Consider the following 57,671-nt stretch of genomic DNA (forward strand, 5'->3'; position numbering starts at 1 on the left):
GAAGATCAAGGAAAAGTTCTTTCAGAATCCAGAACCGTTGATGAACTTCGAAAATACAAAAAGATGGTTAAAGAATTTATGGATGAAGCGGTTCAAAACGGGTTACAGTTGGAGGAACGTCGTGGTTTCAATCGCCGTGGTCGTACAAAAATCTATAAGATAGTCAAAGAAGTTGATAAAAAACTGATCGACCTCACCAATGCCGTCCTAGATAAAGAAAAAAAGAGCCTAGATATCTTAAGTATGGTGGGAGAAATCAAAGGGTTGCTAATTAATATTTACACATAAGTCACCACACTTAAATAAAGGAAAGATATTCATATGAAAACTGCAATTGTTACGGATAGTACGGCATACATACCCCAAAGTCTTCGTGAACAATTACATATTGAAATATGCCCGTTAAACGTAATTTTTGGATCAGAGTCCTACCAAGAGGAGCTTGAACTAACGGCTGATGATTTTTATGAAAAAGTAAGAAATGTTTCAGAACTCCCGAAAACATCTCAACCAGCAATAGGCTTATTCGAACAGACTTTTAAAAATTTAGCTAAAAAGGGTTATGAAGCAGTTATTTCGATTCATTTATCAAGTGGAATCAGCGGGACTTTTCAAGCATCAGTAACAGCTGGTGGAATGGTTGATGAAGTCCAAGTTTATTCCTTTGACTCGGAAATTAGCGCTATGCCGCAGGGGTTTTATGCAATTGAAGCAGCCGAAATGGCGCTTCAAGGAAAGGAACCAAAAAAGATTTTAGAACGTCTGAATGAAATGAAAAAATCGATGCGTGCTTATTTCATGGTTGACGATTTAGCTCATTTACAGCGCGGGGGCCGACTAAATGGCGCTCAAGCATTAATAGGAAGTCTTCTTCAAGTAAAGCCAATCTTGCATTTTGAAGATACAAAAATAGTTCCTTTTGAAAAAATCCGTACACATAAAAAAGCAATAAAGCGTATTCTGGAGTTATTCGACGAAGATGCAAAAATAGGAGTACCAATAAAAGCTTCGTTAATTCATGCAAATAGACTAGATATAGTCGAGGAATTGAAAAATCAAATTCAATCTGAATATAAAAATGTAGAAATCGATATTAGCTACTTTGGTGCGGTAATTGGTACTCATTTAGGTGAAGGAGCAATTGGATTAGGCTGGTATAAAAAGTAGGGCACTGACAAAACTCTTGTTGTTAGTGCCTATAATCATAATGAAAGGTGCTGATACGATGAGATTTACGATACAAAACCAAAATAACACTCAGATTTTATACCCAGAATTACTAGTTTCAAAGGACACTCAAAACCAACAGTCCTTCCAATCAATCTACAAAATAGCAAATCTACTACCACAAAAACTAAAAGAAGAATTTCAATACTCCCAAGAACTCCAACAACATCTTCAAGGCAAAAGACTACTACTAGACGAATTACCATTTCCATTATCAGACATTCATAAACACTATCTAAATGGCTATATCCAATACCACCATGGAATCATAATAACCCCCAAAAAACAATTCATCTGTCAACGCTGTGGCAATCAAAATCAACATATATTTGCATCATTTCACTGTGCGCGTTGCTGTAAACAAGGCTGCACCTATTGTAGAAACTGTATTATGATGGGGCGAGTCAGTCAATGTACTCCGCTCATTACCTGGACAGGTCCTTCTTCACAAAAAACAGCCCATAGCAAATCAGTTTTAAACTGGTCCGGCCAGCTCTCACCTGGCCAACAAACTGCCTCAGACAAAGTAATTGAAACAATCAACAACAATCAAGACTTACTAGTCTGGGCCGTGTGCGGATCTGGAAAAACCGAAGTACTTTTCCAAGGTATAAAAACAGCACTTCAACATGGGAAACAAGTTTGCATCACAACACCACGAACAGATGTCGTCCATGAACTGACGCCACGTCTTAAGCAAGCCTTTCCCAATACAACATTAATATCTTTATATGGTGGCAGTGAAGATCGCAGCAAAACAGCCCAACTAACAATATCAACCACTCATCAACTCCTTAGATACTACAAAAACTTCGACGTCATTATCATCGATGAAGTAGATGCCTTTCCCTATTCAGCTGACCCATCACTACAATATGCTGTCCATCAAGCGAAAAAAGAAATATCAGCGATGATCTACCTAACCGCCACTCCAAACGCAGAATTCAAACAAAAGTCCAACAAAAACAAAATACAAACCGTTACAATTCCAGCCCGGTATCATCGCCAACCACTACCTGTTCCGACCTTTACTTGGTGTGGCAACTGGAAAAGCCGACTTAAAAAGAAACATGACATCCCTACAAACCTAAAGAACTGGATCACAGGCCAACTTCAAAATAATAAGCAAGCTTTTCTGTTTGTCCCACATATCACAACATTAAATGATGTAGTGCCCATCTTGAAAAAGATAAATGCAAGCATCGAAGGTGTCCATTCCGAGGATCCGAACCGTAAACAAAAGGTCCAAGCCTTCCGTGAAGGAACAGTCCCAATTCTTGTCACAACAACGATCCTAGAACGAGGAGTAACAGTACCAAATACAGATGTTGCTGTTTTCGGTGCTGAGGATGATATTTTTACCGAAAGTGCCCTTGTGCAAATAGCCGGAAGGGTTGGCCGCAGTCCTAAATATCCAGCAGGTGAGGTAATCTTCTTTCATTATGGAAAAACAAAAGCAATGAAAGATGCCCGAACGCAAATTCTAAAAATGAATAAACAAGGGAAACACCTAGGTTTGCTTGATTGAAAATAATTGCCCAATTAATAAAAAGGAGAAGACCCAAATATGCACTGCCTAATCTGCCAGCAACCACTCACCGAAATCATCACATGGAGTTCGCTATTCACACTATCAAGCCGAAACATCGAACCTCAAATCTGCCACCAATGTAATCAAAAACTAGAACCAATTACTGGTGAACAATGCCGGATTTGCAGCCGTCCTTTTTCAAAACTAGACCCGAAATTTCGCAAACAAGACCTTTGCACTGACTGCTATAATTGGGAACAGGATCCTGAATGGCAAGGGCTCCTTGTCCAAAACATATCGATCTTTCATTACAATGATTTTCTTAAAGATTTGCTTGCCCAATTTAAATTTCGCGGTGACCACGAATTAGTAAAGATTTTCACTGAACCGATACAAACGAAATTTAAACAAATGTTTGATCAAAAAATTCCACCGATCATAATACCAGTCCCATTAAGCATAGAGCGCCAATATGAAAGAGGATTTAATCAAGCACAATCATTAGCAAGTCTTCTAAGCCAACAACCAATAGAAGAAATACTAGAACGCTCTCATACCGAAAAACAAAGTAAAAAGAAACGCTCAGAAAGGCTACTAACAGATTCACCATTCCATCTTAAGGCCGATATCAACCCAGCCCAATACAAAAACAAAAATTTCCTCATCATAGATGACATCTACACCACTGGCATAACATTAAGACAAATAGCAAAAGTACTTCAACCACTCTCACCAAATTCAATCAAATCGCTAACATTAGCTAGAAGTTAATGGTACGGACTCCATTTCACAAAATTCGGAACCAATAACTAAATAAATTTCACACCTGTGACGATATAATAAATATAAGAAAAGAACCGTCTCAAGGAGGAAAACTAACTATGTCACAACTAGATAATTGTTCGAGATGTGGTCGTATATATGTCCGTAACCTTAGTGGATTATGTGATGTCTGTCGAAAAGAAGATGATCAATTATTCGATAAAGTATACCAATTTATTAGGAAACGCCAAAATCGTGCAGCTACCATGCTACAAATTGTAGAAGCAACAGGAGTTCCTGAAGTAACCATTATGCGCTTTGTGAAAGAAGGACGTCTAAAACCAGCGCAATTTCCAAACTTGGGTTATCCATGTGAACGCTGTGGAACGACCATTCAATCAGGCAAGCTTTGTGCAATATGTGCTGGTAAACTTGAATCGGATCTAAAACAATTTGAACATGAAGAAGAACGGAAACGAAAAATTGAAGAAAGAGAAAAAAAGACCTATTTCACGGAGGATTGAAATAATAACCGTAATTAGCCAATATAAGTAAACTTTTAAGAAAAATTGCCGATAATAAAGAAAAGGTATTGTTGTACTATCAAATATTGTTAAGAATTTGGTTGATAGTATAAGAAAATACATCGCTATTTGCCATAGGCAAATAACGTGTTTTTCTAATGAAAGAGGTGAACGGATTTGAAAATCAATCATTTTGGTCCTGTAAATATGAATCCATATAAAAAACAAATTGAAAAAATGAATCAATTACAAAAAACGTCAAGTACAGACCAAGTCCAAATTTCAACTGAAGCAATGGAGCTGCAAAAAGGCAGTCGAATCGAAACGGAACGGCAAGCTAAAGTTGAAGAACTAAAAAACAAAATTGAATCCGGAGAATATCAAGTAAATCCACGTGAAGTGGCGAAGAAAATGTATGAGTTCTGGAACAACTAACAGATAAAGGAGGATCAGTCAGTGTCTGCAGAAACACTAATTCAAACACTAGAAAAAATACTTTTTTTGTACAAAAGCTTAAACCAATTGGCAAAACAAAAGACAGAAATATTAAAGACTGGAGACACTGCAGCCCTTAATAACCTGTTAAAGGAGGAAAAAAAACATATCCAAGCTATACAAAAATTTGAAACCGAACGTCAACAGGTTTCAATCGCTTTTTTAGCAAGGAAACAATCCAATGATTTTACTAATCCAACAATTGAAGATTGTATTCATTTTGCCAACACGGCTGAGAAAATAAAATTAACTCGAATAAAGTCTAAATTACAACAACAAATTAAAATATTATCCAATCAAAACGAACTAAATCAGCAGCTGCTCAAACAGTCCCTGCAGTTTGTAAATTTATCATTGGATATCTTAAAACCTGAAATAGATACTTATAATTATGAGCGCCCAGGTCAATCGTTTCAGTACGAGGAAGGCCGCTCAATTTTTAATTCAAAGGCATAAATTTTAACGGAGGTGAAAACTAAATGGTTTCAACGTTTCATGGATTAGAAACAGCCCGTAGGGGAATGATGACACAACAGGCTGCGCTTTACGTTACGGGACACAATATTGCAAATGCCAATACACCCGGCTATACAAGGCAGCGGGTTAATTTTGAAGCAACACAAGCGTATCCACCTGTAGGTAGGAATAATGCAAAAATTCCAGGTCAAATAGGTACTGGTGTACAAGCAGGAGATATCCAACGAATTCGGGATTCATTTGTTGATACGCAATTTAGAGGCGAAAACAGCAAGCTTGGTTTTTGGCAAGCAAAAGCTGAAATGCTTACACAAATGGAAGATATTATGAATGAGCCTTCAGATACAGGTCTAGCAAAATCAATGGATGAATTTTGGAACTCATTACAGGATTTAGCCGTACAACCGCAAAACAACGGGGCTCGACGGGTTGTGCGTCAACGCGGTATAGCTTTAGCCAACACTTTTAATTATATGTACAATTCTTTAAAGGCTGTCCAAAAGGATTATCGGAACGAAATTGATATTTCCGAAACGCAAATCAATTCTCTTTTAAGACAAATTAATCAATTAAATAAACAAATTGGATCGATCGAGCCACATGGCTATTTGCCAAATGATTTGTACGATGAACGTGATAGATTAGTAGATGAATTATCGAGCTTAGTCAATATAAAAGTTGAAGTGAAGCCAAGTGGTGGTTTAGCATCAGCGAATGCGGAAGGATTATATGATATTTACCTTGCTACACCACAGGGGGATAAGCTAAAGGATTCTGATGGTAAAGAAATTCAGCTAGTGAATACTACGGATGGCAAGGCCTATGGAATTCATATTAAGTATGAAGACCGAACAGTACTAGATAGCCCTGTCTCTGAAATTAGATTCTTTGAATTAAAAGAAACGGAAAAAGGCTTTGTTGGTCTAGCGGATGACGCTGCCGCCGATGATGACAATGCTACCCCGGTTTATGAGCTTTCAAAGTTTTCCTCCTTTAATACAAACGGCAGGTTAAAAGGATTTATCGAAGGCTACGGCTATAAAGAGGGTACAGATACAAAAGGGCTATACAATGATATGCTGTCCGACCTTGATAAGATGGCTTTTACATTTGCCGAACAATTTAATCTTGTTCACCAATCTGGCTGGAGCTTAAATGAAATAAGAGATGGTGTGGAACATAATTACAATTTCTTTGACCTCGGAGGATTGACAGCTGACAATCCTGCAGGAGCAGCCGCGTTAATAAAGGTAGCCCAGGCCATTATGGATGATGTCGATAATATTGCGGCGGCGGCAGAAGGAAATGTGATTGCCGGCTCAATGGAAAGAACAAGCAATGTTGACAATAAGACTGTTGGTAATCCAAGTATTAAAGGGATTTACGATAGGACAAAAACAACTCCCTCTTTTTCAGATGAAGCAAAAGAAATAAAAGTAGAGTTAAGCTTTGATGAAACTTCCAACTCATGGAGCTATAAGTTTACATCTTATAAAAGTGATGGAACTAACCTTGATATATCAGAAGGCACTATTGGCACAAGTGGGAAAATTTCACTATATGGCATTGATATCGATACAACACTTGTTAAACCAAAAGATGACGATAGTGGCATACAAACATGGTCATATACATTTTCAGCAGAAGGAGTTAAGTCAAGCGACGAAGCTTTCATCGGCAACGGCTCAAATGCATTAGAGCTTTCGAAGGTTAAAGATGCTCTTTTAAATTATGGCGGTAGCTTAACGAATGTTTCTACCTTTTACCAAGGTATGATCGGAGCATTAGGTGACCAAACATCTGAAGCTCTAAGAATGCTAAATACATCGACAACGCTAAAAGATTCTGTTGAGCAACGCCGGATGTCAATTAGCAATGTATCTCTAGATGAAGAAATGACAAATATGATTAAATTCCAGCATGCCTATAATGCAGCAGCAAGACAAATTACTCTAGTTGATGAAATGCTCGATAAAATTATCAATGGTATGGGATTAGTAGGAAGATAGGGTAGGTGAAAAATAGTGCGAGTTACACAAAATATGTTAACGAACAGCAACCTCAGTTATATAAGTAAAAATTATGAACGCTTAGCGAAGTTACAAGACCAAATTAATACAGGCAAAAAAATAACCCGCCCTTCTGATGATCCTGTTGTTGCTATGAAAGGGATGCGATATCGAAGTCAATTAACGGAGGTCAAGCAATTTTATCGGAATCTAACCGAAGGCTTTACCTGGTTGGAAAATACAGATTCCGCCCTTGATGAAACAGCAAAAGTATTAGAGCGTGTCCGAGAATTAGTCGTGCAAGCATCAAACGACACCTATGACTCAGCTGCACGTGGAAATATTGCGAAAGAGATTGAACAGTTACAAAAACATCTAGCATCAGTCGCAAATACAAAAGTTGGTGAGAATTATATTTTTAATGGAACCGATATTGGTACAGCACCAGTTAAGGAAGATTCATTGTTCGTTGAATTTAACACGTTTAAATCTGATATTGCGGCAAGTGCCATTGATCCGGAAAATTACGTAGTCAATTATCAAGGCTATACATTCCAATATGACAAAGATAATAGTACAGCTGATAAACTTGAATATAAATCTACAGCTGGAAACACAATTACAATCGATATAACGACAGGGGATATCACCCATAAATATACAAATACATCTAATACAACAACAGAAGAAAGAATAAATGGAGATAATTTGGCTATTGCCAATAAAAATGCTATATCCACGAATACCCAGGATTTTGAAGTAGAAGTCATGAAGGGTGTCAAAATTCCAGTAAACGTCCGACCACAAGATGCCTTCTCAATCGAACTTTTTAGTGGGTTGGAATCTATCAAAAAAATGTTGGTAAATCCGGATACTAAAGGCACAGATATCACAAAAGCACTTGAATCATTAGATAAAATCTCTAACGGTGTTGTATCGACGAGATCAGAACTAGGTGCACGCCAAAACAGGGCTGAATTAGTAGAAAACCGTCTGCAGGAGCAGAAAATCACCGCTGAAAAAACCGTATCAGACAACGAAGACATCGACTTTGAACAAGCCATTATCGATTTAATAACCCAAGAAGGCATCCATCGCGCCTCATTAGCGGCAGGAGCCCGGATCATCCAACCAACATTAATGGACTTTTTAAGATGAAAAAGCTATCTGCAACTTGATAGCTTTTTTTCATAAATATCAGTCTGCTTTTAAAAATTAAAAAGAAATGGTGAGATAAATGAAAATAAATACAAAATACCATGGTGAAATGGAAATAGAAGACAAAGCCATCATTCAATTTAAAGAAGGCATCCCAAGCTTCGAAGATGAAAAACAATTTGTCATCATACCATTAGACGAAGACAGCCCATTCCTAATCTTGCAATCCTTAACAACACCAAGTTTAGGATTTGTAATCATTAGCCCATTCGATTACTTTACAGATTATACCGTTGATTTATCCGAATCAACTATTCAAAAATTGAAAATCAAAAGCGAAGACCAAGTAGCAATCTATACAATTCTAACCGTCCAAGAGCCATTCGAAAACACAACCACAAACCTAAGTGGCCCAATCGTTATCAACGTCAAAGATCAACTGGGAAAACAAATCATCCTAAACAACGAAAAATACACAACAAAGCACCACATCATCAAAACCCCAACCGCAATAAGCAAGGAGGGGAAATAATGCTTGTACTTACAAGAAAACCAAATCAATCCATCCAAATCGGTGATGATATTGAACTTACAATCCTTTCTGTTGAAGGTGATCAAGTTAAAATCGGCATCAACGCCCCAAGACAAATAGAAATACATAGAAAAGAAATCTATTTGGCAATTCAAGAAGAAAACCACCAAGCAGCATCAGAAGTATCGATCGATTCACTTAAAGGTTTATCATTACAGATTCGGAAAAAATAAATCTAACCCACTTAGAAAAGCAAGTAAATCTAAGTGGGATTTTTAGTTGTCTAAAGAAATCATCATTAAAAAATATTTATTATAAAACTATTAAACTTCCAAAAATAATGTCGATATATAAATTGTACAAGTTAGCCATTAAAGGCGGCCGACTTTAATGGCTAACTTAACCAAAATTCACATGGATGTGAATAAACGACAATTCAAGGAGGAAATTAAAATGAGAATTAATCACAACATTGCAGCGTTGAACACGTATCGTCAGTTGAATACCGCATCAACAGGTCAAACTAAATCAATGGAGAAATTATCTTCAGGTCTTCGTATTAACAAAGCTGGGGACGATGCAGCGGGTCTTGCAATCTCCGAAAAAATGCGTGCACAAGTACGTGGTTTAGATCAAGCATCTGCAAATGCTCAAGACGGTATTTCAATGATTCAAACAGCTGAAGGTGCTTTGAATGAAACGCATTCAATCCTTCAACGTGTACGTGAACTTGCCGACCAATCTGCAAATGGCACGAACACTGCTGAGGATCGTAAAGCAATTCAAGATGAAGTAACTCAATTAAAACAAGAGATTGACCGTATCGGTAATACTACAGAATTTAATACACAGAAGTTGTTGAATGGTAACTTGAAATCTGCTGGTGGTGCATCAGTTGGACAAAATACAACGACTGGTTCTACTGTTGGTAAATTAGCAGCTGGAACCCTTACAGTCTCCGGATCCCATACACTATCATCGTCTGCATTCTCAACGTCTTTTGTAGCTGAAACTCTTAAAATTGATGGCACTGAAATTACTGTAAATTGGCAGAACTTAAGTACAGATGAGCAAAATATTATTAAAAACGGCGCTAGCAGTGATGCCACTTCTCAACAAAAAGCGCTTGATTTAATGGTAAGTAAAATTAACGAGGCCATTGATCAATCTGGCACCGGAGTTGCCCATGTAAGTGGTTATCTAAGTGGGGGTGCTATTACACTAACTAGTGGATCCGAAGGAACGAATTCTAAAATTGAAGCAGGTAGTGCGGGTGTATTAAATCAAGCTCTTGGTGGAGCAGGGACATCAACTGCTGGAACAAATAAATATAATGGAACAACTATTGCAAGTGCAACTTCTAGTTTTATTGCAGATATTAATGGTGTAACGATGGAGGTTACACTCACTGGCGCAGGAATCGCAAATGGTTCTGACATGTCAACTGCGGCCGATTTATTACAAACAGCTATTAATAATGCGATTTCTAATGCAAACAATACCGCAGGAGCTACTTCAAATGCGAATCCTGGTTTTATTGCTGACGTCAAAGTAAATGTTACAAAAGATGGTCGGTTTGAAATTGTTAGTGAAACAGGTCCAGTTAAGTTATCTGATAAAGTTGGAGAAACTACAGTCAAGGACCTAGGCTTATCTTCAGCACAAACTGATGCATCAGGTAATGGGGGAATGACCTTCCAAATTGGTGCAAATAAAGGCCAAACTATTACATTTGGTATTAATGATATGCGTTCTGCAGCTCTAGGAATTGCAGGTGTTGATGTTTCTACACAAGCTGGAGCTTCAAATGCTCTTGAAAGCTTGGATAAAGCTATTAAGAACGTATCTTCCGAACGTAGTAAACTTGGTGCTATACAAAACCGCTTAGAACATACAATCAATAACTTGAGTACGTCTTCTGAAAACCTAACAGCTGCGGAATCTCGTATCCGTGACGTAGATATGGCGAAAGAGATGATGGCTCAAACAAAGAATTCAATTCTTTCTCAAGCTGCTCAAGCTATGTTGGCTCAGGCAAACCAACAACCACAAGGTGTTCTTCAATTATTACGTTAATGATAAAAGGAAGAGGATCGGGGAATTTCCTCGATCCTTTTTTAATAGAATATATTTCCCTTAAAATTCAGGTAAAATAATGTTTGGAAGGTGAAGGTATGCTAATTGATAAAAACATAGAAATTCTACAACAAAATGAAATGCATTGGATTGGAAACTTAACTCCTTCATCTATTACGCATGAATTTATTTCTTCAGAAGATTCAAGAGCTGAATATTTTAAAGATAAGTACGGAAAAGTATATAGAACAGAGGATTTATACGATAAATCATACGTTATTACCCCATTAAAAAAGGAAATTATCTTTGTAATTGGGATTAATTCGATTAATGAACTGAAAGAATTATATAAAAAAATTAATAAGGATTCGTTTTTGGTTGTCATAGAGCCAAATTTATCTTTTTTAAACTATGTTTTATATTATAAAAGCTTAGATCTATTCAAAAATAGGAATGTTATCTTATTTTCAGATAATATCGAACGGTTGAATGATTTTATTCGAGGCTTCTTTTCGAATTATGGGTTACTTGGATTAGCTAAAAATATTAACTTTTATCAAACAGATTATTATCGGAAATACGATATGGAAATAACAAAGCATTGTTTACAAACCATTCGTGAGGTAGTCAGAAATCTTATTTTATCAGTAGGAAATAGTATAGAAGATGGTTTGGATGGACTAAAAAATAATCTTGAAAATTTAAAATGGCTCGAAAAGTCGAAGGATGTTTCTCAATTAAAAAATAGATATAAAGATAAACCAGCTATTGTTGTTTCGGCTGGTCCATCCTTAAATAAGAATATTAAGGAACTTAAAAGGGCAAAAAATAAAGCAGTTATTATTGCAGTTGATACGATAGTTAACAAGTTATTAATAGAGAATATTGTTCCTGATTTTGTATGTTCAGTTGAACGGGTTCCGGAAGTATATGAATACTTTTATAAGGATAAAAATATTCCTAAGGAAGTAACTCTTGTAGGCCCTCCACTCTTAGATACCCGAATTTTTTCGGAGTTTCAAGGGGAAATAATATTACCAATGAGAAAAGGAGTGGCAGAGTATAATTGGTTAAAACAATTATTAGTACTAAACGATGATAGCTTTATCGAAATGGGGTCTTCTTGTGCTCATGTTGCTTTCGGATTAGCCATGCATATAGGAGCATCACCGATAATTCTTGTAGGGCAAGATCTAGCATATGGCTCTAAAGAGGGAGAATCTCACGCATCAGGAACAATATATGAAAGTAAAGTTCAAGATCAAAAAGCTGAGTCTTTAATCCAAGATTATAAAATAGAAGGTTACTATGGAGGATTAGTAAGTACAACTTATATATGGGGATATTTTAAACAGTGGTTTGAAGCGCAAATTAGTAATCAACAACTATTTGTTATCAATGCAACTGAAGGAGGAGCTAAAATTAGCTTTACCGTTCAAAAGCCTTTGAAAGAAACAATAGATACGTATTGTTTGGAAGAGATTGATTCAGTCGAAAGAATGGTTAAGACCATCAATACATACGGTATAAATATTGGAGATATGAAGGATGCTCTTTATAAAGAATTAGATTACTTTTCTACATTTAAAGAAAAATGTACAGAACAGCTTAAAAATATTAAGGAATTAAAAATTAATTATTCAAGTTCACAAAAGAAGTTAATAAAGGCTGTTAAAGAGCTACAAAAATCAAATTTTATAATGAATGAGATTTTACGACATGATTTATTAAGACATAACCTGCAATCTATTGTTGTAAAGTTCCTTTGGGATATAAATGGAATTGAACAAGTAATGAATGCCAAAAATATACTTAAGAATAAAGAGATTCAAATAAAGATGTTAATTCCTACTATTGTTTGCGTTGAACAAATAGAAGATTATATAAATGATGTACTAAAAAATTATATTTAATAGAGAATATGATTTATTTATATGTTCTCAGGGTTAATTTCGTGAATTTTAACTATAATAATATAGTTTTATAATTTATTGCGAAGCCCGATAAATTTTGGAAAATAACCAAGTATAATAAATTGCATAATGCAAATGTCGATACAATTGCGAGGGAAAAACAATGCTATCAGGAAAAACAATATTAGTTACAGGTGGTACGGGCTCATTTGGTAAGAAATTCATTCAGAAAGTACTTGAGTTTGATGTTAAGAAAGTCATTGTATTCAGTCGTGATGAATTGAAACAGTATGAAATGTCTAGGGAGTATACTGATTCACGTATACGTTTTTTTATTGGCGATGTGCGTGATAAAGACAGACTTTACCGGGCGTTTGACAGTGTAGATATTGTTATTCATGCAGCAGCTTTAAAGCATGTAGGAGCCTGTGAATATAATCCCTTTGAGGCAGTTAAAACGAATATTCACGGTGCGCAAAATATTATAGAAGCGGCAATTGATAAAGGAGTAAAAAGGGTAATTGCTTTAAGTACCGATAAAGCCTGTAGCCCGATTAATTTATACGGAGCTACAAAATTAGCGTCAGATAAACTATTTGTCGCAGCCAATGCTTATGTTGGGGGAAAAGATACACGATTTTCTGTGGTACGTTATGGGAATGTTGTAGGTAGCAGGGGAAGTGTGGTACCTTTCTTTAAAAAAATTAAAGGAACGGGCAAAATTCCAGTAACAGATGAACGTATGACGCGGTTTTGGATAACTTTAGACCAAGGGGTACAATTTGTGTTAGATAACCTTGAGCGCATGCATGGTGGGGAAATCTTTGTCCCTAAAATTCCAAGTATGAAGGTAATAGATCTTGCAAAAGCAGTTGCACCAGACTGTGAAATTGAAATAGTAGGCATCCGCCCAGGGGAAAAACTTCATGAATCGATGATTACAGAAGACGATGCCCGCCATACGAAAGAATTTGATACATATTATATTATTCAACCGGAATTCCCGTGGTGGTCTGAAGGGTACACAGCTGCTGGTAAATCATTAGAAGAAGGGTTTAAATATACAAGTGACACAAACACAAAATGGCTATCTGTTGATGAGTTAAGAGAATTAGTTGAGGATATGCAGTTTCATTGAATAGAGGCGAATAGAGATGGGGAATTTCAAACCAGTCAGGGATTCCTATTTACCGTATGGTAGACAATGGATTGATGAAGAGGATATTGAGTCGGTTATTAGGGTACTACGTGGTGATTATTTAACTACTGGACCTTATGTTTCTGAATTTGAAACTGCCGTTGCAAATTACGTTGGAGCAAAATATGCAGTATCTTTTTCAAACGGAACTGCTGCACTGCATGGTGCTTGTTTTGCCGCAGGAATAGGTGATGGAGATGAAGTTATTACAACGCCTATGACATTTGTAGCAAGTGCAAATTGTATCCTCTACCAACGGGGAAAGCCAGTATTTGCAGACATCGATAATAAAACATACAATATTGACCCAGTTGAAATAGAAAGGAAAATAACAAGTAGAACAAAAGCGATTATACCAGTAGATTTTACTGGACAACCCGTTGCGCTAGATGAAATTATTTCTATTGCTAAAAAACATAATTTAGTTGTAATAGAGGATGCAGCACATGCATTAGGTGCAACGTATAAGGGGAAAAGAATCGGGTCTATTAGTGATATGACCATGTTCAGCTTCCATCCAGTTAAACATATAACAACAGGTGAGGGTGGGGTCATTACAACTAATAACAAAGATTATTATGAAAAGCTTCTCCAGTTTCGTAGCCACGGGATAACAAGGGATAAAATTAAATTAAATGATATTGAACAAGGACCTTGGTATTATGAAATGCAATTTTTAGGCTATAATTATCGAATGACAGATATTCAAGCATCTCTTGGTATTAGTCAATTGAAGAAGATTGATAAGTTTGTTAATTTTAGGAAAAAATATGTATCAATATATAATGAGGCATTTAAAGATATGGATGAAATAAAAATTCCATATCAAAATAAGGAAGGATCATCAAGTTGGCACCTATATATCATTCGGCTAGACTTGGAAAAATTAAAAGGAAGTAGAAAAGAAATTTTTGAATCATTACAAAAGCGGAATATCGGAGTTAATGTGCATTATATTCCCGTCTATTTTCATCCATATTATATGAAATGTGGTTATCAAAGAGGGATATGTCCAAATGCGGAAAAATTGTATGAGGAAATTATTACATTACCACTTTTTCCTGCAATGACAGAAGATGATGTGAATGATGTTATATCGGCAGTAAATGAGGTCTTAATTTATAATCGGAAGTAGAGCAAATTAATGAAAGTTCATTTGTTTAGGGTTAAATAATTCTGTTTTTTATCAAGTTAAAAAAATGGGTTATTAATATTATGTGGAGTTTATGTTAAGACAAGGTCTTACTTAGTATAAAAAGCATAACAAGTTAGTTATTCCAATCTAAATCGTAATATAAGAAGAATCTCCTGAATGAAGATAACTTCACAAACCACTTATTTTGGCTCAGACCAATGAGTTGGAAGCATAACCCATTTATCAAAGTATCTTGAAAATTTGGAAGAACTTCTAAATCATTAGAATTTGCTATCGATAAAAGGAAGAAGAATATGTATAAAACTTTAATTCCAATCTTTGATCTTGATGATACGTTATATTGTGAACATGATTATGTTCTATCGGGGTTTAAGTCAGTAGCTAATTTTATTACTAGCAAAAATAACACCGCAAATGCAGGGTTAATTTATAATAATTTCATTAATGTCTGGCTATCGCATGGAAGAGGGAAAGTTTTTGATATTGTTTGTGAAAACCTTAGTATCCCTTTTGATATAGCAAAACTAGTTCAAGTATACAGAGAACATCAACCCAAATTAGAATTATACGATGATGCTAAGGAAGTACTATCGTATTTTAATACTAAGAAAATACCGATGGGTTTAATCACTGATGGGAATTCGACTATGCAATGGAGAAAGATTAAATCATTAAAATTAGATAAATTAATAGATGTTATTATAGTAACTGATGATTTAGGTTTTGAATATTGGAAACCCAATGCGGCTCCATATAAAAAGGCTGCGAAAAAACTTAATGTGCCAATTGAAAAATGTGTATATATTGGAGATAACCCAAATAAAGATTTTGTAACTGCAAAGAAATTAGGAATGCACACTATCAGAATTGTTCGTCCAGTTGGTGATCATGCGAAAACAAGACTCAATAAGACATATGAGGCCGATAAAGAAATATATTCGTTAATCGAATTGCTAGAGAACTGGAGCTGATTTTTAGTTGAATGTTTTGGTAACAAGTATTTCAAGGAAAATTCCTTTAATAAATGAAGTTCAAAAAGCAGGCAATAAGCTTGGTATAAATAGTTTAATATATGGCGCAGATAGTAACAGTGAGGCAATCGGAAAATTTTTTGTCGACAATTTTTGGCATATGCCATTATTAAACGAATTAAAAATAGAAGACCTAATAACATATTGTAAATCTAATGATATTAAAGCGATTATTCCAACTAGGGATGGAGAGTTGGTGTTTTTCTCAAAATATAGAGAATTATTGCGTGAGAATAATATTAATGCAATGATTTCAGATGAAACTACAATTAAAAATTGTCTTGATAAGCTTGCTTATTTTTCGATTGCAAAAGAAATGGGATATCCAGTAATAAATACCTATGTTGATATTGAAGATCTTACTTGTGATAGTTTTGTTGTAAAAGAACGGTATGGTGCTGGAGCAAAAAAAATAGGTATAAATTTAACTAAGCAAGAAGCTATTAGACATGCTAAATATTTAAAAAAGCCTATTTTCCAGCCTTTTATAAAAGGTCAAGAATATAGTGTTGATATTTTTATTGATATGATGGGTAAGATTAAAGGCAGTGTGGTAAGAAAAAGAGATTTAGTTCTAAATGGTGAATCACAAATTACTACTACTATTAACTTTACACGGTTAGAGATACTTTGTGAACAATTTGCCTCTGAATTGAAATTTTATGGACATATAATAATGCAGGTAATAGTTGATCTTGAAGGTAACATTCATTTCATTGAGTGTAACCCTAGATTTGGCGGAGCATCAACGTTAAGTATTGCAGTTGGCTTAGATAGTTTTTATTGGTTTTTGCTAGAAGTTAGAGGATTTAATTTGGATGACATATCATTTGAGAGAAGTAAAAGTGAAAAAAGGTTAATTCGTTATCCAAAAGATTGGATTTTAGAAATTGAGGAAAAAGAAAAACTTTTAAAAAATAAAAATGAAATGTTTTACCCTAAGTAAATTTTTTATATCAGTGGTTTAAGATAATATAATAGGATAAATTATCTTTGAAATTATATAGAGGTGCACAATCCATGAAAATAGTTATAATTATCCAAGCCCGCATGGGGTCAACACGTCTTCCAGGAAAAATTATGAAGCCGCTTGGTGGAAGTGTTGTGCTGGATTTTGTTGTATCAAGATGTAAGCTGGTTGAAAATGTGGAGGAAGTGATAGTAGCTACGTCAATTCTTTCGCAAGATGATGCAGTTGAACAATGGTGTTTACAAAACAATGTTTCGTGTTTCCGTGGGTCAGAGGATGATGTTCTATCCCGATATTATGAGTGTGCACTTCAATACAAACCAGTTGATTATGTCATTCGCGTGACGGCTGACTGTCCATTTGTTGATTACGAGCTTGCGAATGAAGTAATTGCTGAAATGAAAGAGCATCCTGCCGATATCGTACTTCTTAATGGAAGTTTGCCGCGAGGGCTGGCGGTTGAAATGATTTCCTTTTCAGCCTTAGAATATATTTTTGAAAATGGCCATGAGCCGCGCCATCGTGAACATGTTACATATTATGCCTATGAGCATCCTCAGCAATTTAAAGCAATTACTTTAGAAGTGCCAGAAGTGAAGAAACATCCAGAACTGCGGATTACATTGGACACTGAGGAAGACTATAAGCTCTGCCAGGCTGTTGCTGATTATTTTCAAGGGGACAAGCTAGTGTTGTCGCAAACAGTTGTGAATTTTCTAGTAGAGCATCCGGAAATAGCGAAGCTAAATGCCCATATTCAGCAGAAGCAGGTGATTTAATTGAGGTGATTGTATGCAAATTCTTATCCGAGCAGACGCCTCTACTGAACTAGGTTCCGGTCATATTATGCGTTGTTTAACTTTTGCTGATATGCTTAGGAAGGAGGGGGCAACGGTCTATTTTGTTTGTCGGGAGCTAAAAGGTCACCTTTGCGGACTTATAGAAGCAAAAGGTTATCACTGCTTACGACTTCCACATCTTAAACAAACGTTTGATCAACAAAAAGATGCGCAGGAAACCTTGCTTTTACTAGAATTTAACGGATTGAAATTTGATATTGTAATCATTGACCATTATCTTATTGATTCGCTATGGGAGCAAGCTGTACGAACAGCTATCCCAAATATCATGGTCATAGATGATTTAGCTAATCGAAAGCATGATTGTGATATCCTTCTTGACCAAAATTATTTTAAAAATTTTGAAATAAGATATGATGATTTAGTTCCGACGGGTTGTAACAAACTCCTTGGGCTCAAATATTTATTGCTGCGGCCGGAATTTTATGAAGAGAATACAGTCATCGATAAAAAATGCAAACCAATTCAAGATCTTTTAATTTTTTATGGCGGCTCCGATCTAACAAATGAAACAGTGAAAGTGTTAGAGGCACTGGATCAAATTAAACTTACTGATCTTACTATCCGTATTGTGGTCGGATTGTCTAATGCTAATCTAAAATTAATTGAAAATAGGTGCCGTGATCGGAACTTTCATTTTTATGTACAAATCGATTATCTTGCTCAATTGATGAAAAAAGCGGATTTAGCATTAGGGGCAGGCGGTGTAACAATGTGGGAACGCTGTTACCTTGGATTACCATCAATAATAACGGTTGTCGCTGAAAATCAGAAAGCTTCAACGGAAGCAGCTGCTAAATATGGTGCGGTTTGGAATTTAGGATGGCATGAAAATGTAACAGTTTCAAATCTTGTCGATATAATAAATAACGCCATCGAAAATCCTGATGTTCTGAAGAATATGTCGATAAAAGCAAAGCAGCTGCTGAAATCGGATGTAAAATATCGGACACATCCAGTTATTGAGGCAATCATAAACATTCTTAGATAATAACGTTACAACCTACATTAATGAGGTGATCAAATTGAAAATTGGCAACCGGCAAATAGGAAAAGGTTATAAACCCTTTATCATTGCGGAGATGTCCGGCAACCATAATCAATCATTAGAAAAAGCGTTGCAAATCGTTGAAGCAGCAGCCGAAGCAGGGGTTGATGCACTCAAACTACAAACCTATACGGCTGATACCATGACGCTAGATATCAATAAAGGCGAGTTTTTCATTAACAACCCAGACAGTTTATGGAAGGGTAAATCCTATTATGATTTATATAAAGAAGCGTATACTCCTTGGGAATGGCATGAAGCGATTTTTAAACGTTGCCGGGAGTTGGGGCTTATTGCTTTTAGTTCGCCTTTTGATGAAACAGCAGTTGATTTTTTAGAAAAACTAGATGTGCCCTGTTACAAGATTGCTTCTTTTGAAAATACGGATATACCGCTGATTGAGAAAGCAGCTTCTACAGGAAAGCCTCTTATTATCTCAACCGGAATGGCAACCGTTGCGGAGTTGGATGAAACAGTGTGGGCGGCAAGACAGGCAGGCTGCAAAGATATAATCCTTTTGAAATGTACAAGTACATACCCGGCTTCACCAGAAAATTCTAATCTTTTAACCCTTCCGCATATAAGGGAATTGTTCCAATGTGAAGTAGGATTGTCCGATCATACGATGGGTATAGGGGTCGGTGTTGCCAGTGTTGTATTAGGCGCAACGGTGATTGAGAAGCATTTTACCACCTCAAGGGCCGAAGGTGGAACAGACGCGGCGTTTTCAATGGAGCCAGATGAGATGAAAGCCTTAGTGACGGAAACAGAAAAGGCATGGAAAAGTCTTGGAGCAATCAGCTATGGTCCAACAAAAGCGGAGCAAGCATCATTAAAGGATCGACGTTCGTTATATGTTGCCGAAGACATTTGTGCAGGTGAGATTTTAACAAAAGAGAATATAAGAGCGATTCGCCCAGGATTTGGTCTGGCACCTAAGCATTTTAAAAACGTACTTGGGAAAAAAGCAAAAGTAGACATAAAGAAAGGTACGCCATTATCGTGGGAGTTATTTTAGTTCTACAAGCCTTTCAGAGCGACTGGGCTTAGGGTGCAACATATAGCGGGTGGGGTTTCCGCTCTAAAATACTGTAGCTTCCTTTATGTAGCAAAAATTAAAGCTGGTAAAACATATATAAATGAGAATATTAGAATAGTAAGGTCTAGGTGTGGATTAGAGCCGATGTATTTTTAAGTTATTTTGGGTAAAACAGCAAAGACTAATTTAGCCAAAGGAGCACCAATGAGGTGGTAGCTATTATGAGTTATAAATCATTAAATGAAATTTTTTTAAAAATAGAAATCGGAGCTGGAGATATATTATTAATCGGTTCAGATGTTACTCTATTAGCATTAGAATCACTACGTAATGGTGAAAAGTTTAATGCTGAAAATTTTATTGATTGTATCATTGAAAAAGTTGGTGACAACGGTACTATTATGTTCCCAACCTATAATTGGGACTTTTGTAAGGGTGTTGGCTTTGATTATAATAAAACGCCTTCCAAGACGGGTGCTCTAACAACAGTAGCGTTAAAAAGAAAGGATTTCAAACGTACAAAGCATCCAATTTATTCTTTTGCTGTATGGGGAAAGGATCAGCGGTATTTATGTAACTTGGAAAATGTTAGTTCATTTGGTAGCGATTCCCCATTTGGCTACTTGCATAAACAAAATGCAAAAATGTTAATAATTGGACTAGATTATCAAAGGTCGTTTACCTTTGTACATCATGTGGAAGAAATGGAAAAAGCCCCGTATCGTTATCATAAAAATTTTACTGCTCCTTATATTAATGAAGATGGTATAGAGGATGTGCGTACCTATTCGATGTATGTACGAAATCTCAAACCAGAAGTATTTACACAGATAAATCCTATAGGAAATGAGCTTGAAAGGCAGGGGGCCTCCCATCATTTTATTATCAATACAGTAGACTTTTATTTAATTGATTTGCCAAAGGCTTATAGAATTATAAAAGATGATATTGTGTACAATGGGGGAAAAAGGCTTCATATAGTGACTGAATAGGAAGGTTATGATGAATATTATGAATGCTGTAAAAAGTGAAGGAAAAATAATGTATGAACTCATGAGTCGGCTCTTTCCAATTTGCCGTAGTATTACAGGTGAAGGAATACGCCAAACATTGTCTATCCTACAGCAACATATTCCATTAAGTATTGTAGAGGTGCCTTCTGGAACAAAAGTATTTGATTGGGAGATTCCAAGAGAGTGGAATATTCGTGATGCCTACATAATCGATCCAGAGGGTAATAAAGTTGTTGATTTTAAAGAGCATAATTTACATGTAGTTGGATATTCAATCCCAGTAAATAGGAAAATTACATTAGAAGAGCTTCAGGAACATCTGTATTCACTGGAGAATCAGCCAGATGCAATTCCGTATGTTACATCATATTATAAAGAGAGATGGGGATTTTGTATAACACATAACCAGCGTCAAACCTTAAAAAAAGGAACTTATCATGTATTTATTGATAGCGAGCTGAAAGTGGGGTCCCTAACATACGGTGAAGTTGTTATTCCAGGTGAGTCTGAAAAAGAGGTTTTTCTATCAACCTATATATGTCACCCATCAATGGCAAATAATGAATTATCAGGCCCAGTAATGGCAACACAGCTTATTAAATGGATTTTGCAGAAACCACGAAGATATACATATCGAATTGTATTTATTCCTGAAACAATTGGCTCGATAACGTATTTAAGTAAGCATCTTCAACATTTAAAACAAAATGTGATTGCTGGTTATAATATTTCTTGTGTAGGAGATGAACGTGAATTTTCTTATCTGCCCTCAAGAAGTGGTGATACTTTGTCAGATAGAGTGGCACTAAACGTGTTAAAGTATAAGCACCCTGATTTTATACGTTATACGTTTTTAGATCGTGGTAGTGATGAACGGCAATATTGTAGTCCAGGAGTGGATCTCCCAATTGCAAGTATTATGCGTACTAAATTTGGTCAATATCCCGAATATCATACGTCGCTTGATAATTTAGAACTAGTTACGCCCGCTGGTCTACAGGGTTGCTATGATGTATATACTGATTCTCTAGAATTAATAGAAAAAAATGCTTACTATCAGGTTACTTGTTTTTGCGAGCCGCAGTTAGGAAAGCGGGGATTATATCCAACACTCAGCACAAAGGAATCAGGTAAACAAGTACGGACGATGATGAATTTTATTGCTTATGCTGATGGTAAACATGATTTAATTGAAATTGCAGATATTATAAATGTGCCTGCAACAGACTTAATTTCTATATTAGAGCAGTTAATAGACTCGAAGGTAATTATATGCCTAGAATAAAAAAGTAAAGGTGATTATATGGACAATAATTTTAATGCTAGCTTTGCCAGTGATAGTGAAAAAAGGAATAGGACCTCCTTTTATGAATTGTACAAAAATAATCCGTTGCCTGAAGATGAAATATTAAATAATCTTGGCCTATTTATCAATCGCCAAAATTTATCTAGAATACTATTAATGCATGAATTATATAAGAAAATTATTGATGTGAATGGTGTAGTAATGGAATTCGGGGTTAGATGGGGACAAAACTTATGTTTATTCGAAATATTTAGAGCGATATACGAGCCTTATAATTATACAAGAAAACCATAGGTTTTGATACTTTTGAAGGTTTTCCAAGCGTGCACAAAAAGGATGGTAAATTAAATCGAATAGGAGATTACAATGTTACACCATATTATGAAGAATATTTACAGCAATTATTAAATTATCATGAATCTGAAAGCCCAGTTGCACATATTAAAAAATCTATATTAATTAAAGGTGATGCAATAGTTACATTAAAAGAATACATAGAACAACATACTGAAACAATCATTGCATTTGCTTATTTTGATTTTGATATATATGAGCCGACTAAAAAGTGTTTAGAATTAATCAAAGATAGAGTTACAAAAGGCTCGATTATTGCTTTTGATGAATTAAATCATCCTGGATTTCCAGGTGAAACACAAGCGTTTCTTGAGGTCATAGGAGTACGCAATTGCAAATTGAGGAGATCATCTTTAACACCATATGTTTCATACATTGTGGTAGAATAAATTAAGCCTATACATCATATCATTTTTGGTGTTTTAGAAACTGATTATTAACAAACCCTAAAAATAGTGGAACAGTCTTGATTTCCAATATTATTTTATTTCATTGGGTTTAAATACGAAAACTGCATTCCACTTGAAGAGATTTTTTGTGTATTTTGAAGTAAAGTATTTTAAGGTTATAAAGAGATATATAAATTTATTTTTTATCTGAAATTAATTTTGATGATAAGAGAAACGGGTGAAGAATAATGATGAAATTGACTCAATTTTGTTGTCTTTTAAATCCAGAATTGAATTCACGTGACGTAAAAAAGTTTAGCTTTGAGATAAATACTTTAAAATCAATTAAGTTATCTATTGAACGCACTCTTCCATTTGAATATATTGCCAAGTTTATGCCCCCTTTTCTCTCTCTTTGGGATAAGGAGGGTATTTTTTCATATTCGGATTATGATACGTCGTTGGCGCAAATTTCTAGAGAAGATGGTATAGATGTGTATATTTTTTGGATGGATTGGCGCCTATATATGGAAAATATGAGTCCAGAACAATGCGCAATATGGTTTTCTGAGCGGCTTATAAAAACAAAAAGCAATTGTTCAATTTTAGTCAATAATTGGCCGAGTTTTTGGCAATTGGATGAGAAGCAATATAGTGCAAATCTATCAAAACGAGGGTGGATTTATCAGTTTAATGTGCAACTTGAGCGATTAAAGCAGGAGTTTAAGCAGCTTGAAATAATCGATTTAGATTTACTAAGTAGCCAGATTGGCATGAGTTCATATGATTCTAGAAATGACAAAGTAAGTAATTATCCTTTCTCAAATCAACTAACTTTGCAAGTTGCAAGGTATATTTCCTTAAACCTCTTGCCAGCAATGCTAGAACCAAAACTGAAAGCAATTGTTGTAGATTTGGATAATACACTTTATAGCGGTGTTTTAGGGGAAGATGGTAATGATGGAATTCATTTAACTGAGGAACATATACAATTACAGAAAGTATTAAAGAATCTTAAAGAAAATGGCATTTTACTGGCGATTAGTTCAAAAAATAATGAGATGGATGTCCTAGAGTTATTTGAAAAACGAACGGACTTTCCACTACAAAGAAATGATTTTACTTTTATAGAAGCTAATTGGAGTAGTAAGGCAGAAAATATCAAGATTATGGCTAAGAAATTTAATTTTGATGTTTCGTCAATGCTTTTTATTGATGATAATCCTGCGGAATTGATGCATGTGGTGTCAGATCTTCCTGCGATTCATTTACTATTGGCAGATGCAACTGGGAAAGAAACGGTGCATCGCTTGATTAATTACCCAAGATTGTATTCGTTGAAAAAAGATGAAATGGCTGAACAGCGTCAACAAGATATTTTAGCCAATCAAAAAAGGCAAGTACTTCAGGCAAACGCGGTGGATGGTAATGCCTATTTAAATAGCTTGCAGATGCAAATTGGTATATATGAAAATGAGAAAGGGCACATGCAGCGTATATTTGAACTTGGACAAAAAACGAATCAGTTTAATTTAGCATTGAAACGGTTGACGAAAGGTCAAATGGAGGAAAAATTTATATCCCAAGATTATAAAATTTATTCAATTACACTTTCAGATATTTTAAGTTATAGTGGAATAATTGGAGTATTTATATGTCATATCAATGGTGTAACTGCACGTTTTGAGGAAATTCTATTTAGTTGTAGGGCTCTTGGTAGAAAAGTAGAGGATGCTGCGTTGCACTCTATTTTAAAGAAATTGCAAAAAGAGCATATTCAATTTGTTCAATTTGATACTGTTAGAGGACCACGAAACAAACCTGCACTTGATTGGATTCAATCTGTAACTTTAAATTATGTTGAAAATTTAGTTGATATTAAAAATAGGCTAGAGGCAAAGCTATTAGATTATCCAGCGGAGGTTATTGAAAAGCATGAATAATAATATAAAACAAAAAATCGATGAAATATTGCAAGAAGTATTTGAAATAAAAAGTGTAGATGAATCACTTTTGAGCCGTGAAAGTAACGCAACATGGGATTCATTAAAACATTTAGAAATTATTATGGCGATTGAAGAAGAATTTGATATTCGTTTTAGTGCAATTGAAGTAACAGAAGTAATGAATGCATCTGATTTATATAAAATTGTTGAAAAGAAGCTATATATATAAGGAACTTGATAAAATGTTTAAATTTCATCATATTGGGTTAGCATGCAAAAATCTTGATAAAGAAATAAAAGCACATAAAATGTTAAACTATGTCCAAGAATCATCTATATTTGAAGACGTTAATCAAAAAATTAAAGGTGTATTTATGGTTAATGGAGAGTTTCGTATAGAGTTGTTAGAGGCTATTGATGAAGAATCACCTATCAATAATTATTTGAAAAAGGGAATTCGAATGTATCATCAATGTTTTACTACTGAAAATCTTGATGCTGCGATTAAATTTTTAACAAACGAGGGAGCTCTTTTAGTGGTTGAACCAATTGAAGCTGTGGCGTTTAATAAACGAAAAATTGCCTTTCTTTATTTACGTACACAAATGCTAATTGAATTAATTGAAGAGTAGAAAGACTAGGTGATGGGATGAATATTCGCTTCTGTCACTGCTCGAAAAATGTCTAGGTTTGTAGAATTGAAGAACATAAGTATGGCATATTATTAATGCGAATCCACTCCATGTGAATTGCTAGTAACTCCTTAGAGCTTTTCTTGCCGTAACGTAGTTGGAAACGACAAGCGTGATGGTTTGAAAAAAAAGAAAAGATTGGGCAATTAACAACTAAGCTCCTGTCTCGAGAGAGTAGAGAAGGTTCAAGGACTAGGATAAACCATCTAAGGCGAAACCTATGATGATGAAATCTATAAGTGAAACAATGGTCTTACTATGAGCTAACCCAATTAGCATTGAAGTTTGGACTAGCTTGCTGTGAAAATTTGAGGGGATAATAGATTTGTCACTATGCTACTCGAAATTTGTCGTTTTTTTCTACATGGTTATTCTTTTTAGCGAAAGGTTTAAGAAGTAATCCATTTGTATGATATTTAGTATAAGATCTAATAGATTGTGGGTGAACAATTTGGACCTTCATAAATAAATAGTTGATCAGCGGGTTCGTAAAATCGTTGATGATAATCATGAGTGGTTTGGTACGAATCTTGATGATGAGAGAAGAATATCCAAAGCATTTGTATTACTAGGGGTTTCTTCTTATTTAAAAATGGATATATCTGAAGCTGCTGAGTTGCTTACGGAAGGTGCAAATGATGCAGGAGTTGATGCACTTCATATATCGGATGCGGATAATTTCTAGTTTACTGTAACCATTTTTCAGGCGAAATATCGTCGGAAATTGACAACAGATGCTCATTTTCCAGAGAATGCATTAGTTCGATTGATCGGTAGCATTCGCTCCATTTTTGATCCGTCAAAAGAAATGACCTTAAATGAAACCTTAAAGACGAAAGTGGCAGAAATTCGTTCATTGATGTCTGAAGGCTACATACCATTTATTAAATGTGTCTGTCTAAGTAATGGATTAGCTTGGAATACTCAAGGGCAGGAACAAATCGACAATTCTGGTTTCTCTAGTGATCAAGTTGTTTTGAACATTACAAACATGACGCTATTGTGAGGGATTTACGCGCCTCGAAGCCAATTAGGGACTCAATACGATTTGCAGGCAAGGGAATTTTAAACGAGTGTTAATTGGAAAGATTAATGTAAATGAAATTGCCGAGTTAATGGACCGTCATGGGAATGGACTACTAGAGAAAAATGTAAGGCAATTTTTAGGGCTGAAAAAAGTAGAGTAAATGAAAGTATTAGAGAAACGCTATTAAGTGAAAAACAAGGGGATTTTTACTTTTTTAATAATGGTATTACAATGGTTTGTAATAAATTTAGGAAAAATGAGTTATTTGGTAGATTCTACGATGAGGCGTTTAATAATGTAAATGGTGCTCAACTTGTGATGGCAGTAAGAATTTATCGCTATTGTGATCGGTTACGAAAGCAACAAAATCTTGTACAACAATACCCGCATTTGCCATATAGCACATACTTTTTAGCGATGCTTATTGGTAAATTGATTTTAAAAGAAACGAACAAAGAGTATAGAGAATTAACGCATGTTACATTTGGTGAAGTTAAGGATTATTTCGAAAACAACAAGAAACAACTTTTTCAGCAAGGAAATGAATTACTAATAAAATCCTTAAATAGGTTATATCCGGATGGATATGAAAAAATTGAATTAAGACGATTGTCGGCAACCTTTAGACGGGAGGATTTATTGTTAGAATTAAAAAAACTTGAAATAATAGAGAACAAATAAAAAGGTTTCCAGAAACCATGCCATCTGGGTTCTGGGTGACAGGCACCGCCCTGGTAAGTCGGTTAGTTCACGGGTATGCCTGTTCTTTTTAATTTGTCGAATTATAATCTACTGTAGGACTATAGGACCAATGTAATCTTGAAAGGTGTTGATGGAATTTGAATGTGAACCATCCGGATTATGACCAATTTGGACAGATGTCATTAGGAACTGTTTGAAGAATTTCTCCTATTATTCACCCCCCGATTTATATGAACAAGTTGATTTTGAAACCCCATCACAATTATTCAGTATATTCCCTTGAACGCAGAAATATTTTCTAATTCTTTGCTGTCGGTGATGAATTATGACTAATGGAACTCATCGATTTTCGGGTGAAAATCAAGAAATAAATGATCTTGCAGAATGTTTTAATTTAAATATGAAATCTGTAATAAAGTATAAAATTGAAACCATAAGGTGAATTGGAATAATTAAAAATGTTCCTCTTTGTGTATAAAATTTCTTGCCAAGTACCAAGGCATACGCCAAACCATTTATATAAAGCTTTTTACTTGTTATTAACATTGCGATCAAACTCCCCACTAAATTTTACGATTAAAGAGGGTTTGAAGATTCATTGTAAACTTAATAAAACTTCTTACATGCCGATAAAAAGGAAAAGGATGGAAATCAGATTGAGTTAATAACCTAGGTAAGGGTGTATCTTTATGCGTATTAATCATAATCCAATCGCATTGACGGCATACTATAACTATATGAAACATCAAAGCTTGCAACAACGTGCATTGGAGCGGTTATCTTCTGGGTTAAGAATTAACCGTGCTGCAGATGATGCGGCTGGATTGGCAATTTCAGAAAAAATGAGAGCGCAAATTCGGGGGTTGAATCAAGCAGCACGGAATGCACAAGATGGTATTTCGCTTATTCAAACTGCTGAAGGCGCTTTGGGGGAGACCGATGCGATTTTGCAGCGGGTTAGGGAACTGACAGTGCAAGCTGCAAATGACACAAATACAGCTTCTGATCGTGAAGCCATTCAAAATGAAATTAATCAACTACTGGATGGAATTCAACATATTAGTGAAACAACTGAATTTAATACGCGACCTTTATTGAAAAATAAAGAAAGTGATCGAAAATCGAAGTTTTCATTGCAAATCGGAGCGAATGCTGGTCAAACTATGTTGATCGAAATTAACGATATGGGTTTAGATTCATTGGGGTTAAGTAAGGACCCGAACAGTGAAAATTACATAGATGTTTCTACACATGAAAAAGCAACATCGGCATTGGAACGTCTAGACGGTGCAATTAAAAAGGTTTCATCAGAACGTTCTAAACTCGGCGCCTATCAAAACCGCTTGGATTTTACAATCTCCAATCTAATGAATACGGAAGAAAACTTACAAGCCGCAGAGTCACGTATTCGTGATGCGGATATGGCCAAAGAGATCATGGAATATACGAAAAGATCTATACTTTCTCAAGTCGCACTAGCAATGATTGCACAAGCGAACCAGCAATCACAAATGATTTTAAAATTATTAACATAGCAAGCTCCCTGTCTTCTTCACCCAACCCTTTCGTGAGGAGTTGGGTCCTTTATTTTCAGTGCAAAATAAAAAACACCGGTATTTGTTTAACCGCATGTTTTCAATAATAGTTAATAAATTATATTTTTATATCCAAAAACTGACTGAAAGGTGATGGCTGTTGGATTTCACGTAGTGTCTTTGTAGGGTCGTTTTTTGCTTCCCGCACCATTTGGTTCAACGCTTGTTCATTTGCCTCTCTGTTGCTTTTTACAATATCCGCAATAATTCCGTTAACAGGAAGCCCCCCAATATTAAAGCTCATATTGTGCTCCTTTCTTTTGCGCATGACAAAAAAGTAGTTTAGTACCTAATTTGAATATTACCAAAAATTCCTTTACTTGAATATATTAAAAATTCGACTAATTAATATCAAAAAGACAACTTTTTAACAGCAGTTGTAACGAGAAAAATTCCTTTCTCAAATACTTGAAAGATAGTAGGGGTGAACCGATATAAACTATAAGAATATGAACTTCCTTTGAAGGGAGAATTTAAAATGGAAATTAGCAATGTGTCAACCCATAGTTTTCCTTCGCAAATTAAAAGTCAAACTATAGAAAAGGCATCTCCCGAAATTAATAAGGAAAACATTGAAGTTAAAGCAAAACATCAGGAGCAACCAAAAGAGATAACTGATAGTGTCAGCAAAGATAAACTAGAAGAGATTGTGAAAAGTATGAATCAATTTTTAATGCCTACTAATACTACATTAAAGTTTACAATGCATGAGGAATTGAAAGAGTACTACGTACAAATTGTCGACGAAAAAACAAAAGAAGTCATTCGTGAAATTCCATCTAAGAAAATGTTAGATATGTATGCGGCCATGAAGGACTTCTTAGGACTTGTTGTCGATCGAAAAATTTAAGGTGGTGTGCATTAAATGAATATGCGAATTGGTGGTCTTGCCAGTGGCATGGATATTGATTCAATTGTAAAAAACTTAATGAAGGCAGAACGAATGCCGCTTGATAAGCTGAAACAGAAGAAGCAAACATTAGAATGGCAGCGGGATGATTATCGCTCAATGAATACATCGCTTCTAGATTTCCGTACGGAATTAACGCAAATGAAACTGACAACGAAATATCGGGCACGGTCGGTGACTTCATCCAATGAAGCGCTGGCAACGGCTACGGCTTCAAGTGCGGCTTCGAGGGGGTCTTATACGATTTCAAATGTAACTCAACTAGCTACTGCTGCCTATCGGGTGAGTGGTAAAGTTACTGGGGATAGTGGACCCAAAATAGACGCTAGTAAATCACTTGATTCACAAACAACTAATTTTGCATCTAATATATCTTGGAAACAAGGTTCTGTCGAAAGCAAAACTTTAACTGGCAATGGAGGAACATCGGGTTTAAATCTCGACTTGGAAAAAAGCGGGGTAAAGATCCTGACTGATAGTATTTCATCGATGTCTGTAAAAGTCAACGGGGTTGCATATGAAGTAGTGGCGGAATTGGATACAGACCCCAAAGTCAGTAAAAATCAGGTGAAGATTGATGAGACGGGGAATTTAGAATTTGGTACCACAATTAAAGAAGGAGCTATTGTAAAAGTTGATTATGTCACAGATAAAAAGGTAGAAGAAACTACATTAGATGCTGATGCTACAACTTTTCAACTTTCGAAGACTAATATTAATATCAAGTCGGATGTAAATAATGATGGTGTAGTTGATGAAAATGATATACAGTTCAAACTGGAAATTGGCGGTATAAGCTATTCGGTTGATACAAATGGAAATATTATTAATAGTGAAAACGATAATGAAGTTTTGGGAACATTTGATAATGAAAAAGGTACTATCCATTTTAATAATAAACAGACAAGTGGAACAACAATAAAGGTTACGTATACTCAAAACTACACAGATTTCTCCGTTACATCCCAAACGTCAAAAGGGGAAGTAAAAGAGAATTTCTTGATTCAGTCTTCTGAAACTTTGAATCAGGTCATTAATAGAGTAAATGCATCTAATGCTGGTGTGTCCATGTTATATGATTCTGCATCAGATAAAATTTCACTAATGAGAAAAGAGACAGGTAACTTTGGTGGAACGTCAGAAGATGATATGACTGTCTCAGGGAGCTTGGGTAGTTCATTATTATTAAATGATGATGACATTACTAATAATGGTGCAAAGAAACAGAAAGGAACAAACGCCGAATTTACAATCAACGGTCTTACAACGAGCCGCTCGTCCAACACCTTCGACATGAACGGTGTCACCATTACCCTTAAAAAGGAAGGACCTGGGGAAACAGCCACTTTGGCTATTAACAATGACAGCAACACCGTCTTCGACAATATTAAGGCATTTGTTGATAAATATAATGAGCTAATTGATAAGATAAATAAGAAAGTTTCAGAAGAAAGATATCGAAGTTATACGCCGTTAACAGATGATCAGCGTGAACAGTTGAGTGATAAACAGCAGGAGCAATGGGAAGAAAAAGCAAAAAGCGGTTTGTTGCGTCGAGACTCGATTTTAACAGGTGCCTTATCTTCTATGCGACAAGACTTTTATTCACCAGTTTCAAATAACCAAACAGACCCGCTATATAGGCAACTAGCTTCTATCGGAATTACTACCACTGCCAACTATTTAGAGGGTGGTAAGCTTGAGATTAATGAAGCAAAATTGAAGGAAGCGATTAATAATAATCCTGAAGCTGTGGAGGCGTTATTTAGAAGCGGAGGGGATTCTTCCGTAGAAAGCGAGAAAGGAATCATCCACCGACTTTATGAATCTGTGAATGGAACGATGGATAAATTGAAGGCAAGAGCTGGTAACGCTTTTTCTACTAATGAGCAATTTACGATAGGAAAAAGCTTAAAAAGTGTTGATGATCAAATTGATCATTTTGAGGACCGCCTGAAACAAATCGAAGACCGTTACTGGCGTCAATTCACAGCAATGGAAAAAGCGATTCAACGTGCGAATTCTCAGTCGTCGTACCTGATGCAGCAATTTAGCGGAGGCAATTAATTTTTACTAGGAGTGAATGATGATATGTCAGTAAATCCATATCAAACGTACCAAAACAACGCAGTGAATACAGCATCCCCTGGGGACTTAACGTTAATGCTTTATAATGGCTGCTTAAAGTTTATCAAACAAGCTAAAATAGCGATTGAAAATAAAGATGTAGAGACAAAACATATGAATCTAGTAAAGGCACAAAATATTATTACTGAATTAATGGTTACATTGAACACGGACTATGAAGTAGGAAAAAATATGATGCAAATGTATGATTACATGAAGCGTCGTTTAATTGAGGCCAATACAAAAAGTGATATTGCAATTCTAAATGAAGTAGAAGGCTATGTTGTTGAGTTCCGCGATACGTGGAAGGAAGTTATCCGTATTAGCCGTCAGCAAAAATATGCAGTTGGTGGACAAGTATAGTGAGTGTAATACAAGAGCTGTACCAGATAACAGAAGCACTTTACCGTGAGGTTCAAAAGCAAGAATCAAAGGATAATCGTGAAGAGCAAATCGAACGAATTAATAAACTCCTTGAAGATCGCCAAAACCTTTTGGATATGCGGCTTCAACCTCCTTTTAACGAGGAAGAAAATAAACTAGGACAGCAAATGGTCCAACTTAATCAGGTCATTGACAGCCAACTTCAAAAAATTTTTTCTGACATCAAAATGGATATTAAAGAGTTAAAAGTTAAAAGAGCAAAATCGACATTGTATTCGAATCCATATGAATCTCTTTCAATGGACGGGATGTTTTTTGATAAAAGAAATTAAAGATAAAAAAACGGGGACAAGTTTTAGTCCCCGTTTTCCGTTTAATCCTTATCAAACACTAACAACTTACTAAAAATAGTTTCAAGGTCAATTTTTATACAGGAGAGTAGTTCTGACCGGACAACATCCTTGTATCCGTATGTGTTGGCTAGGGTGTATTTTTTATCAGTAAGAACAAATTGGTCAACGTATAAATGAATGGGGTCGACAATCCAATATTCTTTTACACCCAATCGCTCGTATACTCTTTTTTTGCGGATTTTGTCATTGTAGCTTGTACTAGGTGAGAGTATTTCAATGATGATGTCAGGGGCTCCAATAATCTTTTTTTCTGTCACGATATGAAGGTTTTCATTCGTAATATAAACGACATCAGGCTGGAATTTGTTTTCCTCATCGAACTTGACGTCGATTGGTGCGGTAAGCACAAGACCTTCAGGAGCACAAAGATCTTCGAAACATTTCCAAAAATAAGTGACTAGTTGTTGGTGTCTAATCATCGGTGCTGCTTGCATTTCATAGCGGATTCCTTCTATTAATTCATACCGTTCCTCTTGGTAATCATATGGATGCAGTTCTTCCGTAACTTTCATTTTTTTACTCGACATTGCACTCATATCCTTCTTAGGTTTTTGTAATTAGTATACAATATTTTTTAAGAGAATTGGTAATTGATATCTAGCCGAGCAAAAAGGCTTTACGGCAATGTTTTTTTGTCAACATAAATTTCTGCAAAATTCGCCGTGTCACATTTCCTCCATATTTTACAAAAAAGTTTAACATTTTTACTGTTTCAGCAGGAATTGGATAGGGTAAAATAGAAATATAATATCATAGCACAAATCAAGGAGGGGTACCCTTATGAAATTCAACATTCGGGGAGAAAACATCACAGTTACTCCAGCAATCAGAGAATATGTGGAGAAGAAAATTGGAAAGCTTGAAAAGTATTTTGAGCAAAAGCCAACTTCAGATGTGAATGTAAATTTAAGTGTATATAATAACGAGCAAAAAATAGAGGTTACGATTCCTATGACAAATCTTTTGCTTCGTGCAGAGGAAAGTCATGTTGATATGTATGCAGCTGCTGACCTTGTAGTAAACAAGCTAGAGCGTCAAATCCGCAAACATAAGACAAAAGTAAACCGTAAGCTTCGTCAGGCTGAAGAGTCTCCAAGATATGGATTTGCTGAAACTGTTAATGCAAACGGACAGGAAGACCATGGCGACGAAGATTTCGAAGTAGTTCGTAATAAGCGCTTTGACCTAAAACCTATGGATTCTGAGGAAGCAATTCTTCAAATGAATATGTTAGGTCATAACTTCTTCGTATTCGTGAACGCTGAGACAAATAGCACAAACGTTGTTTACCGTCGTAATGATGGCAAATACGGTTTAATTGAAGCTCAATAATGGAGTTAATTTTGAATCTCTTAGGCGCAGTCAACTTTGGCTGCGCTTTTTGATTCACCCATTTCTAACAAATTCTACTATCATTCCACAATACCCACCGGTTGTAATACTTTTCGATTCAATGTTAATATAGAGGGTAGGACTCTTCATTTTTTAAGGGAAGTCCATTACATAGAATTTTGCTTTTATTTTCAGTTTTTTCATATTTTCAAACACATCGGAGTGTGCCGGCAATAGGCGATTTCCGTAATGAATTGATTATAGAGGAGCGTAAAACAGATATGCTTGGAATGTTAAAGAAGGTTTTTGGGGATTCAAATCAACGCTATTTAAATCGTTATCAAAAAATAGCAGATCAAATTGAAGCACTTGAACCAGATATTCAAAAGTTGTCAGATGACCAGCTTCGTGCGAAAACGGAAGAGTTTAAGGCCCGTTATCAAAAAGGTGAGTCATTGGATGATCTTTTACCAGAGGCTTTTGCGGTTGTCCGTGAAGGTTCTGTTCGTGTTTTAGGTATGCGACCATATCCAGTGCAGTTGATCGGGGCGATTTCCCTACATGAAGGTAATATTTCTGAGATGAAAACCGGTGAAGGTAAAACGCTAGTTTCAACAATGCCTGCTTACTTAAATGCGCTAACTGGTAAAGGGGTCCACATTGTAACTGTCAACGAATATTTGGCACGCCGTGACGCTATGGAAATGGGCAAGCTTCATGAATTTCTTGGCCTTACAGTAGGTTTGAACTTAAATAGCCTTACACAAGAGGAAAAACAAGAAGCTTATCGAGCAGATATTACATATGGTACAAACAATGAGTTTGGCTTTGATTATTTGCGCGATAACATGGTGCTTTACAAAGAGCAGATGGTTCAACGTTCGCTTCATTATGCGATCATTGACGAGACTGACTCGATTTTAATTGACGAAGCACGTACACCGCTTATTATATCTGGCACTGCGAAAAAATCAGCCTCACTTTATATTACTGCTGATACATTTGTCCGGACATTGAAGTTGGATGAGGACTACACATATGATGTAAAAACAAAAGGTGTGCAGCTGACCGAGGAAGGTATGGAAAAAGCTGAACGCGCGTTTAAGATTGAAAATTTATTTGACCTTGCCAATGTTCAACTTGTTCACCATATTGACCAGGCTTTAAAAGCCCATGTGAGTATGCATCGTGATGAGGATTATGTTGTTCAAGATGAAGAAGTTGTCATCGTTGACCAATTTACTGGTCGTTTGATGAAGGGTCGCCGCTATAGCGAAGGCTTGCACCAAGCAATTGAAGCTAAAGAGGGCTTGAAGATTCAAAATGAAAGCATGACGCTTGCAACAACCACGTTCCAGAACTATTTCCGGATGTATGAAAAGCTTTCTGGGATGACGGGTACGGCAAAAACAGAGGAAGAGGAATTCCGTAATATTTACAATATGAATGTTATTGTCGTTCCAACGAACAGACCGATTGCCCGTAATGACCGTCCCGATTTAATTTATAAAACGATGGCAGGGAAGTTTAATGCGGTTGTTGAGGATATTGCCGCACGCCATCAAACAGGACAGCCTGTTCTAGTTGGTACAGTAAACGTTGATACATCTGAATTAATTTCAGGTCTGTTGAAGAAAAAAGGAATTCGTCATCATGTTTTGAATGCGAAGAACCATGAAAGAGAAGCGGAAATCATTGAAAATGCAGGTCAACTAGGGGCCGTTACAATTGCGACTAACATGGCTGGTCGTGGTACGGACATTAAGCTTGGTGAAGGTGTGCTCGAGCTTGGTGGTTTAGCGGTTATTGGTACGGAGCGTCATGAAAGCCGTCGTATCGATAATCAGCTTCGTGGACGTTCTGGTCGTCAAGGAGACCCTGGTATTACGCAATTTTATTTATCAATGGAAGATGAGTTAATGCGCCGCTTCGGTTCAGATAACATGAAAGCAATGATGGACCGCCTTGGTATGGATGATGATCAACCAATTGAAAGTAAGCTTGTAACAAAAGCGGTTGAATCTGCGCAAAAACGGGTTGAAGGCAATAACTTTGATGCTCGTAAAACATTGCTGCAATATGACGATGTTTTACGCCAGCAGCGTGATGTCATCTATAAGCAGCGTTTTGATGTTTTAGATGCCGAGAATTTAAGAGAAGTTGTTGAAAGAATGATTCGTTCAACAGTTGAGCGCAATATTGATGCCCATATGCCGAAGGATGCCTTACCGGAAGAATGGGATTATAAAGGCATCATTACGTATGTTGAGGGTAATCTGTTAGATGAAGGCAACTTAACGGTAGCTGACATTACTGGTAAAGAACCTGAAGAGGTTGTTGACATTATCCTTGAGCGTGTGAAAGTGGATTATGATGAAAAAGAAGCAGAGCTTTCACCTGAACAAATGCGTGAGTTTGAAAAAGTTATTGTGCTTCGCTCCGTTGACTCTAAATGGATGGATCATATCGACGCTATGGACCAACTCCGTCAAGGTATTCATTTACGTGCCTACGGACAAATCGATCCGTTGCGCGAATACCAAATGGAAGGCTTTGCGATGTTTGAAGCTATGATTGCATCCATTGAAGAGGATGTTGCGAAGTACATTATGAAAGCTCAAATCCGCAGCAACCTAGAGCGTCAAAAAGTAGCGGAAGGCCAAGCAGTCAAGCCAGAAAGCAGCAGCGAAGGCGAAACAAAGAAAAAGCCCTACGTGAAACGCCAAGACATTAACCGCAACGACCCATGCCCATGTGGCAGCGGTAAGAAATATAAACATTGTCATGGGAATCAGTAAGGTATAGTGAACTGCGCTATTGCTACATTTATTCGCTCTCTCTATCGCATGTGGAGAGAGCTTTTGAGTTCATAACATAGGATAGAATAAATTAATTAAATCTTTTAAGAGGTGATTGTGTTAATGGAATTAGTAGAAGTAAGACAGGAACTTGATAAAATTGCTAAAGTATTAGCTGGCTTTAGGGGGTCCCTTTGACCTCGAAGAGAAGGAAAAGAGGATTGCTGAGCTTGATGAAATGATGTCGATGCCGAACTTTTGGGATGACCAACAGGCTGCCCAGCAGGTTATCAATGAGACAAATGCCTTGAAAGACATTGTCGGTGAATATACAGCTTTAAATGAAAGCTTCGACAATCTTGAAGTAACACATGAGCTTTTGAAGGAAGAGTATGATGAAGATCTTCAAAAGGAACTTGAGAAAGAAATAAAAACACTTTCTGAAAGTGTGAGTCAGTTTGAGCTTCAGCTTTTACTAAGTGAGCCATATGATAAGAACAATGCAATTCTTGAGCTGCATCCCGGTGCGGGCGGAACTGAGTCACAAGATTGGGGTTCTTTGCTTCTTCGCATGTACACGCGCTGGGCTGAAAAGAAAGGCTTTAAGGTTGAAACGCTTGACTATCTTGCTGGTGATGAAGCGGGTATTAAAAGCGTGACATTGCTTATTAAAGGCCACAATGCGTATGGCTACTTGAAGGCTGAAAAAGGCGTGCATCGTCTCGTTCGAATTTCACCGTTTGACGCATCCGGCCGCCGTCATACATCGTTTGTTTCCTGCGATGTTATGCCTGAATTTAATGAGGAAATCGAAATTGAAGTTCGCGATGCTGATTTAAAAATTGATACGTACCGTTCAACAGGTGCCGGTGGTCAGCACATCAATACAACCGATTCTGCGGTTCGAATCACCCACCTACCAACTGGTATCGTCGTGACATGTCAATCAGAACGTTCACAGATTAAAAACCGTGAACAAGCAATGAAAATGTTAAAAGCAAAGCTCTATCAGAAAAAAATTGAAGAGCAGCAAGCCGAACTTGATGAAATTCGTGGGGAGCAAAAAGAAATCGGTTGGGGAAGCCAAATCCGTTCTTATGTTTTCCACCCCTATTCATTGGTTAAAGACCACCGCACAAACGTGGAAATTGGTAATACACAAGCTGTCGTGGATGGCGAAATTGATCCATTCATCGATGCTTATCTAAGATCCAGATTAAGTTAATTTTAAATTCAAAGGAAACTTATCAAAAAAGTTTTTATAAAAAATATTTCACCACTATGGATATACTAGGAACCAATTGCAAATACTAATTCCTGTAATCCTACAATGCCGCGGAGCCACGGATTAGCCGCCATTAGCTTTATAAGAGTTTGTTCGAAAAGTTGTCACATTTTCAGGTTTTTCTTGTAAGGGATGCTTCATAAACCTATTGTAGAGGGTTTTACAAGTGTCGAAAATTGTTTATAATAGGGAAGTGTACATACTTATGGTACGCTTGACAAAAATCACCAAATACACAAAGGGGGATTACCAATGAAGAAAAAGTTATTAGCATTATTCATGGGTTCTGCACTTATTCTTGGTGCATGTGGCGGCGGTGGCGACACTGCTAAAGAGCCAGCTGACAACAACGCTGGAAATGGCGACCAAACTGCAGCTCCTGCAGCAGATAATGCAGCAGCTGAGGGATTGTTCGCACAAAGCTGTGCAAGCTGTCATGGTCAAAATCTTGAAGGCGGCGTAGGTCCTGACTTAACTAAAGTAGGAAGCAAATTAGATGCTGCTGGTATCGAAGGCGTTATTACTAACGGACAAGGTGCAATGCCGGCTGGATTACTACAAGGCGACGACGCTAAAGCTGTTGCTGAGTGGTTAGCAACTCATAAGTAATTATTTTCAGTGAGAAGGGCTTCTATATAAGAGGCTCTTTTTTTATCGCTAAAAATTGAAACAAACCTTTACCTTCGCTTAAATCCACATTTGTCGAAAATTCATTCAGTTTGAAACATAATTTTAATAAAATTTTGCCTCAAAATAGCGAATAACGGTGGTATAATAAAATAGTGTGTCATGAAATAGCATTTCATGGCGTTTTTCCTTTGAACTGAATTTGAAACGTCGACAATGGCTTATAACAAACAACAAGCTCCACTTTACCACATGCATGCAGCCCTTATCTATATTTTTCCAAACAACATAAGACTTGAACTATAACAACATAAATGAAAATAGCATAGGGCTGTAAATAGACTTTAATTAGGTGTGATTGAAATGATAGAAATGGAAGACGTTTATAAGCAATATCCGAATGGGGTATTGGCCGTGAACGGGATCAATGTTCAGATTAAACAAGGTGAATTTGTCTATGTGGTCGGCCCGAGTGGCGCCGGGAAATCGACATTTATAAAAATGATGTATCGTGAAGAGAAGCCGACAAAAGGCACGATTATGATCAACGGGATTAATCTTTCGAAATTAAGGTCGAGCAAAGTGCCGCTGTTAAGAAGGAATATCGGCGTTGTGTTCCAGGATTTCAAGCTTTTGCCAAAGCTGACGGTTTTCGAAAATGTGGCGTTTGCGCTTGAGGTAATTGAGGAGCATCCGCGCAATATTAAGCGCCGCGTTCTTGAGGTTCTTGACCTTGTAAAATTAAAGCATAAAGCGCGTTTTATTCCGTCCGAGCTTTCAGGTGGGGAGCAACAGCGTGTTTCGATTGCAAGGTCGATCGTCAATTATCCGAAAATCGTGATTGCGGACGAGCCTACCGGAAACCTGGATCCTGATTCATCTTGGGGTATCATGGAAATTTTCGAAGAGATTAACAACCGTGGAACGACGGTTGTCATGGCGACTCATAACCGAGAAATTGTGAATAAGATTCGAAAGCGCGTTATTGCAATCGAGGGCGGACGGATTGTAAGAGACGAAAACAGGGGTGATTACGGCTATGACAGCTAATACACTGGTTCGACATCTTAGAGAAGGCACCAAAAATATTGGTAGAAATGGCTGGATGACTTTTGCCTCTGTGAGTGCGGTAACGGTTACGTTGCTTTTAGTAGGAATTTTTCTAGTCATCATGATGAATTTAAATAACTTTGCAACAACTGTTGAAAAGGATGTTGAAATAAGAGTTCACATTGACCTTGTTGCGAATGATGCACAAATTAAAGAACTCGAGCAGCGGATCAAAAAAATAGCCCAAGTGGATACCATTACTTTTTCGCCAAAGGAAAAAGAGTTAGAGGAAATTATTATTAGCTTTGGTGAGGAAGGTAAAGCGTTCGAATCATTAAAAGATGAAAATCCACTGCGTGACGTTTTTGTTGTAAAAACAAAAGATCCGCAAATGACGCCGGACGTTGCTAAAAAAATCGAGAAATTTGAGAACGTCGAACGAGTCAATTATGGTCAAGGAACAGTTGAAAAATTATTTAAATTTGTCAATATCGCCAGAAATATCGGTCTCGGTTTAATTATCGGTCTGGTCTTTACAGCGATGTTCCTAATCTCAAATACTATTAAAATCACAATTATGGCGAGAAAACGGGAAATTGAAATTATGAGGCTTGTTGGGGCAACTAATTCATTTATCCGCTGGCCGCATTTCATCGAAGGACTGCTCCTCGGGATTATGGGTTCGATTATTCCGATTGTGCTGATATTAATAGGCTATAGTTACCTATATAAAACGATTGAGCCAAAGATTGACGATGCTTTCTTCATTCAATTGCTGCCGTTTAGTCCTTTTGCGTTTCAGATTGCGCTCATTCTTATATCAATCGGGGCCTTTATTGGTGTTTGGGGCAGCTTAATGTCAGTGCGGAAGTTTTTAAAAGCATAAATTGATAGATTTTGATTCGTAGTGGACAAGCCTACAGAAATAGAAACAAGCAGGGAAAGGTGGAAGCGAAGTGCGGAAGGTTTTTTCAATAGTTTTATCAGTAACGGTCGCTTTAAGTGGCTACACTTTTTTTAGCGATCACGCATCTGCCAACCAACAACTTAAGAGTAAGATCAACGAAGTGCATGGCAAACGTGTTGAATTGCATCAGGATTCGAAGGAAAAGAAGAGTGAAATTAATCAAATTGAGCGGGACCAAGCTCAGGTCAATGCTGAGATAAAAAGAATAGATTTGGCTGTTGCGGAAACCTCTGAAAAGATTCGAAAAAAAGAAGGGGAAATAAAGACGTCAAAAGCTGAAATTGAAAAACTGGGTGCTCAAATAAAAGAACTTGAAATTAAAATAAAAAAACGGGATGAGGCATTGAAAACGAGAGTTCGTTCTGTTCAAGAAAGCGGCGGTGTTGTTAGTTATTTAGATGTGTTGCTTGGAGCCAAAAGCTTTGGTGACTTTCTTGATCGGGTCAATGCGGTGACGGTTATTGTCCAGCAGGATAAAGATATTTTACAAGCACATGTGAATGACCAACAAATGCTTGAACAGCTGAAGGCTGATGAGCAGGCAGAACTTGCTGGCTTGGAACAAAAACAAAAAGAGCTTAAGTCCGATCAGCAAACGCTTCTTTCACAAAAAGGCCAAAAGGAAAAATTAATGGCTGAATTGAAGGAAAAAGAACAACAAATTGAAGAAGAACTACTGGACCTTGCTGAACAAGATGAAATTCTTCGTAAACAAGAAGCATCCTATAAGAAATTGCTGGCACAGTGGCAGGAGCAGCAGCGCCGTATTGAGGAAGCGAAGAAAAGGGGAGAAAAGCCACCTATTAGTGACGGTTCATTTAGTAGACCAGCGAACGGTCCGGTAACGTCAAATTACGGCTCACGCTGGGGCAAGCTTCATGCTGGTATTGATATTGGTAAACGGGGGTCAGATGTACCGATTGTTGCAGCAGCAGACGGTATTGTCTTCCGTTCTTATTATTCATCTTCGTATGGAAATTGTGTCTTTGTATCTCATAATATTAACGGAAAAATGTACACTACCGTTTATGCGCACATGGAAAGCCGTAAAGTTTCTGAAGGTGCAACCGTGAGTAAGGGTGACATATTAGGATACATGGGGAATACAGGCCGATCCTATGGGGCCCACTTGCACTTTGAAATTCATGAAGGCTCATGGAATGCATCAAAGTCTAACTCAGTAGACCCACGGAAGTATATTAATTTCTAGTGTTGTTGAGCGACAAAAAAGTTCTTAAAAACCAAATAAACATACAAACAAATGTATAAAACGAGCACATCTTGTCGACATCTAGAGGTAGATAATGATGTGCTCTTTTATAATGTGTTTTCATGAACAAACGTCGATATATAGCACCTTCAATTTGAACTCCTATTGGTTGCTTCATTTAATCACCTCTTAACAGGTTATTTCATTATTACTCTATTACTCTTTTTTATTTTACCGTAAAAATACAATCGTACTTCTAATTACCATTTTTGTCATGGTAGGCTTATTCATAAAAAGGGCCGCCCATAATTTATTATGTTACTTCTAGTTTCTAATACTTTTTAAAAATATGATGTATAATAAATACATTTTTATAAGAAAATACCAGTAAAAATCAATTCAAAAAGGTGAAATTAGATGCAAAAATTTGATACTGTTTCGCCGCTTCATATTGTTCTTCTATTAGTAACAGCAATAGGTATAAAAACGCATGTTTTTGTGATCTCCCCCTTACTATATACTTCAGGGAGGGATGCATGGTTAAGTGTGCTTCTCACAATAGTATTAATCCTTATGTGGATACCATTGCTGATGTATATTCATAAAAAGACTTTTCAATTTTCCTTATTCAAACTGATGGCAGAAGTACTCGGTACGAAAGTGACAAATGTCTTCCTCTTTATTATTATTACATACTTTGTTTTTTTAGCAGCAGTTGCATTGCGAGAAACCATTACCTGGACAACGATTGCCTATTTACCGGAAACACCTCAGGTATTAGTAAGTCTAATTTTAATTATATTATGCTGGTTCCTAGCAAGTTCAAGCTTTCGAATAATGAATACGATTAATGTCTTCCTCTTATTGTTTATAATAATATTTGGTTTTTTTGTAAGTATCGCTAACTTTCAATATAAAGATTATTCTTTACTTCTACCGATTCTAGAGCATGGATATCGCCCGGTTTTTGAAGGAATTATTTATCAAGCCTCAGGAGTTATTGAAATTTTCTTCTTTTTATTATTGCAGCATAAAATCAATGAGCCGCTTCGGTTCCGACATTTTTTTATCACCCTTATTTTACTGATTCTATTAACACTCGGACCACTAATAGGGTCTATTATAGAATTTGGACCAATTGAGGCCAAGAAACAAAGGTTTCCACCCTACGAACAGTGGGGGTTAGTCTCTATCGGCACGTATATTGAACATGTTGATTTCTTATCCATTTATCAGTGGTTGTCAGGCATTTTTATTCGTATTTCTTTACTACTGTTTATTATAAAAGAGGCACTACAAATAAAAGACGATCGAAAAAAAAACATAATTTTGCTTTTCCTATCAATTGTAGCGGGTGCAGCTGTAATGGTACCAATTACTGATTTTCAGTTTACTTACTTGTTAAGGACTTACATTTTACCGATTTCGTTTTGGTTTTTCTTTTGCTCTTCAATAATAATTTGTATTCTTACAATCATCTATTCAAGGCAGAAAAGAGGGAAATCTAATGAGATTTAAGCGGTATTCCACAAAAAACAAGAAAGAAATGCCTATTATGAATGAACAAAAGTTAAAAGAAACATTTGAACAATGCTCAGATGTTGTCTTTTCCACTTTGCAATTCAATCAACATGACGTCACTCTTATTTATTGTTCAGGTTTAATCGATAATGAAATATTTTATAAAACTATTCTTTTACGACTTGAAGAATATTTCAAATCATCAGATGAACTAAATAATAATTTGACCAATAAACTACAACTCCCTTCATTACGTTCTGTTGAAAGTATAGAAAAAGCAGAAAATGAAATTTTTTCTGGTAAACTGCTGATGTATTTTAAAGCGATTAACATGCTTTATTCTGTAGATATTTCAAATAAGCCTCAGCGTAAACCAGAAGAAACATCTTTGGAAATAAGCTTTAGAGGTCCACGTGATAATTTTATTGAAGATATTATTGTTAATCATGCATTAATTCGAAAAAGATTACCGACAACGTCATTTATTAGTGAACAATTTAAAATTGGGAAACGAACGAAAACAAGAGTGTTTCTTCTTTATATGAAAGATATTGCTAACCAAAATATTCTTAAACAAATTCGCTCAAAAATAAATGATATCGATATTGATGGATTATATAGTGGAGCTCAATTAGGAGAATTATTAAATGAGAATCCTTATGTTATCTTCCCGCGCTATAGTTACACCGGGCGTCCAGACTTTGCTGTTCAAGCGTTATTAAGTGGGCGGTTTGTTATTTTAATTGATGGCGTTGCCTATGCGCTTTTAACTCCGGTCACTTTATTCTTTTTACTAAAAACTGCGGAAGATAGCGAGACCCATTACTTATATAATGCCTTTGAAAGAATAATAAGAGTTATTGCGCTTTCTGCAGCGATTCTGCTTCCAGGATTTTGGGTTGCTTTGACAACGTTCCATCAAAATCAGATTCCTTTTACTCTATTAGCAACCATCATTGAAGCTAGAAAGGGCGTCCCTCTTCCGAGTGCAATGGAGGCTTTTCTAATGCTGTCATTGTTTGAGGTGTTTAGAGAAGCTGGTATGAGACTGCCTCTATCTATTGGTCAAACCTTTAGCGTTATTGGTGGATTGATTATAGGTGATGCAGCAATTAGAGCAGGATTAACGAGTCCTGCTATGCTCGTTATCATCGCTGGTTCCACAATTGCGACCTTTACTTTAGTCAATCAGACACTCGTAGGTATTGCTTCATTAATGCGTTTTCTAACCGTCATTATTGCATCCCTATTTGGCTTTTTAGGTTTATTTGCATCTATTTACTTTTTTGGGATTATTATTGCGCGAATTCAATCATTTGATGTTCCTTACCTGCAAGTCGCAAGTCGACTAAGCTTAAAAAATGCCATTAAATCTATCCTAAAAATGCCTGCACACATAAATACTAAACGTCCAAGCGCAGTAAAACCGAATGATGAAACAAACCAAGGAGGCTCCTCATGAATCATTTTAAAAAAAAATTATTTTTTTCTCAATTTTTCTTTTGATTAACCTCACACTTGCTGGTTGCTGGGATACGAATGAACCGGAGAGAATGATTTATGTTCATGGGTTAGGTGTAGACTACGAAGATGGTAAATATAATGTTTACTTGCAAATTGTTAATCCTTCCCTATTAGCAAAATCTGAAGCATCTGGTGGAGAGACAGATACAAAGGTTGTCGTTGGTCGTGGCACGGGAGAAACAATTAATGAAGCGATTTTTGATGCCTACCGTTCTTCACAACGTCATATATTTTGGGGGCATTTATCCTTTATAGTTTTTTCTGAAAAGCTATTAAAAAAAAAGGATGGACTAAAAGCAACAGTTGATATGTTTGACAGGTATCGAGAAACTCGATACAGAATATTGATGTATTCGACAAAAGAACCGCTATTCCAACTTTTAACAGCACTTCCACCTTTGGAAATGTCAACCGCTCTTTCGCGGCTGAGTGACCCTAAAGCTACTTATAGGCAAAGTTCATTAATTCGTCCAATAAGCTTAAGGGAATTATTAATTGGATTAAATGAACCACCCCATGTAGTAGCAATTCCTTATGTAGGGCTATCCCAAAATCATACATGGGAGACTGACAAAAAACAGATCAAAACGATTGAAGTCATTGGAGTTAGTTTTATTACGGATAGTGCTTTAAAAGAAACCTTTACTATTGAAGAGGTCGAAGGATTAAAATGGATGAATGAAGACATAACCCGTGAAAATTTACGTCTTCACAATGATTTATCAGATATTAATGTTATAATTGACAATATAAGAATAAAGAAGAAGTTATTCATCAAGAACGAGAAAATCCACTTTAAAATTACTATCGAAGTTCTTGCAAAATTAAGGGAAATCGTTCAAAAAGAAAGACTTAATAAAATCGAAAGAGAAATAGAGAAATTATTAAAATCTCAAATACACCAAACTTTTCTAACCGGGTTAAAGAATAACTTGGACCTTTACCGTTTATCTGAGGTGCTTTATCGCAAAGATATTAAAGAATGGCAAGCTATTGAACATAACGGAAAAATTCCGTTGACGGAGGATAGTATTGAAATATTCACCCATGTAAAACTAATCAATGGCGAAAAACAAAGAAGAAATCCAACACTCGAGTAAGATTATGTTGTTTTTGATTTCTTTATGTTAAAATTATAATGCATAAAAGTTAAAGCACAAAAAGTGCTTTTTTAAGCTTTTAATTGTAATTAAACAGTGAAATGTGATCCACTAAAAAATTCATAATTCGTACAAGCTTGTCATATAGTTATAGGGACACTTGAAAGGCATCGCACTGATTGGGTGAGATGCCTTTTCCTGTCCAAGCAGATATATGTTAAAATATTTTAGAGATAGATATTGGGGTGAGTGGTATGATATTTCGAAAAAGAATAGTATTTGTGTTAATGGCATTCTCACTTATTGTTGGCGCGGGGATTTCTTATTTTTTACTAAATGGCATCAATGGAACCCCCCATCCGGGCAGTGTGTTTGCTAAGGGGGATAAAAGTACAGAAGAGGATTTAGCTAAAATCAAGCAGGCGTTGGAGCTGATTTCGGGAAGCTATGTGGAAGAGGTTAAACGGGATAAGCTTGTTGAAGGAGCCATTTCTGGTATGGTCAACACGCTTCAGGACCCATATTCCGTTTATATGGATAAAGAAACAGCCGGCCAATTTGAACAGTCATTGGATTCTTCGTTTGAAGGAATCGGGGCAGAAGTAAGTATGACGGATGGCAAGGTTACGATTGTAGCGCCATTTAAAGATTCTCCTGCTGAAAAAGCCGGACTGAAGCCCAATGACTTTATTCTCAGTGTTGATGGTAAAAGCTTAGCAGGCCTTGATCTGTACGAAGCGGTTTTGAAAATCCGTGGTGAAAAAGGTTCAAAAGCCATCCTTGAGGTTGAGCGACCAGGTGTTACTGGTACTTTAAAAATTGAAGTGACAAGAGACGAAATTCCAATTGAAACTGTGTACAGTTCAGTGAAAGACTATAAAGGAAACAAAGTTGGTTATATTGAAATTACAAGTTTTTCAGAAGACACAGCGAAAGACTTTGCAACTCAACTAAAGGACCTTGAAAGTCAAAAAATTGCCGGATTAGTCATTGACGTTCGTGGCAACCCAGGTGGTTATCTACAAAGCGTGGAAGATATTTTAAAGCTCTTCGTGACGGATAAAAAGCCATATGTGCAAATTGAAAATCGAAACGGTGAAAAGGAACGTTTTTTCTCATCTTTAAAAGAAAAGAAAAACTATCCAATTACAGTTTTAATTGATAAAGGGAGTGCTTCTGCCTCTGAAATTTTAGCTGGTGGTTTAAAAGAAGCGGGCGGCTACGACATCATTGGTGAAACTTCATTCGGAAAAGGGACTGTGCAGCAGGCTGTTCCACTTGGTGACGGCAGTAATATTAAGCTGACATTGTTTAAATGGTTAACACCGGATGGCAATTGGATTCACAAAAAAGGTGTTGAACCAACAGTTGAAATGAAGCAACCGGATTATTTCTATTCAAGCCCGATTCAAATTGAAGAGCAACCACTTGCCTTTGATCAAAATAATGAACAAGTGAAGAGCGCGCAATTAATGTTGAAAGGCCTTGGCTTTGAACCGGGACGCCATGATGGTTACTTCAGCAAGCAAACAGAGGTTGCTGTTCAAGCCTTCCAAAAGGCAAACGGAATTTCAGCCTCCGGTCAAATTGATAAGGATACAGCACAAAAGCTTCAAGAAAAAATCATCGAAGAAGTTCGAGATGAGAAAAACGACATCCAGCTTCAAACAGCAATCAAAATGCTTTATAAATAATAAAACTGGCAGGAGTCAGGGAATCTTTGTTGAATATATCCGTATATGAATACGGGTATATTTTTTTATTTATAGATAAAATCCGCTGGCTTACATTCATTTCCATATGGACAAAATGGAAACTATTCATTACGCTATAATTATGGGACACAGTTCCCGACCCTCTGGCTCAGTTTTTGGCTTGGTTAACAAAGGATGGTGCTTTATGGTAGAAGCATGGCTGTTGGAGCTATTGTTTGGGATTGGACGGTTTTTCCTTAATCCGGCTACATATATATTATTACTAGTTGCATTATTTCTAGGCTTTCGCCGCATTAAAAGAGAGAGAAAGGATTTCAATGTTCGCATTTATCCTTTTAATCTTGAGTGGACGGAGTTGACTTTGTCTGGAATTCTTGCAGGCGTTTGCGTTTCTGCTGTGATGATTGCGATCGGGGCAGTGCTTCCGCTAGGGTTTATAGTTATTGCATCATCTTTAACTATTCTTTTTGCACTAGCTATGCAACCTCGCTTGCTTTCACCAGCGATTGTATTAGGACTTTCGATTATCATATCCTTATTCCTACCTAGTCTGTCGTTTAATAATTTACTAGTTTCTAATTTAATAAAAGATGTAACAAACAGTCCGGTTCTGGTAATGGCGATTTTGCTTTCGGTTTTGATTTTTGCAGAAGGCTTGCTAATTTTAAGAAAAGGACATGTCCATACGTCACCTAAGTTGCTCAAAAGTAAACGCGGGAAGCAAATCGGTGCCCATGAGGCAAAAAAAATGTGGATGGTCCCTGTGCTTTTATTGATCCCAGGGGATGCGCTCACCTCGACATTTGAATGGTGGCCGGTTCTTCAAACGCCGTTTATGACTTTTTCTCTACTAGTCGTGCCATTTGGAGTCGGTTTCCATCAGGCGGTACAGGCTTCACTGCCTAAGGTTGCCATTCAGCAGACGGGCAGAAGGGTTCTGCTATTGGCAGTTGTCGTGGCAGCTTTAACGGTTGGAGCTTATTGGCTCCCAGTCTTGGCGATTGCTGCGGCTGTAGTGGCGATGGTCGGTCGTGAATATATCACGGTAAGGCAGAAAATGTTAGATGATGATAAAGTATCATTCTTCGCAACCAATGAAAAAGGCATGGTGATCCTAGATGTGATCCCCAATTCCCCAGCTGAAAAAATGGGACTTAAATTAGGAGAAATCATTATAAAAGTAAATGGCAACAAAGTTCGGAGTGAAAAAGAATTTTACGAAGCATTACAAGTGAATCGTGCCTATTGTAAGCTCGAGGTGTTGGACTATAACGGTGAAGTTCGTTTTGCGCAAAGAGCACTATACGACGGTGAGCATCATGAACTCGGAATTCTGTTCGTGCATGATGGAAAACAATGGACAAATGAGGCAGTATAGGTGTTGTTATTTTTCATAATTAAGCGGAATTTATTCAAAATTGTCCGGAATGATTTTTCATAATTCTCCGGAATACTTTTTCATAATAATCCGGAGTGAATTATCAAATCTCCATTTTAATAAATAAAAACGATGCCACAATAATTTAATTTATTGTGGCAAATTTTATAGAAAGGGTTTTTATTTTGGATAAACTACTTATTAGACCAAAACCATACACTGACGAGAGTTTAAGGGGATATATTTTGAGATTAACCGAGCAAAATAATTATCCCACAACGGTTTGGATATATGATAGTGTAGGAATTTTCACAACAGATATTACTTCTAAATTATTATTTATTAAAGACTATAATGGTTTAAATATTGATAAGCTTGCTTTTTATACAGAAAACGAAAAAAAAGTATTACTATCTTTAAGTTTTTTCAATGAAATAGGAAATTTTCAAGATGTTTATCCAAAAGAGGTAAATAGTGCTTTAGTTAGGGGTATAAATACAAATAGAACAAAGGTGTGTCCAGAATGTCTTAAAACTAGTCCCTATCTAAGAAAGAGTTGGGACATTACTTTTATGACATGTTGTCCTGTACATAAAATATTATTACTCGATAGATGCCCTAATTGTAATAGTTATTTAAATCATTTTAATCGAGGTTCTAGTGTGAATCAATGTAAATGTGGTTTTGATTTGACAAAAGTTCAAACTACATGTGTTAAAGATGAGGATACTCTACTATCCTCTTTGCTTACTAAAAAAGTAAATAATAAATTTGGTAATGTAAAAAGTGGAATAATTCCATTTAGCAGATTACCCTTATTACACATATTATTAATAATGGACTTTTTTTCCTTAAACATCGTAAAATATTTTGAAGTTAATCATAAAAGGTTTTTTAGAGATTTACCTTTATACGATCTTCATAATATTTTCAATAAAGTTGTCAATATATTTCTTAATTGGCCATTTGGTTATTATGAATTTTTGGACAATTTTAGGAAAATACCAAAAAATAATAATTATACTGGTGTAAAAAAGGAATTTGGAAACTTATACAGGCATACGTTTTCCTATTTTAATGATAATATGTACAGTTTTTTAACAACAGCATTTGAAAACTATCTTTATAAAGAGTGGAACGGTGGGCTATTGGAGAGATTTGGGTACAAATCTGAATATATTAGTGGTGAACAAGCAAGGATTATGCTGAAAACAGAATATAATAATATAGTTAAGTTAATCAATACTGGCGAAATTGAGGGGATAGTAAGATCTAGAAATGAGAAATCGCAAATATTGGTAAATGAAAAAAGCTTAAAGAATTTTATAAAAAAGATTGATGATATAAACAAGCTATATGTAAGTAGTGAAGAGGGCGCAAAACTATTAGGAGTTTCAGACTATATCATTAAAAAATTAATGAAAGATCAAATAATAAATGCAAAAAGAAAGCAAACAATAAATAATAAATCGAACGATTGGATTATTGAAATCAAGTCGATTAAAGATTTGCTTTATAAGATAGAAAAAAATGCAAAGCCGGCTAATTTAGTAGCTTTAAATACTGAAATGGTAACCTTTGATAAGGCTGCTCAAATTTGCCGAATAGGTACGGTGGGATTTATTAAAAAGGTATTAAAGAAAGAGATAATCCCTTATGCAATAAAAACGGGAAGTGGTATAAAAAAGTTTTCTTTTATTAAAGATGACTTATTCCCTGTATCGTATAATTTGCCACAAAAGGTTGTTTCATTACCTGCATTGGACAATTCAACCCAAAAAGGAAACTTAATTCCTATAGGGGGCAATTTGACCCAAAGTCAATTTGCAAAGTATTATGGTGTTACCAGTAATATAGTTAAAATTTGGATTAGTCAGGGATACTTAAAAGTAGAAAAAAAACTTATTACTGCTCGGTCTATAAATGAATTTTTACATAATTATATCGGTTTAAATTCACTTGTAAAAGAATTCAATAATGAATATAGTCCGATGAGATTGTTGATGGCTCTTTTCAGTATGGGCGTAGAGCCACTTAATAAAAAATTTTCTCAAAAAGGTTATTTATTTGATAGAAAAATGGCATTAGGAGCCTTAAAAAATAATAAACAAAAAATTTATTTAACAGCAAAAGAAGCTGCAATGGAATTAAATATTAGCCAACCGGCGATTCATGCTTGGATTAAGAAAGGTTATATAAACAGCGAAACAAATTTAAATACTAATTTTCTCAGAGTAGAGGATTTAAGAACCTTTGAAAAAAAATATGCTTGGTTAAGTATGTTGAATCTTATTACTGAATTAAAAGAACCATATATTTTGAAGGAATTACAGCAAATGGGAATCAAGCCGTTAATAATAGATGAAAATGATAATGGCATACCTTATATTTTTAATCTAAAAGATGTTCAAATATTTTTAGAAAGTAGACTAGTGCAAGGGGATATTACTTAACTCGTCCGAATAATGATTAGAATGATTGAAATGCGTCAACAAAGGCTTGTATCATAATTGCTCAATATTTTGGGAGTTCACAGCAAAATTTGGCGGCATTTATTCCACTTTTTGAATAATGAACTCATCACTAAAAGCACCAAAAAAACCTTGTCTTTGATGAATCCAGTCTATTGGAATTATTAGTTCCATGTATTTACTGCCATTTTCTTCAGGGACGTAAGATTGACCAAAGATTGCTTCTCCATAATTTAGATGAAAAATATCCTTTGTTTTAATATATACCTTTGCAGTTGTTTGCATGGCATTTCCTCCTATTTTACAGGATTAGTTTTTCCGTAAATTATATGTTTAATCATGGGAGAAGAAAAAACAATTTAAAATACAAAATGGATGGCTAAAAACCTTCATTGAAGGTTTTTAGCCATTCAAAATTAAAAACCTTAATTAGTTCTATGCTTCACAAATTCATTAATGCCTTTTTAGTAAATAGAATTCTCTCACCATCATTAAATCTCGGACCTGAAACAGCTGCTATTTTCCCATTTGAATATTTAGTTAGAATTGATTTACTACTTATTTTACTTATCATGGATAATTCAAATGTTGTAAAGTATTTTGACTGAAAATTGCTAAAAGAGTTATATGTAATATCAATATTATTCTTTGCATCTAAACGATTAGTGTTAATCCAATATTCAATATCTTGTTTTTTTACTCCTAATAGGAATGTAACGTCTTTGATTGGTATCTTACCATTTCTATTTGCACTTTCTAGAATTATCCTTCGAATAATTTTAAATAGAATATCCTTTGATATTACTGTATTTCCTAATTTACCCTTATCTAATTGAAATGGTAGTATTCCCGCAAGCATTGCTTTAATAATAATATACGAATGTTGTACTCCAATCCATTGGAAAGCTTCATTTAATAGTATCTTTGCTCCATTAACCTCCGAAGTTTTCTCTTCCAATTTTATAAAAAATGTTTCAATAGCGCTCTTCGGAATTTCCCATTTCTGAACAGAACCAATTTGTATGTTAATTGCAGGCTTTAACACATTATTTGATAGAATATTGAAAGTAGATTTAGGACTTGTACCCCAAATTTTTCTTAATTCTTCCTTCGATATCGTTTCATTATATCGGAACAGCCATTCTTGAATGGCGTTTTTATTGACAAAGTAAAATCCAATGCCTTTAAATGTACACTCATAAAGCTGGAAAAAATCGCTCTTTTTTATAGTATCCTCTTTGAGTTTAGTAATTATACTAGCTTGTTTTAAACTAATAAAATGATCTGGATTATTAATATATAATTGCTTTTTAAGGATATAGTTCATGAATTCCGAGTAAATCGGTTCAAGACTTGTTCCAGTAAACTTGTTTAAAACATCGATAAATATACGAATTTTGTTACTATCGTCTCCGTTTTCAACTGAATCGATGTATTCATAAAACTGAGTCGGCCATTCTTTTAATATTTTAAAAGAGTGTATGTATAACGGAATTGCTTGCATTAGTGTTTTTGTTTTTTTTAAACGTGTTCTTGCGATAGCATTTCCACTATACTTAATATCCTCAACGGTAAGAATATCTTCACAATCGATTGTCTGCGGAATCCATGTCGCAAAAAATTCTAGTGAATTATAGAATACGTTAGAATTTGAGACCCAATCATTTATATTAACTGTGTTATCGTACAAAAAGAATTTATCAATTTCTGTTTGATATTCAAGTACAAGGGGGTCATTTACAGTATCGGATATTGAAGTGGAAATAGACTTTCCACAAATACATTTATCATTCACCACTGTTTTTATAGAAAAATCCCGATTACAGCTAGTGCATTTGTCTTGTAAGAAAACTTTATGTTTACTGCAAATTGTACTATAGGTGAAGCTCCAATCCATACGGTGATAGGGGTCTTCTTTTAGGCATTCTGGACAAACCTTTGTTGTTTGGTATAAAAACCAAGGACATTTTATTTTGTTTTTGTTGTTATCCACCTTTAAGTCATGTAAATCCATAAAAAAAGTGAAGGTCATTTTATTTGCCGCTTCCAAGTCAATTTTTAGAAATTTTGATACATCCTCAACAGTATCTGGATGCCCCCAATTAATATTGTTCTCATTAAGCCTATATTCGGAAAACACAGAAAAATTATCTTTTATCCATCCTAGATTATCCATTAGATTTTCTTTAGCAGTCCTGTAAAAAAGGCCAGTAAGGGACTCGTTTTTATTTGGTTTTAAATAAAAGAGAAGCATATTTGATCACCTCAACTAAAATAATCTCCAATAAAATATTTTGGTATACTATAAGTGGGTGATTTTATGAAGCAAATTAGGAAAATAAAGCCGTCTAAGAAGGGCAGTTATAGAGGATTCGCAAATAGCAGAAAGTGTGCCGAACTGGTAGCTTGGGAAAGTCTTTTAGAGAGAGACTTTATCAAGGTGTTAGATTTTGACCCTTTAATAGAAAAAATACAATCACAACCAGTAAAAATTGAGTATAGATATAAAGGGAAATTACATAATTATTATCCTGATTTTTTAGCTGTAACGAAGGAAAAATATAAAATTCTTTATGAAGTTAAGCCAGATGACAAGATAGACGATGAACAAAATAAAGTTAAGTTTGAAGTTGGTAAAATCTATTGTGCAAAAAAGGGTTGGAATTTCAATGTTGTTTCTGAAGAAGATATACGAAAAGGATATTTTATACAAAATCTTGATTTAATAAGAAAAGTAGACGAACGCTCAACTAAAGCCAGTATAATTATCGAAATATATAATTTTATGCAAGAAAGCGGAAAATGTAAAATAGGCGATTTAAGAAATAATTGCTCCAATATTCCAAGTGCAGAGTTTGAAGCAAACATATATTATATGATCTATAATCACTATTTTGAAATAGATCTAATTAATGAGTTACTCAGTGAAAAAACTTTAATCGATATTGTTAGGTGATATTTTATGAGTACTTTTTCATTTGTTGCAGGAACAAAGTTTATGATAAATGAAGATAAGTATGTAGTTCGTAAAGAAACTAATGGTGCAATTGAGCTAGAGAATCTAAATTACAATAAAATTGAAGTTTGGGGCAAGAATGAATTATTAGAAAAATGGTCTAATGATGAATTAGTATTTAGAAATGAGGATTGGAGTAATAATGAAAAAATATTTGATGACTTTTCAATGCTTGATTTTGAATCTAAAAATGAAGCTAATAGAAGATATGAAATATTAAAACCAGTGTTAGATGGGGAAATATTACCTTCAGAAATAAAATACTATTTAAGCTCGTTAGAGCCCAAGGTAGGTAAATCGGCTTTTTATGAATGGAAAAGTAGATGGGATAAATATGGGAGTATCCGAGCACTTGTAAAATATAAAGCCGGTCCAAAAGGCTATAATACAAAAGAAGAGGTAGTGAAAATAATTGAAAAAATAGTGGAAGATTTCCAATATGATGGACCGAAATATACTGATGAATATCTTTTTTCCGAGTTTATTTTAAGGATAGATGAGCTTAATGAGCAGAGGGATGAAGATAAAAAAATCAAAAAAATATCCCGTTCCACTTTTTACAGAAGAAAAAGAGAAATAGAGGACCAATTAAGAAAAGAAGAAATAAGGCTAGGTAAAGTTGAAACAGATTTAAGAAGAAATGGTTCTAGAAAAGAAGTAGTGGTTACAAGGCCCCTGCAGCGAGTTGAGATAGATTGGACACCTGTTGATGTTTTTTTATTCAACCCTGCTACACTTACATCACAAAAACCATGGCTCGTATATGCAATTGATAAATTATCCGGTCATCCACTAGGGTTTTATGTAACGTTTGATGATGTAGATGCAGCTGCTGTAAAACAATGCATTTTACATGCTATCATGCCGAAAACATACATAAAAACACTTTATCCATTAGTTGAAAATGAATGGGTTGCATACGGTAAGCCTGTTGAGGTTGTTTTTGATAATTCCAAGGTAAATGAATCATTTGATGTTAAGGATGCTTGTCAACAACTAGGCATAGATATCCAATTTTGCAAAGTAGGAGCAGGTTATCAAAAAGGCACAATAGAAAGAGGCTTTAGAACTCTAAACACTAAATGGATTCATACGTTAGAAGGTACAACTTTTTCAAATATTTTTGAAAGAGGACTTTATGATTCTGAAGGTAAAGCATGTATAACAATGCAAACATTTATTTATATGGCCCATATTGTGATGACTGATATCGTTGCCAATACTTATGATAAGGGACGAGGTGGAAAGCCAAGGGACTTGTGGAATAGAGGGATGGCAGATTATCCAATTCTAACTCTACCTATACCGCAAAGTAAAAAAGAATTAAAACTTATATTTATGAGTGGGATTGCTTATAGGAGGGCTAAAAATAAAGGTGTAGTTATTGAGAATGAATATTATAATAGTAAAGATTTAATGGAATTAAGAAATAATTTAATAAACGAAGCCAAGGATGAAAGCAAGATGGAGGATGTTAGGGTAAGATTTGATAAGGCTGACATGCGGTCTGTATATGTTTATGATAAATTTAAAAAAAGATATATTGAGGCAAAAAATACAGGATTTGAAAGAAAGAAGATTAACGCTGAATTACCGGTACATTATTCACAGTTGCAGTTGGATTCCTCGATAAAAACAAGGGAACAGAAAAAAGACGATGTAACGAACCTAGCAAGAACGATGAGAAAAGTAAAAGGGTTGGCGGAACAGGATAAAAAGAAATACAGAAAACAAAAGCGTCAAAAGCAACAAGAACAGAAAACTGGTATACAAAAAAGCTCGTCATATGAAGGTATTTCTTCAATGGGAATTACTGAATTGCAATTAGAAAGCCCTAGTGATGCGGATACTATTATTGTACATGTTGAAGAACAACAGAATGTTAAAAAATCCAAAAAAGCATCAAATAAGGGTAGAAAATCAGACGAGACAAAAGAAAAAAATCCAATTATTGTGGATATGAGTTATGATATTGATTTGGATTCCTTACCTGATTACGGTGTTAGATTTAAAAAGTGAGGTCAATGAAAATGGAACAATTTAAATCTTTAACAGGTAAAGTGGCAGACCTAAAAGAAATAAAAAGAAGAAAAGAGCATGTTAAAAGTATTATTATACCTTATCCTCGATATGATGCATTACTAGAAAAAGTTGAAGAACATCATCAGTTATCATTAAATTCCGTTCAGCCCGATGGATTATTTCTATATGGTGAAACGGGGCTAGGGAAATCAACGATTCTCAAAGAATATGAAAGTAAATATCCAAGGCAGGATATTGACGGCAATACAAAGATTCCTGTTTTATATTTAACGGTTCCTGTTGGTGCAACTCCAAAATCAGTTGCATCAAAAATTTTATTAAAAATGGGTGATCCAAATTATGACCGTGGTACGGAAAATAATATGACCGCTCGTATATTAGCATTTGTTGAAAAGTGTGAAGTTGGAATGATAATTATAGATGAGTTCCAACATTTAATTGATAGTGAAAGTAAGAATGTTTTAAACAAGGCATCTAATTGGGTAAAAAATTTAACTAATGATATTAAAATCCCAATATTAGTATGTGGTATGCCAGAATCAAAAAAAGTTTTTGAATTCAATGAACAATTAGACCGACGTTTTTGTATAAAGCAAAGTTTACAGCCATTTTTGTTTCAATCAAGGGAAGATCAAATAGAATTCCGGGCATTTCTAAACGGAATTGATAAGCAGCTTCCTTTTCCAGAACAATCTTATATTGCTGATCCTATTTTGGCTCAAAAAATGTTTTATGCAACCAATGGGAATCCCTTTTATATAAAGAAAATT

Annotated in this window: 54 protein-coding genes (2 of these 54 cut by a window edge); 50 read left to right on the forward strand and 4 right to left on the reverse strand. The window is 35.6% G+C overall.

Going from position 1 to position 57,671, the window contains the following annotated elements; all coding sequences use genetic code 11:
* From P9E47_RS00440 to P9E47_RS00585, 30 genes are all read left to right on the forward strand, one after another.
* On the forward strand, positions 1 to 288 hold the 3' portion of the coding sequence (locus P9E47_RS00440) for a YaaR family protein (RefSeq protein ID WP_003330690.1). It extends 150 nt beyond the left edge of the window; 288 of the gene's 438 nt are visible here — the last part of the coding sequence; its start codon lies off the left edge, out of view; its stop codon occupies positions 286 to 288.
* 33 nt (positions 289 to 321) lie between these two features.
* Positions 322 to 1,167: a DegV family protein gene (locus tag P9E47_RS00445; protein ID WP_326162226.1), complete on the forward strand. Its 846-nt coding sequence runs from the start codon at positions 322 to 324 to the stop codon at positions 1,165 to 1,167.
* A gap of 58 nt (positions 1,168 to 1,225) precedes the next feature.
* A complete protein-coding gene (locus P9E47_RS00450; RefSeq protein ID WP_326162227.1) occupies positions 1,226 to 2,755 on the forward strand; it encodes a DEAD/DEAH box helicase in 1,530 nt (509 codons plus the stop codon).
* A gap of 39 nt (positions 2,756 to 2,794) precedes the next feature.
* Positions 2,795 to 3,529 carry a ComF family protein gene (locus P9E47_RS00455; protein WP_326162228.1) on the forward strand — a complete coding sequence of 245 codons (735 nt, stop codon included), beginning with the start codon at positions 2,795 to 2,797 and terminating at the stop codon, positions 3,527 to 3,529.
* 110 nt (positions 3,530 to 3,639) lie between these two features.
* Complete coding sequence (locus P9E47_RS00460) at positions 3,640 to 4,044, forward strand: TIGR03826 family flagellar region protein (protein WP_003330695.1); 405 nt, start codon at positions 3,640 to 3,642, stop codon at positions 4,042 to 4,044.
* 177 nt (positions 4,045 to 4,221) lie between these two features.
* Entirely contained in the window at positions 4,222 to 4,479 is a 258-nt protein-coding gene (flgM, locus tag P9E47_RS00465; RefSeq protein WP_003330696.1) for a flagellar biosynthesis anti-sigma factor FlgM, read from the forward strand.
* Between the two features lie 21 nt (positions 4,480 to 4,500).
* The gene (locus tag P9E47_RS00470) at positions 4,501 to 4,995 is read left to right on the forward strand and encodes a flagellar protein FlgN (RefSeq protein ID WP_326162229.1); all 495 of its coding nucleotides are present in this window, start codon (positions 4,501 to 4,503) and stop codon (positions 4,993 to 4,995) included.
* Between the two features lie 23 nt (positions 4,996 to 5,018).
* On the forward strand, positions 5,019 to 7,025 hold the full coding sequence (gene flgK, locus P9E47_RS00475; RefSeq protein ID WP_326162230.1) for a flagellar hook-associated protein FlgK: 2,007 nt from the start codon (positions 5,019 to 5,021) through the stop codon (positions 7,023 to 7,025).
* A gap of 15 nt (positions 7,026 to 7,040) precedes the next feature.
* Entirely contained in the window at positions 7,041 to 8,183 is a 1,143-nt protein-coding gene (flgL, locus tag P9E47_RS00480) for a flagellar hook-associated protein FlgL (RefSeq protein WP_003330699.1), read from the forward strand.
* A 79-nt stretch (positions 8,184 to 8,262) separates the two neighbouring features.
* Positions 8,263 to 8,715: a flagellar assembly protein FliW gene (gene fliW / locus P9E47_RS00485; protein ID WP_003330700.1), complete on the forward strand. Its 453-nt coding sequence runs from the start codon at positions 8,263 to 8,265 to the stop codon at positions 8,713 to 8,715.
* Positions 8,715 to 8,948, forward strand: coding sequence for a carbon storage regulator CsrA (gene csrA, locus P9E47_RS00490; protein ID WP_003330702.1), 234 nt, complete (start codon positions 8,715 to 8,717; stop codon positions 8,946 to 8,948). Before fliW ends, csrA begins: the two co-directional genes overlap by 1 nt.
* A 220-nt stretch (positions 8,949 to 9,168) precedes the next feature.
* On the forward strand, positions 9,169 to 10,791 hold the full coding sequence (locus P9E47_RS00495; protein ID WP_039957145.1) for a flagellin N-terminal helical domain-containing protein: 1,623 nt from the start codon (positions 9,169 to 9,171) through the stop codon (positions 10,789 to 10,791).
* A gap of 98 nt (positions 10,792 to 10,889) precedes the next feature.
* Positions 10,890 to 12,704: a motility associated factor glycosyltransferase family protein gene (locus P9E47_RS00500; RefSeq protein ID WP_326162231.1), complete on the forward strand. Its 1,815-nt coding sequence runs from the start codon at positions 10,890 to 10,892 to the stop codon at positions 12,702 to 12,704.
* Between the two features lie 163 nt (positions 12,705 to 12,867).
* A complete protein-coding gene (gene pseB / locus P9E47_RS00505) occupies positions 12,868 to 13,842 on the forward strand; it encodes a UDP-N-acetylglucosamine 4,6-dehydratase (inverting) (protein ID WP_003330705.1) in 975 nt (324 codons plus the stop codon).
* 16 nt (positions 13,843 to 13,858) lie between these two features.
* Positions 13,859 to 15,037 (forward strand): UDP-4-amino-4,6-dideoxy-N-acetyl-beta-L-altrosamine transaminase, encoded by a 1,179-nt coding sequence (pseC, locus tag P9E47_RS00510; RefSeq protein ID WP_326162233.1) that lies wholly within the window; start codon positions 13,859 to 13,861, stop codon positions 15,035 to 15,037.
* A 314-nt stretch (positions 15,038 to 15,351) separates the two neighbouring features.
* Positions 15,352 to 16,029, forward strand: a complete 678-nt coding sequence (locus tag P9E47_RS00515; RefSeq protein ID WP_326162234.1) for an HAD family hydrolase — start codon at positions 15,352 to 15,354, stop codon at positions 16,027 to 16,029.
* Between the two features lie 7 nt (positions 16,030 to 16,036).
* Positions 16,037 to 17,035: an ATP-grasp domain-containing protein gene (locus P9E47_RS00520; RefSeq protein WP_326162235.1), complete on the forward strand. Its 999-nt coding sequence runs from the start codon at positions 16,037 to 16,039 to the stop codon at positions 17,033 to 17,035.
* 74 nt (positions 17,036 to 17,109) lie between these two features.
* Positions 17,110 to 17,838: a glycosyltransferase family protein gene (locus P9E47_RS00525; RefSeq protein ID WP_326162236.1), complete on the forward strand. Its 729-nt coding sequence runs from the start codon at positions 17,110 to 17,112 to the stop codon at positions 17,836 to 17,838.
* Positions 17,839 to 17,851: 13 nt separating this feature from the next.
* Complete coding sequence (gene pseG, locus P9E47_RS00530) at positions 17,852 to 18,910, forward strand: UDP-2,4-diacetamido-2,4,6-trideoxy-beta-L-altropyranose hydrolase (RefSeq protein ID WP_326162237.1); 1,059 nt, start codon at positions 17,852 to 17,854, stop codon at positions 18,908 to 18,910.
* A 25-nt stretch (positions 18,911 to 18,935) separates the two neighbouring features.
* Positions 18,936 to 19,985 (forward strand): pseudaminic acid synthase, encoded by a 1,050-nt coding sequence (gene pseI / locus P9E47_RS00535; protein ID WP_039957147.1) that lies wholly within the window; start codon positions 18,936 to 18,938, stop codon positions 19,983 to 19,985.
* A 242-nt stretch (positions 19,986 to 20,227) separates the two neighbouring features.
* Positions 20,228 to 20,998, forward strand: a complete 771-nt coding sequence (locus tag P9E47_RS00540; protein WP_326162238.1) for an AAC(3) family N-acetyltransferase — start codon at positions 20,228 to 20,230, stop codon at positions 20,996 to 20,998.
* Positions 20,999 to 21,008: 10 nt separating this feature from the next.
* Positions 21,009 to 22,304: a DUF4910 domain-containing protein gene (locus tag P9E47_RS00545; protein WP_326162239.1), complete on the forward strand. Its 1,296-nt coding sequence runs from the start codon at positions 21,009 to 21,011 to the stop codon at positions 22,302 to 22,304.
* A gap of 18 nt (positions 22,305 to 22,322) precedes the next feature.
* Entirely contained in the window at positions 22,323 to 22,619 is a 297-nt protein-coding gene (locus P9E47_RS00550; RefSeq protein ID WP_326162240.1) for a hypothetical protein, read from the forward strand.
* Between the two features lie 29 nt (positions 22,620 to 22,648).
* Positions 22,649 to 23,068, forward strand: a complete 420-nt coding sequence (locus tag P9E47_RS00555) for a hypothetical protein (RefSeq protein ID WP_326162241.1) — start codon at positions 22,649 to 22,651, stop codon at positions 23,066 to 23,068.
* A gap of 248 nt (positions 23,069 to 23,316) precedes the next feature.
* Positions 23,317 to 25,011 carry an HAD-IIIC family phosphatase gene (locus P9E47_RS00560; protein WP_326162242.1) on the forward strand — a complete coding sequence of 565 codons (1,695 nt, stop codon included), beginning with the start codon at positions 23,317 to 23,319 and terminating at the stop codon, positions 25,009 to 25,011.
* A complete protein-coding gene (locus P9E47_RS00565; protein ID WP_157382087.1) occupies positions 24,995 to 25,243 on the forward strand; it encodes an acyl carrier protein in 249 nt (82 codons plus the stop codon). The genes P9E47_RS00560 and P9E47_RS00565 overlap by 17 nt, the downstream gene beginning before the upstream one ends.
* A 13-nt stretch (positions 25,244 to 25,256) precedes the next feature.
* Entirely contained in the window at positions 25,257 to 25,646 is a 390-nt protein-coding gene (locus P9E47_RS00570) for a VOC family protein (protein WP_003330717.1), read from the forward strand.
* 784 nt (positions 25,647 to 26,430) lie between these two features.
* Complete coding sequence (locus tag P9E47_RS00575) at positions 26,431 to 26,712, forward strand: hypothetical protein (RefSeq protein ID WP_003330718.1); 282 nt, start codon at positions 26,431 to 26,433, stop codon at positions 26,710 to 26,712.
* Between the two features lie 189 nt (positions 26,713 to 26,901).
* Positions 26,902 to 27,414 (forward strand): AIPR family protein, encoded by a 513-nt coding sequence (locus tag P9E47_RS00580; protein ID WP_326162353.1) that lies wholly within the window; start codon positions 26,902 to 26,904, stop codon positions 27,412 to 27,414.
* A gap of 710 nt (positions 27,415 to 28,124) precedes the next feature.
* On the forward strand, positions 28,125 to 28,970 hold the full coding sequence (locus P9E47_RS00585; RefSeq protein WP_326162243.1) for a flagellin N-terminal helical domain-containing protein: 846 nt from the start codon (positions 28,125 to 28,127) through the stop codon (positions 28,968 to 28,970).
* A 118-nt stretch (positions 28,971 to 29,088) separates the two neighbouring features.
* Here the strand turns inward: P9E47_RS00585 and P9E47_RS00590 are convergent, their stop codons facing one another.
* Entirely contained in the window at positions 29,089 to 29,274 is a 186-nt protein-coding gene (locus P9E47_RS00590; protein ID WP_003330723.1) for a hypothetical protein, read from the reverse strand.
* A 234-nt stretch (positions 29,275 to 29,508) separates the two neighbouring features.
* Between P9E47_RS00590 and flaG the strand changes: the two genes are divergently transcribed.
* The 4 genes from flaG to P9E47_RS00610 are packed head-to-tail and all read left to right on the forward strand — an operon-like array spanning position 29,509 to position 32,783.
* Positions 29,509 to 29,880, forward strand: coding sequence for a flagellar protein FlaG (flaG, locus tag P9E47_RS00595; RefSeq protein ID WP_003330724.1), 372 nt, complete (start codon positions 29,509 to 29,511; stop codon positions 29,878 to 29,880).
* Between the two features lie 15 nt (positions 29,881 to 29,895).
* Entirely contained in the window at positions 29,896 to 32,007 is a 2,112-nt protein-coding gene (gene fliD / locus P9E47_RS00600; RefSeq protein ID WP_003330725.1) for a flagellar filament capping protein FliD, read from the forward strand.
* Between the two features lie 24 nt (positions 32,008 to 32,031).
* A complete protein-coding gene (fliS, locus tag P9E47_RS00605) occupies positions 32,032 to 32,430 on the forward strand; it encodes a flagellar export chaperone FliS (protein ID WP_035192696.1) in 399 nt (132 codons plus the stop codon).
* The gene (locus tag P9E47_RS00610) at positions 32,430 to 32,783 is read left to right on the forward strand and encodes a flagellar protein FliT (RefSeq protein WP_326162244.1); all 354 of its coding nucleotides are present in this window, start codon (positions 32,430 to 32,432) and stop codon (positions 32,781 to 32,783) included. Before fliS ends, P9E47_RS00610 begins: the two co-directional genes overlap by 1 nt.
* Before the next feature lie 41 nt (positions 32,784 to 32,824).
* Here the strand turns inward: P9E47_RS00610 and P9E47_RS00615 are convergent, their stop codons facing one another.
* Positions 32,825 to 33,391, reverse strand: a complete 567-nt coding sequence (locus P9E47_RS00615; RefSeq protein ID WP_326162245.1) for a Uma2 family endonuclease — start codon at positions 33,389 to 33,391, stop codon at positions 32,825 to 32,827.
* Positions 33,392 to 33,644: 253 nt separating this feature from the next.
* Between P9E47_RS00615 and hpf the strand changes: the two genes are divergently transcribed.
* The 13 genes from hpf (at position 33,645) to P9E47_RS00680 (ending at position 51,824) form a co-directional block, all read left to right on the forward strand.
* Positions 33,645 to 34,196, forward strand: a complete 552-nt coding sequence (hpf, locus tag P9E47_RS00620) for a ribosome hibernation-promoting factor, HPF/YfiA family (RefSeq protein WP_003330729.1) — start codon at positions 33,645 to 33,647, stop codon at positions 34,194 to 34,196.
* A 281-nt stretch (positions 34,197 to 34,477) separates the two neighbouring features.
* Positions 34,478 to 36,994: a preprotein translocase subunit SecA gene (gene secA / locus P9E47_RS00625; RefSeq protein ID WP_003330730.1), complete on the forward strand. Its 2,517-nt coding sequence runs from the start codon at positions 34,478 to 34,480 to the stop codon at positions 36,992 to 36,994.
* Positions 36,995 to 37,117: 123 nt separating this feature from the next.
* Positions 37,118 to 38,219, forward strand: a protein-coding gene (gene prfB / locus P9E47_RS00630; RefSeq protein ID WP_157382088.1) for a peptide chain release factor 2 whose coding sequence is annotated in 2 segments (ribosomal slippage) — positions 37,118 to 37,189 and positions 37,191 to 38,219 — 1,101 coding nt in all. Because the reading frame shifts where the segments join, the coding sequence is not laid out codon by codon here.
* Between the two features lie 312 nt (positions 38,220 to 38,531).
* Entirely contained in the window at positions 38,532 to 38,888 is a 357-nt protein-coding gene (cccB, locus tag P9E47_RS00635) for a cytochrome c551 (RefSeq protein WP_003330732.1), read from the forward strand.
* A gap of 381 nt (positions 38,889 to 39,269) precedes the next feature.
* Positions 39,270 to 39,956: a cell division ATP-binding protein FtsE gene (gene ftsE / locus P9E47_RS00640; protein ID WP_003330733.1), complete on the forward strand. Its 687-nt coding sequence runs from the start codon at positions 39,270 to 39,272 to the stop codon at positions 39,954 to 39,956.
* Positions 39,946 to 40,842: a permease-like cell division protein FtsX gene (ftsX, locus tag P9E47_RS00645; RefSeq protein ID WP_326162246.1), complete on the forward strand. Its 897-nt coding sequence runs from the start codon at positions 39,946 to 39,948 to the stop codon at positions 40,840 to 40,842. Before ftsE ends, ftsX begins: the two co-directional genes overlap by 11 nt.
* A 70-nt stretch (positions 40,843 to 40,912) precedes the next feature.
* Positions 40,913 to 42,133 carry a murein hydrolase activator EnvC family protein gene (locus P9E47_RS00650; protein ID WP_003330735.1) on the forward strand — a complete coding sequence of 407 codons (1,221 nt, stop codon included), beginning with the start codon at positions 40,913 to 40,915 and terminating at the stop codon, positions 42,131 to 42,133.
* A 417-nt stretch (positions 42,134 to 42,550) separates the two neighbouring features.
* Positions 42,551 to 43,651: a GerAB/ArcD/ProY family transporter gene (locus P9E47_RS00655; protein WP_003330738.1), complete on the forward strand. Its 1,101-nt coding sequence runs from the start codon at positions 42,551 to 42,553 to the stop codon at positions 43,649 to 43,651.
* Complete coding sequence (locus P9E47_RS00660; RefSeq protein ID WP_003330739.1) at positions 43,641 to 45,116, forward strand: spore germination protein; 1,476 nt, start codon at positions 43,641 to 43,643, stop codon at positions 45,114 to 45,116. Before P9E47_RS00655 ends, P9E47_RS00660 begins: the two co-directional genes overlap by 11 nt.
* A gap of 31 nt (positions 45,117 to 45,147) precedes the next feature.
* Positions 45,148 to 46,278, forward strand: a complete 1,131-nt coding sequence (locus tag P9E47_RS00665; protein ID WP_326162354.1) for a Ger(x)C family spore germination protein — start codon at positions 45,148 to 45,150, stop codon at positions 46,276 to 46,278.
* A gap of 254 nt (positions 46,279 to 46,532) precedes the next feature.
* Positions 46,533 to 47,972 (forward strand): S41 family peptidase, encoded by a 1,440-nt coding sequence (locus P9E47_RS00670; protein ID WP_039957152.1) that lies wholly within the window; start codon positions 46,533 to 46,535, stop codon positions 47,970 to 47,972.
* 205 nt (positions 47,973 to 48,177) lie between these two features.
* Positions 48,178 to 49,371, forward strand: coding sequence for a PDZ domain-containing protein (locus tag P9E47_RS00675; protein WP_326162247.1), 1,194 nt, complete (start codon positions 48,178 to 48,180; stop codon positions 49,369 to 49,371).
* A 185-nt stretch (positions 49,372 to 49,556) separates the two neighbouring features.
* Positions 49,557 to 51,824, forward strand: coding sequence for a TniQ family protein (locus P9E47_RS00680; protein WP_326162248.1), 2,268 nt, complete (start codon positions 49,557 to 49,559; stop codon positions 51,822 to 51,824).
* A 99-nt stretch (positions 51,825 to 51,923) separates the two neighbouring features.
* Here P9E47_RS00680 and P9E47_RS00685 read toward each other — a convergent pair whose 3' ends face one another.
* Together P9E47_RS00685 and P9E47_RS00690 are read right to left on the reverse strand one after the other, a co-directional pair.
* The gene (locus P9E47_RS00685; protein WP_326162249.1) at positions 51,924 to 52,127 is read right to left on the reverse strand and encodes a hypothetical protein; all 204 of its coding nucleotides are present in this window, start codon (positions 52,125 to 52,127) and stop codon (positions 51,924 to 51,926) included.
* A 157-nt stretch (positions 52,128 to 52,284) separates the two neighbouring features.
* Positions 52,285 to 54,096, reverse strand: a complete 1,812-nt coding sequence (locus tag P9E47_RS00690; protein WP_326162250.1) for a TniQ family protein — start codon at positions 54,094 to 54,096, stop codon at positions 52,285 to 52,287.
* A gap of 66 nt (positions 54,097 to 54,162) precedes the next feature.
* On the opposite strand from P9E47_RS00690, the gene P9E47_RS00695 reads away from it, so the two are divergent.
* The 3 genes in view from P9E47_RS00695 to P9E47_RS00705 are tightly spaced (at most 11 nt apart) and all read left to right on the forward strand, a layout consistent with a single transcriptional unit that may run on beyond the window.
* Positions 54,163 to 54,798, forward strand: a complete 636-nt coding sequence (locus tag P9E47_RS00695; protein WP_326162251.1) for a TnsA endonuclease N-terminal domain-containing protein — start codon at positions 54,163 to 54,165, stop codon at positions 54,796 to 54,798.
* A gap of 6 nt (positions 54,799 to 54,804) precedes the next feature.
* Positions 54,805 to 56,877: a Mu transposase C-terminal domain-containing protein gene (locus tag P9E47_RS00700; protein WP_326162252.1), complete on the forward strand. Its 2,073-nt coding sequence runs from the start codon at positions 54,805 to 54,807 to the stop codon at positions 56,875 to 56,877.
* Positions 56,878 to 56,888: 11 nt separating this feature from the next.
* Positions 56,889 to 57,671: the 5' portion of a TniB family NTP-binding protein gene (locus tag P9E47_RS00705; RefSeq protein WP_326162253.1), read on the forward strand. It continues 186 nt past the right edge of the window; the window shows 783 of its 969 coding nt (coding positions 1-783); the start codon lies at positions 56,889 to 56,891; its stop codon lies off the right edge, out of view.

The organism is Schinkia azotoformans, from assembly GCF_035811335.1.
GTDB lineage: Bacteria > Bacillota > Bacilli > Bacillales > Bacillaceae_J > Schinkia > Schinkia azotoformans.

Bases quoted from the DNA above. Each gene is read 5' to 3' on its own strand.
- P9E47_RS00540 (WP_326162238.1), top strand. From the start codon at position 20,228: ATGAGTTATAAATCATTAAATGAAATTTTTTTAAAAATAGAAATCGGA.
- P9E47_RS00450 (WP_326162227.1), top strand. From the start codon at position 1,226: ATGAGATTTACGATACAAAACCAAAATAACACTCAGATTTTATACCCA.
- P9E47_RS00560 (WP_326162242.1), top strand. From the start codon at position 23,317: ATGATGAAATTGACTCAATTTTGTTGTCTTTTAAATCCAGAATTGAAT.
- P9E47_RS00685 (WP_326162249.1), bottom strand. From the start codon at position 52,127: ATGCAAACAACTGCAAAGGTATATATTAAAACAAAGGATATTTTTCAT.
- pseB (WP_003330705.1), top strand. From the start codon at position 12,868: ATGCTATCAGGAAAAACAATATTAGTTACAGGTGGTACGGGCTCATTT.
- P9E47_RS00590 (WP_003330723.1), bottom strand. From the start codon at position 29,274: ATGAGCTTTAATATTGGGGGGCTTCCTGTTAACGGAATTATTGCGGAT.
- P9E47_RS00660 (WP_003330739.1), top strand. From the start codon at position 43,641: ATGAGATTTAAGCGGTATTCCACAAAAAACAAGAAAGAAATGCCTATT.
- hpf (WP_003330729.1), top strand. From the start codon at position 33,645: ATGAAATTCAACATTCGGGGAGAAAACATCACAGTTACTCCAGCAATC.
- P9E47_RS00570 (WP_003330717.1), top strand. From the start codon at position 25,257: ATGTTTAAATTTCATCATATTGGGTTAGCATGCAAAAATCTTGATAAA.
- P9E47_RS00455 (WP_326162228.1), top strand. From the start codon at position 2,795: ATGCACTGCCTAATCTGCCAGCAACCACTCACCGAAATCATCACATGG.
- P9E47_RS00550 (WP_326162240.1), top strand. From the start codon at position 22,323: ATGGACAATAATTTTAATGCTAGCTTTGCCAGTGATAGTGAAAAAAGG.
- P9E47_RS00445 (WP_326162226.1), top strand. From the start codon at position 322: ATGAAAACTGCAATTGTTACGGATAGTACGGCATACATACCCCAAAGT.
- P9E47_RS00500 (WP_326162231.1), top strand. From the start codon at position 10,890: ATGCTAATTGATAAAAACATAGAAATTCTACAACAAAATGAAATGCAT.
- flaG (WP_003330724.1), top strand. From the start codon at position 29,509: ATGGAAATTAGCAATGTGTCAACCCATAGTTTTCCTTCGCAAATTAAA.
- ftsX (WP_326162246.1), top strand. From the start codon at position 39,946: ATGACAGCTAATACACTGGTTCGACATCTTAGAGAAGGCACCAAAAAT.
- flgK (WP_326162230.1), top strand. From the start codon at position 5,019: ATGGTTTCAACGTTTCATGGATTAGAAACAGCCCGTAGGGGAATGATG.
- P9E47_RS00525 (WP_326162236.1), top strand. From the start codon at position 17,110: ATGAAAATAGTTATAATTATCCAAGCCCGCATGGGGTCAACACGTCTT.
- P9E47_RS00690 (WP_326162250.1), bottom strand. From the start codon at position 54,096: ATGCTTCTCTTTTATTTAAAACCAAATAAAAACGAGTCCCTTACTGGC.
- P9E47_RS00460 (WP_003330695.1), top strand. From the start codon at position 3,640: ATGTCACAACTAGATAATTGTTCGAGATGTGGTCGTATATATGTCCGT.
- P9E47_RS00615 (WP_326162245.1), bottom strand. From the start codon at position 33,391: ATGTCGAGTAAAAAAATGAAAGTTACGGAAGAACTGCATCCATATGAT.
- pseG (WP_326162237.1), top strand. From the start codon at position 17,852: ATGCAAATTCTTATCCGAGCAGACGCCTCTACTGAACTAGGTTCCGGT.
- P9E47_RS00670 (WP_039957152.1), top strand. From the start codon at position 46,533: ATGATATTTCGAAAAAGAATAGTATTTGTGTTAATGGCATTCTCACTT.
- P9E47_RS00700 (WP_326162252.1), top strand. From the start codon at position 54,805: ATGAGTACTTTTTCATTTGTTGCAGGAACAAAGTTTATGATAAATGAA.
- P9E47_RS00545 (WP_326162239.1), top strand. From the start codon at position 21,009: ATGAATATTATGAATGCTGTAAAAAGTGAAGGAAAAATAATGTATGAA.
- P9E47_RS00495 (WP_039957145.1), top strand. From the start codon at position 9,169: ATGAGAATTAATCACAACATTGCAGCGTTGAACACGTATCGTCAGTTG.
- fliW (WP_003330700.1), top strand. From the start codon at position 8,263: ATGAAAATAAATACAAAATACCATGGTGAAATGGAAATAGAAGACAAA.
- P9E47_RS00695 (WP_326162251.1), top strand. From the start codon at position 54,163: ATGAAGCAAATTAGGAAAATAAAGCCGTCTAAGAAGGGCAGTTATAGA.
- ftsE (WP_003330733.1), top strand. From the start codon at position 39,270: ATGATAGAAATGGAAGACGTTTATAAGCAATATCCGAATGGGGTATTG.
- cccB (WP_003330732.1), top strand. From the start codon at position 38,532: ATGAAGAAAAAGTTATTAGCATTATTCATGGGTTCTGCACTTATTCTT.
- P9E47_RS00515 (WP_326162234.1), top strand. From the start codon at position 15,352: ATGTATAAAACTTTAATTCCAATCTTTGATCTTGATGATACGTTATAT.
- fliD (WP_003330725.1), top strand. From the start codon at position 29,896: ATGAATATGCGAATTGGTGGTCTTGCCAGTGGCATGGATATTGATTCA.
- secA (WP_003330730.1), top strand. From the start codon at position 34,478: ATGCTTGGAATGTTAAAGAAGGTTTTTGGGGATTCAAATCAACGCTAT.
- P9E47_RS00675 (WP_326162247.1), top strand. From the start codon at position 48,178: ATGGTAGAAGCATGGCTGTTGGAGCTATTGTTTGGGATTGGACGGTTT.
- csrA (WP_003330702.1), top strand. From the start codon at position 8,715: ATGCTTGTACTTACAAGAAAACCAAATCAATCCATCCAAATCGGTGAT.
- P9E47_RS00655 (WP_003330738.1), top strand. From the start codon at position 42,551: ATGCAAAAATTTGATACTGTTTCGCCGCTTCATATTGTTCTTCTATTA.
- P9E47_RS00585 (WP_326162243.1), top strand. From the start codon at position 28,125: ATGCGTATTAATCATAATCCAATCGCATTGACGGCATACTATAACTAT.
- pseC (WP_326162233.1), top strand. From the start codon at position 13,859: ATGGGGAATTTCAAACCAGTCAGGGATTCCTATTTACCGTATGGTAGA.
- fliS (WP_035192696.1), top strand. From the start codon at position 32,032: ATGTCAGTAAATCCATATCAAACGTACCAAAACAACGCAGTGAATACA.